46 protein-coding genes and 4 pseudogenes (2 of these 50 cut by a window edge) are annotated in these 57,671 nt (G+C 69.6%); 37 read left to right on the top strand and 13 right to left on the bottom strand.

All coding sequences use genetic code 11. The annotated features are described in order from the left end of the window. On the bottom strand, positions 1-340 hold the beginning of the coding sequence (locus OOK07_RS00290) for a glycoside hydrolase family 32 protein (protein ID WP_266794588.1). Its footprint begins 1,283 nt before the window's first position; the window shows 340 of its 1,623 coding nt (coding positions 1-340); its start codon is at positions 338-340; the stop codon falls past the left edge of the window. A gap of 226 nt (positions 341-566) precedes the next feature. On the opposite strand from OOK07_RS00290, the gene OOK07_RS00295 reads away from it, so the two are divergent. The 4 genes from OOK07_RS00295 to OOK07_RS00310 are packed head-to-tail and all read left to right on the top strand — an operon-like array spanning position 567 to position 5,182. Next, positions 567-1,985, top strand: a complete 1,419-nt coding sequence (locus OOK07_RS00295; RefSeq protein ID WP_266794589.1) for an extracellular solute-binding protein — start codon at positions 567-569, stop codon at positions 1,983-1,985. Beyond that, positions 1,982-2,932 carry a carbohydrate ABC transporter permease gene (locus OOK07_RS00300; RefSeq protein WP_266675720.1) on the top strand — a complete coding sequence of 317 codons (951 nt, stop codon included), beginning with the start codon at positions 1,982-1,984 and terminating at the stop codon, positions 2,930-2,932. Before OOK07_RS00295 ends, OOK07_RS00300 begins: the two co-directional genes overlap by 4 nt. A 13-nt stretch (positions 2,933-2,945) precedes the next feature. Then, positions 2,946-3,800, top strand: coding sequence for a carbohydrate ABC transporter permease (locus tag OOK07_RS00305; protein WP_266794590.1), 855 nt, complete (start codon positions 2,946-2,948; stop codon positions 3,798-3,800). After that, positions 3,797-5,182: a glycoside hydrolase family 32 protein gene (locus OOK07_RS00310; RefSeq protein WP_266675724.1), complete on the top strand. Its 1,386-nt coding sequence runs from the start codon at positions 3,797-3,799 to the stop codon at positions 5,180-5,182. Before OOK07_RS00305 ends, OOK07_RS00310 begins: the two co-directional genes overlap by 4 nt. Here the strand turns inward: OOK07_RS00310 and OOK07_RS00315 are convergent. Beyond that, positions 5,145-6,209, bottom strand: a complete 1,065-nt coding sequence (locus OOK07_RS00315; RefSeq protein WP_266675726.1) for a LacI family DNA-binding transcriptional regulator — start codon at positions 6,207-6,209, stop codon at positions 5,145-5,147. The two genes, OOK07_RS00310 and OOK07_RS00315, sit on opposite strands and share 38 nt — an antisense overlap. Before the next feature lie 1,416 nt (positions 6,210-7,625). Further along, positions 7,626-7,913, bottom strand: a pseudogene (locus tag OOK07_RS00320) (transposase); the annotation flags it as partial. Positions 7,914-8,010: 97 nt separating this feature from the next. Between OOK07_RS00320 and OOK07_RS00325 the strand changes: the two are divergent. The 5 genes from OOK07_RS00325 to OOK07_RS00345 all read left to right on the top strand — a co-directional run bounded on the left by OOK07_RS00325 (position 8,011) and on the right by OOK07_RS00345 (position 12,847). Continuing rightward, positions 8,011-8,217, top strand: coding sequence for a hypothetical protein (locus OOK07_RS00325; protein ID WP_266675734.1), 207 nt, complete (start codon positions 8,011-8,013; stop codon positions 8,215-8,217). A 98-nt stretch (positions 8,218-8,315) separates the two neighbouring features. After that, entirely contained in the window at positions 8,316-8,597 is a 282-nt protein-coding gene (locus OOK07_RS00330) for a hypothetical protein (protein ID WP_266794591.1), read from the top strand. Positions 8,598-9,295: 698 nt separating this feature from the next. Next, a complete protein-coding gene (locus OOK07_RS00335) occupies positions 9,296-10,492 on the top strand; it encodes a hypothetical protein (RefSeq protein ID WP_266794592.1) in 1,197 nt (398 codons plus the stop codon). Further along, a complete protein-coding gene (locus tag OOK07_RS00340; protein WP_266794593.1) occupies positions 10,489-12,087 on the top strand; it encodes a vWA domain-containing protein in 1,599 nt (532 codons plus the stop codon). Before OOK07_RS00335 ends, OOK07_RS00340 begins: the two co-directional genes overlap by 4 nt. Then, on the top strand, positions 12,074-12,847 hold the full coding sequence (locus OOK07_RS00345; protein WP_266794594.1) for a hypothetical protein: 774 nt from the start codon (positions 12,074-12,076) through the stop codon (positions 12,845-12,847). The genes OOK07_RS00340 and OOK07_RS00345 overlap by 14 nt, the downstream gene beginning before the upstream one ends. A gap of 192 nt (positions 12,848-13,039) precedes the next feature. Here the strand turns inward: OOK07_RS00345 and OOK07_RS00350 are convergent. Beyond that, a pseudogene (locus tag OOK07_RS00350) lies at positions 13,040-13,468 on the bottom strand (FadR/GntR family transcriptional regulator); the annotation flags it as partial. A gap of 342 nt (positions 13,469-13,810) precedes the next feature. On the opposite strand from OOK07_RS00350, the gene OOK07_RS00355 reads away from it, so the two are divergent. The 3 genes from OOK07_RS00355 (at position 13,811) to OOK07_RS00365 (ending at position 19,650) form a co-directional block, all read left to right on the top strand. Then, a complete protein-coding gene (locus OOK07_RS00355) occupies positions 13,811-16,708 on the top strand; it encodes a glycosyl hydrolase family 95 catalytic domain-containing protein (protein WP_266794595.1) in 2,898 nt (965 codons plus the stop codon). 522 nt (positions 16,709-17,230) lie between these two features. After that, positions 17,231-19,234, top strand: a complete 2,004-nt coding sequence (locus tag OOK07_RS00360; protein WP_266794596.1) for a sensor histidine kinase — start codon at positions 17,231-17,233, stop codon at positions 19,232-19,234. Then, complete coding sequence (locus OOK07_RS00365) at positions 19,231-19,650, top strand: roadblock/LC7 domain-containing protein (protein WP_266675747.1); 420 nt, start codon at positions 19,231-19,233, stop codon at positions 19,648-19,650. Before OOK07_RS00360 ends, OOK07_RS00365 begins: the two co-directional genes overlap by 4 nt. A 563-nt stretch (positions 19,651-20,213) precedes the next feature. Here the strand turns inward: OOK07_RS00365 and OOK07_RS00370 are convergent. Continuing rightward, positions 20,214-21,782: a sigma-70 family RNA polymerase sigma factor gene (locus OOK07_RS00370; RefSeq protein ID WP_266794597.1), complete on the bottom strand. Its 1,569-nt coding sequence runs from the start codon at positions 21,780-21,782 to the stop codon at positions 20,214-20,216. Positions 21,783-22,216: 434 nt separating this feature from the next. After that, on the bottom strand, positions 22,217-24,151 hold the full coding sequence (locus OOK07_RS00375) for a glycoside hydrolase family 97 protein (RefSeq protein WP_266794598.1): 1,935 nt from the start codon (positions 24,149-24,151) through the stop codon (positions 22,217-22,219). Between the two features lie 454 nt (positions 24,152-24,605). On the opposite strand from OOK07_RS00375, the gene OOK07_RS00380 reads away from it, so the two are divergent. Then, a complete protein-coding gene (locus OOK07_RS00380) occupies positions 24,606-26,105 on the top strand; it encodes an RICIN domain-containing protein (RefSeq protein ID WP_266794599.1) in 1,500 nt (499 codons plus the stop codon). A gap of 348 nt (positions 26,106-26,453) precedes the next feature. Then, positions 26,454-26,636 carry a twin-arginine translocation signal domain-containing protein gene (locus OOK07_RS00385; RefSeq protein ID WP_266675755.1) on the top strand — a complete coding sequence of 61 codons (183 nt, stop codon included), beginning with the start codon at positions 26,454-26,456 and terminating at the stop codon, positions 26,634-26,636. Positions 26,637-26,766: 130 nt separating this feature from the next. Here the strand turns inward: OOK07_RS00385 and OOK07_RS00390 are convergent, their stop codons facing one another. After that, positions 26,767-28,707 carry an alpha-L-fucosidase gene (locus tag OOK07_RS00390; RefSeq protein WP_266675757.1) on the bottom strand — a complete coding sequence of 647 codons (1,941 nt, stop codon included), beginning with the start codon at positions 28,705-28,707 and terminating at the stop codon, positions 26,767-26,769. 855 nt (positions 28,708-29,562) lie between these two features. Here OOK07_RS00390 and OOK07_RS00395 point away from each other — a divergent pair. The 12 genes from OOK07_RS00395 to OOK07_RS00450 all read left to right on the top strand — a co-directional run bounded on the left by OOK07_RS00395 (position 29,563) and on the right by OOK07_RS00450 (position 41,316). Then, entirely contained in the window at positions 29,563-30,624 is a 1,062-nt protein-coding gene (locus tag OOK07_RS00395) for a sugar ABC transporter substrate-binding protein (RefSeq protein WP_266794600.1), read from the top strand. A 45-nt stretch (positions 30,625-30,669) separates the two neighbouring features. After that, entirely contained in the window at positions 30,670-32,235 is a 1,566-nt protein-coding gene (locus OOK07_RS00400) for a sugar ABC transporter ATP-binding protein (RefSeq protein WP_266675761.1), read from the top strand. Then, positions 32,228-33,265: an ABC transporter permease gene (locus OOK07_RS00405; RefSeq protein ID WP_266675763.1), complete on the top strand. Its 1,038-nt coding sequence runs from the start codon at positions 32,228-32,230 to the stop codon at positions 33,263-33,265. Before OOK07_RS00400 ends, OOK07_RS00405 begins: the two co-directional genes overlap by 8 nt. A gap of 95 nt (positions 33,266-33,360) precedes the next feature. Next, positions 33,361-34,686 (top strand): L-fuconate dehydratase, encoded by a 1,326-nt coding sequence (locus OOK07_RS00410; protein ID WP_266794601.1) that lies wholly within the window; start codon positions 33,361-33,363, stop codon positions 34,684-34,686. Beyond that, on the top strand, positions 34,679-35,581 hold the full coding sequence (locus tag OOK07_RS00415) for an amidohydrolase family protein (protein ID WP_266794602.1): 903 nt from the start codon (positions 34,679-34,681) through the stop codon (positions 35,579-35,581). The genes OOK07_RS00410 and OOK07_RS00415 overlap by 8 nt, the downstream gene beginning before the upstream one ends. Continuing rightward, the gene (locus OOK07_RS00420) at positions 35,572-36,009 is read left to right on the top strand and encodes an RbsD/FucU domain-containing protein (protein ID WP_266794603.1); all 438 of its coding nucleotides are present in this window, start codon (positions 35,572-35,574) and stop codon (positions 36,007-36,009) included. The genes OOK07_RS00415 and OOK07_RS00420 overlap by 10 nt, the downstream gene beginning before the upstream one ends. Beyond that, positions 36,006-37,049, top strand: a complete 1,044-nt coding sequence (locus OOK07_RS00425) for a zinc-dependent alcohol dehydrogenase (RefSeq protein WP_266794604.1) — start codon at positions 36,006-36,008, stop codon at positions 37,047-37,049. Before OOK07_RS00420 ends, OOK07_RS00425 begins: the two co-directional genes overlap by 4 nt. After that, positions 37,046-37,807, top strand: a complete 762-nt coding sequence (locus OOK07_RS00430; protein ID WP_266675773.1) for an SDR family oxidoreductase — start codon at positions 37,046-37,048, stop codon at positions 37,805-37,807. Before OOK07_RS00425 ends, OOK07_RS00430 begins: the two co-directional genes overlap by 4 nt. Further along, the gene (locus OOK07_RS00435; protein ID WP_266794605.1) at positions 37,804-38,436 is read left to right on the top strand and encodes a bifunctional 4-hydroxy-2-oxoglutarate aldolase/2-dehydro-3-deoxy-phosphogluconate aldolase; all 633 of its coding nucleotides are present in this window, start codon (positions 37,804-37,806) and stop codon (positions 38,434-38,436) included. Before OOK07_RS00430 ends, OOK07_RS00435 begins: the two co-directional genes overlap by 4 nt. After that, a complete protein-coding gene (locus tag OOK07_RS00440; protein WP_266675777.1) occupies positions 38,433-39,527 on the top strand; it encodes a sugar kinase in 1,095 nt (364 codons plus the stop codon). Before OOK07_RS00435 ends, OOK07_RS00440 begins: the two co-directional genes overlap by 4 nt. 65 nt (positions 39,528-39,592) lie before the next feature. Beyond that, the gene (locus OOK07_RS00445) at positions 39,593-40,606 is read left to right on the top strand and encodes an aldo/keto reductase (RefSeq protein ID WP_266794606.1); all 1,014 of its coding nucleotides are present in this window, start codon (positions 39,593-39,595) and stop codon (positions 40,604-40,606) included. Further along, entirely contained in the window at positions 40,597-41,316 is a 720-nt protein-coding gene (locus OOK07_RS00450; RefSeq protein WP_266675781.1) for a FadR/GntR family transcriptional regulator, read from the top strand. Before OOK07_RS00445 ends, OOK07_RS00450 begins: the two co-directional genes overlap by 10 nt. A 363-nt stretch (positions 41,317-41,679) precedes the next feature. Here the strand turns inward: OOK07_RS00450 and OOK07_RS00455 are convergent, their stop codons facing one another. After that, a complete protein-coding gene (locus tag OOK07_RS00455; RefSeq protein ID WP_266801850.1) occupies positions 41,680-42,585 on the bottom strand; it encodes a LysR family transcriptional regulator in 906 nt (301 codons plus the stop codon). Positions 42,586-42,731: 146 nt separating this feature from the next. On the opposite strand from OOK07_RS00455, the gene OOK07_RS00460 reads away from it, so the two are divergent. Then, on the top strand, positions 42,732-43,850 hold the full coding sequence (locus OOK07_RS00460) for a PrpF domain-containing protein (RefSeq protein WP_266794607.1): 1,119 nt from the start codon (positions 42,732-42,734) through the stop codon (positions 43,848-43,850). Continuing rightward, on the top strand, positions 43,847-45,262 hold the full coding sequence (locus OOK07_RS00465) for a C4-dicarboxylate transporter DctA (RefSeq protein WP_323182906.1): 1,416 nt from the start codon (positions 43,847-43,849) through the stop codon (positions 45,260-45,262). Before OOK07_RS00460 ends, OOK07_RS00465 begins: the two co-directional genes overlap by 4 nt. Before the next feature lie 268 nt (positions 45,263-45,530). Here OOK07_RS00465 and OOK07_RS00470 read toward each other — a convergent pair whose 3' ends face one another. The 3 genes from OOK07_RS00470 to OOK07_RS00480 form a co-directional block, all read right to left on the bottom strand. Continuing rightward, positions 45,531-47,087, bottom strand: a complete 1,557-nt coding sequence (locus OOK07_RS00470) for an alpha-L-arabinofuranosidase B (RefSeq protein WP_266794608.1) — start codon at positions 47,085-47,087, stop codon at positions 45,531-45,533. A 176-nt stretch (positions 47,088-47,263) separates the two neighbouring features. After that, positions 47,264-48,835 carry an alpha-L-arabinofuranosidase B gene (locus OOK07_RS00475; RefSeq protein ID WP_406311207.1) on the bottom strand — a complete coding sequence of 524 codons (1,572 nt, stop codon included), beginning with the start codon at positions 48,833-48,835 and terminating at the stop codon, positions 47,264-47,266. 602 nt (positions 48,836-49,437) lie between these two features. Beyond that, positions 49,438-50,229, bottom strand: a complete 792-nt coding sequence (locus OOK07_RS00480) for an SDR family NAD(P)-dependent oxidoreductase (RefSeq protein ID WP_266794610.1) — start codon at positions 50,227-50,229, stop codon at positions 49,438-49,440. A gap of 86 nt (positions 50,230-50,315) precedes the next feature. Between OOK07_RS00480 and OOK07_RS00485 the strand changes: the two genes are divergently transcribed. The 8 genes and pseudogenes from OOK07_RS00485 (at position 50,316) to OOK07_RS00520 (ending at position 56,744) form a co-directional block, all read left to right on the top strand. After that, the gene (locus OOK07_RS00485) at positions 50,316-51,167 is read left to right on the top strand and encodes a helix-turn-helix transcriptional regulator (protein ID WP_266794611.1); all 852 of its coding nucleotides are present in this window, start codon (positions 50,316-50,318) and stop codon (positions 51,165-51,167) included. A 392-nt stretch (positions 51,168-51,559) separates the two neighbouring features. After that, complete coding sequence (locus tag OOK07_RS00490; RefSeq protein WP_266794612.1) at positions 51,560-51,784, top strand: hypothetical protein; 225 nt, start codon at positions 51,560-51,562, stop codon at positions 51,782-51,784. 40 nt (positions 51,785-51,824) lie between these two features. Next, the gene (locus OOK07_RS00495) at positions 51,825-52,304 is read left to right on the top strand and encodes a four-carbon acid sugar kinase family protein (protein ID WP_266794613.1); all 480 of its coding nucleotides are present in this window, start codon (positions 51,825-51,827) and stop codon (positions 52,302-52,304) included. Between the two features lie 48 nt (positions 52,305-52,352). Further along, entirely contained in the window at positions 52,353-54,113 is a 1,761-nt protein-coding gene (locus tag OOK07_RS00500; protein WP_266794614.1) for a transposase, read from the top strand. 47 nt (positions 54,114-54,160) lie between these two features. Continuing rightward, positions 54,161-54,298, top strand: a pseudogene (locus OOK07_RS00505) (four-carbon acid sugar kinase family protein); the annotation flags it as partial. Between the two features lie 143 nt (positions 54,299-54,441). Continuing rightward, complete coding sequence (locus tag OOK07_RS00510) at positions 54,442-54,651, top strand: hypothetical protein (RefSeq protein ID WP_266794615.1); 210 nt, start codon at positions 54,442-54,444, stop codon at positions 54,649-54,651. A gap of 163 nt (positions 54,652-54,814) precedes the next feature. Further along, entirely contained in the window at positions 54,815-55,813 is a 999-nt protein-coding gene (locus OOK07_RS00515) for a hypothetical protein (protein ID WP_266794616.1), read from the top strand. 382 nt (positions 55,814-56,195) lie between these two features. After that, positions 56,196-56,744 (top strand): DinB family protein, encoded by a 549-nt coding sequence (locus tag OOK07_RS00520; protein WP_266801852.1) that lies wholly within the window; start codon positions 56,196-56,198, stop codon positions 56,742-56,744. Between the two features lie 75 nt (positions 56,745-56,819). On the opposite strand, the gene OOK07_RS00525 is transcribed toward OOK07_RS00520, so the two are convergent. After that, entirely contained in the window at positions 56,820-57,017 is a 198-nt protein-coding gene (locus OOK07_RS00525; RefSeq protein WP_266794617.1) for a hypothetical protein, read from the bottom strand. On the opposite strand from OOK07_RS00525, the pseudogene OOK07_RS00530 reads away from it, so the two are divergent. Then, positions 57,008-57,613, top strand: a pseudogene (locus OOK07_RS00530) (hypothetical protein); the annotation flags it as partial. The gene OOK07_RS00525 and the pseudogene OOK07_RS00530 overlap by 10 nt on opposite strands. A 44-nt stretch (positions 57,614-57,657) precedes the next feature. Here OOK07_RS00530 and OOK07_RS00535 read toward each other — a convergent pair. Further along, a protein-coding gene (locus OOK07_RS00535; RefSeq protein WP_266794618.1) for a PucR family transcriptional regulator crosses the window boundary here: on the bottom strand, positions 57,658-57,671 show its end. 1,126 nt of this gene lie beyond the right edge of the window; 14 of the gene's 1,140 nt are visible here — the last part of the coding sequence; its start codon lies off the right edge, out of view; the stop codon is at positions 57,658-57,660.

A 57,671-nucleotide genomic window follows, 5' to 3' on the forward strand; every position in this document is an offset into this window, starting at 1 on the left:
CCAGGCGCCACGCGGTGCCGACGACGCCGGTGAAGTAGTCGGCGTTGTAGAGATAGAAGTAGTGGTACTCGCCGTCGATCCAGACGGGCCGCTGCGGATCGTTCTTCCACTGGTCGGGGACCGTGAAGTGGTACGCGGAGCGGTAACTCGCCCCGCTCGCCGTCGACTTGGCCTTGGCCTCGTTCTTGGCCTTGGCCTCGTTCTTGGTGGTGGCCCCCTTCTTGGTGGTGGCCTTGGGCTTCGGGGCGGCCGTGGCCGTTCCGGTGGGCAGCAGCGCGGTGGCGCCCGCCGCCGATCCCGCGAACAGTGATCTCCTGGAAATCCCAGATGTTCCGGGCATGACACATCGTTCCTCTCGTGGCGGCCTGTGAGGGCCCGTGGCGGCTCGTCACGTCGCGAGTGCGGCTCACAACGCGGAGGGCGTGAAAAGAAAGCGGCTCGTTGTGAACGAGGACTGTAGACCTAACTCGTTAAAGGTCAAGCCTTCCCGACTCTTGACAGGCGCATTGCCCGGTTCCCATCATCTGGGGCATCAACCCTGAACTAACACGAGTTAGGCCCGTTCGATGACTGACTCGAACCTCCCCCGCCGCACACTGCTGCGGTACGGCGCGTACGGCGCGTACGGGGCGGGCGCAGCCGCCCTGGCCGGTACCGCCGCGAGCTGGGACCGGCTCACGGGAGCCGACATCCCCGGCCGCGACGACGGCTCCCTCGTCGTCGCCACCCTCGGCTCCGCCTTCGATCCGGCCACCGTCGACGCTCTTACCAAGGGCTTCCACCGCATTCACCCGGACATCCCGCTGCGGGTGAACGCGGTGCAGGCTGTCGACTGGTCGGACTTCTTCGCCAAGATCCTCACCCAGATCGCCGCGGGCACCGCACCCGACCTGGTCTATGTGGCAACCGAAGGCGTGCAGTTGTTCGCCCAAAAGCTCGGAGTGCCCCTGGACCGCTGGGTGCGCCGGGACAAGGCTCAGCTGCGCGAGTACTTCGCCGACGTCCACCCCTCGCTGGTCGAGTCGATGATGTACGAGGGGAGCCTCTACCAGCTCCCCATGGAGTTCAACGCCGCCGACATGTACCTCAACAAGCAGGTGCTGAAGCGGACGGGTGCGGACTTCCCGCCGGCCGACTGGAGCCGCGACCACTTCACCGCGCTGCTGCGGGAGATGAAGCGGGCCGGCGGCGCGCACTTCACGCCGTACTTCTGGACCAACCGGCTGTGGGGCGGCGTGGTGCCCTGGCTCTTCGCGAACGGCACGAACCTGCTCAAGGAGTCCAAGGCTCCCGGTGGTTCGTGGCTGTGGGACGCCTTCTACGCGGCCGACGACCGGCGGGGACGCGGCGGGGGCTTCCGCTGGACCACCCCGCAGGCCACCGCCGACCGGGTCGAGGAGGCGTACGACTATCTCGCCTCCCTCGTCCAGGACGACCTGTGCTCGCGTCCCGAGGGCGGCAACGGCACCAACCTGGTCGGCGTGTTCTCCACCGGCCGCGTCGGCGTCACCCCGGCGGGCGGCTTCTGGGCGGGCGGGCTGCATCTGGCCGGTATGCGGGCGGACGACTACGACGTGCAGTACTTCCCGCGCTGGCGTACCCAGCGCCACCAGTTCGGCGCGGCGGGCTACGCGCTGCTGCGCACCTCCAAGAAGCAGGAAGCCGCCTGGGAGTTCATCAAATACGCCGCACGCAAGGACACCATGACCCGGCTGTTCCGCGGCAACCAGACCACCCCGGCACGGCGCTCGATGCTGAACACCGCCCGCTACGCCCAGAGCGGCCCCGCGCACTGGCAGGTCTTCTACGACACCCTCGACCGGTTTCCCGACACCGGCCCGATCCCGGCGCCGCCGCAGGTCGCCGAGGTGACCGACGTCCTGCTCAAGTACACCGGCACCGCGCTGGCCTCGCCGCGTGCGGTGGGTCCCGCGCTGCGCCGGATGCAGGGCGACCTGGAGCAGGCCATGGAGCGTGAGGTATGACGAACACCCAGGTACAGGAAGTGAGTTCACCGCCCGTCCGGCCACCCGCCGTCACCGCCCGGTCCTCCGTCCGCGACCGTGGCACCCGGCTGCTGGCCGCGCTGTTCCTGGCGCCCACGGTCGTCGGGATCGTCGTCTTCACGGTCGTACCGATCGCCGGGTCCATCGTGCTGAGCCTGTTCCGCTGGAACGTGATCGACCCGCCCCGCTTCGCCGGCGGCGCCAACTACCGCACCACCTTCACGGATTCGACCGTCCTGGTCTCCTTCCGCAACACCCTCCTCTTCATGGTCCTCGCGGTCGCGCTGCAACTCCTGATCGCGCTGGCGCTGGCGCTCGTGGTGAACGGGCGGATGCCGGTGTGGCTGCGGTCGGTGTTCCGTTCGGCGTTCTTCTTCCCGCTCGTGCTGTCCGCCGCGTCGATCTCGGTGGTGATGAAGTACCTGTTCAACCAGGACTTCGGGGTGGTGAACTGGCTGATCGGCCTGGTCGGCGTCGCGCCCGTGCCCTGGCTGACCTCGGAGCACGCGGCGATGGCCACGGTGATCCTGGTCTACGTCTGGCAGCAGTTCGGCTTCTCGTTCCTGCTGTTCGTCGGCGGACTGAACAACATTCCCAAGGAGATCGACGAGGCCGCGGCCCTCGACGGCGCGACCGGCCTGCGCAAGCACCTGGGCATCACGCTGCCGCTGCTGTCGCCGACGCTGCTCGTCGCGTCGGTGGTCGGCATCATCAACGCCCTGCAGGTCTTCGAGCAGCCGTACGTCCTCACCGACGGCGGTCCTGGGGACGCCACCCGCACCGTGGTGATGGTGATCTACGAGAGGGCCTTCGAGCAGCTCGACTTCGGTGAGGCGTCCGCGGTGGGCGTGCTGCTCTTCGTGCTGATCATGGCGGTCACCGCCGTCCAGTTCCGGCTCAGCCGGCGTTTCGTCCACTACCAGTGAGCCGGTGAGCCGCATGAGCCAAGCAACCCCGACCCTGAGCCGCGCACGGTACTCGCTCGCCCCCTGGGCCCGGATCGCCGGACTGACCGTCTGCGCCCTGGTGACCCTCGGGCCGGTCATCTGGACCGTCGCCACCTCCCTGCGCACCCCGGCCCAGTCCTTCGACCTGCCCCCGCAGATCATCCCGGCCCACCCGACGACCGCCGCCTACCGCGGGGTCTTCCAGCAGATCGACGTATGGCTGCTCGCCCTGAACTCCACACTGGTGACGGCGCTGATCGCCCTCGGCCAGATGATCACTGCCGGCCTTGCCGGATACGCCTTCGCCCGCCTGGAGTTCCGCTTCAAGAAGCCGCTGTTCGGCCTGGTCCTGGCGACCATGATGGTGCCGTTGCAGGTCACCATCGTGCCGGTGTTCCTGGTGCTGAAGTCGATGGGCCTCACCGACACCCTCCTCGGCCTGATCATCCCGGCCTTCCCGACCGCCTTCGGCACCTTCCTGATGCGCCAGTACTTCCTCGGCATGCCGAAGGACCTCGGCGAGGCGGCCATGCTGGACGGCGCGGGGCCCTGGCGGATCTTCCGCTCGGTGTACGCGCCGCTGGCCACACCCGGCCTGGCGATCGTCGGGGTACTGGCCTTCAACTACCACTGGAACGAGTTCTTCCGCCCGCTGATCCTGGAGACCTCCAGCCAGAACTACACGCTTCCGCTGGGCCTGGTCTCCCTGCAGGGCAACCTCGGCACCGGGTCGATCTCGGTGGTCCTGGCCGGGGTCGTTCTGTCGATGCTCCCCGCCGTCGCCGTGTTCCTCGTGGGCCAGCGCCCGTTGCGCGAGGGCATCACCTCAGCAGGAGTCAACCGTTGAGCCACACACCCCGCTTCAGGATCCGTCCGCCCGCCGGCTGGATCAACGACCCCAACGGACCGTTCCGTTGGCGCGACCGCCATCACCTCTTCTACCAGTACAACCCGGGCGCCCCGGTGCACGCCGACATCCACTGGGGCCACGCCTCCAGCCGCGACCTCATCCACTGGGAGTACCACCCGATCGCGCTCACACCGACACCCGGCGGACCGGACGAGGCCGGCTGCTGGTCGGGCTGCGTCGTCGACGACGCCGGCACACCGACCGCCGTGTACACGGGAATCGACCGTGACCACGCCGGTCTCGGCACCATCTGCCTGGCGCGGGCGGCGGACCCGCAAGACGAGCGGCTGACCGAGTGGAAGCCGCAGCCGACGCCGGTGGTGGCAGGGCCGCCGCCAGGACTGGACGTGGTGATGTTCCGCGACCCGTTCGTCTTCCGCCACGCGGACCGGCGCTGGGCCCTCGTCGGGGCCGGGCACGCCGACGGCACGCCGTCGGTCCTGCTCTACGACTGCGACGACCTGACCGACTGGCGGTTCGCCGGTGTGCTGCTGGACGGCAGGGACCCGGTGGCCTCGGGTGCGTTCGGTGACAAGGCGGTGGGCTGGGAGTGCCCCCACCTGTACCGGACAGCCGGCGGCGACCACGTCCTTCTGGTGTCCCTGTGGGACGGAGATCCCTGTTCGACCGCATACCTGACCGGCCGTCTGCAGGTCGATGGCCAGGCAACGCTGAGGTTCGAGGCGCGCACCGGCGCCCGGCTCGACCAGGGGCGGGACTTCTACGCTCCCGCCGTACTCCAGGAGCAGGACCGCGCACTGCTGTGGGGCTGGTCGTGGGAGGCCCGTCCGCACGAGGAGGTGCACCGAGCCGGATGGGCAGGCGTACTCACCGCGCCACGAGTCGTCGACGTGCACCCCGACGGTTCGCTGCGCGTACGCCCAGCCCCGGAACTCGAACTCTTGCGCCCTGCTGAGCCCTTCGTCACCACTCCGGGGGGCCGGACTCCGCTTCCGGAGGCGTACGACCTGACGGTCGTCGCGCACGGACCGACCACGGTGAGCCTGCTCCGGGACGCGTCGGGGCGGGAGTTGACCGTACGGGCGGACCCCGCCAAGGGAACCGTCCTCTTCGATCGCAGCGCCTGGCCCCGGACCGGCAGGGAAGGCTCCGCCCCGATCACCGTGCATGTGCCGAAGGGGCCGGAACTCGCGCTGCGGCTCCTCGTCGACGCCTCACTCCTCGAACTCTTCGTCGCGGAACGGGCGATGGTCACCGAACGCGTCTACCAGCGCCCCGGCGACATCGCCGAGTTGACGGTCGACGGGCCGGGAGCCCAGGTCACCGGGTGGGCGCCGGACCCACGGAGGCTCGGCTGACCACCGGGCAGGCCAGACGCCGGACGGTCGGGGGCGGCGTACGGCCGGTGTCGATGGCGTCCAGGAGCAGCCGGGCCGCCGCCTCGCCCATCGCCCGGTGCGGCAGCGCGACCGAGGTGAGCGGCGGGGTGAGGAACGCCGCCATGTGCTCCTGGTCGTCATAACCGACCACCGACAGCTCGACAGGCACATCGATCCCGAGCCGGGCCGCGGCATGCAGGACACCCGCCGCGACCCGGTCGTTGTAGCACAGGACGCCCGTGGGGCGGCGGCCCGGATCGACACCGTCGAACAGGCGCAGCGCCCCTGCGTAACCCGCGGAGATCTCCCCGCCGCCGCGCACGATCCATTCCTTGGGCACGGTGACGCTCTCGGCGCGCAGCGCGTCCCGGAAGCCGCGGGTACGTTCCACCGAGGCGATGTCGCCCAGGCCGCCGATCACGGCGAGCCGGCGGTGGCCCGCGCCGAGCAGCAGCCGGGCCGCCGTACGGCCGCCGGCGCGCTCGGCGGGGACCACGGCGGGCAGGGAGTCGTCCTCGGGCAGGCAGTTGGCCAGTACGGAGTGAGTGCGGTGCAAGCCCTCGGGGACCCGCACCCGGCGCAGCGACATGGCCGCGTAGATGATGCCGTCCACCCGCCGGTCGAGCAGCTCCGCCACGGCCGCGTCCTCCTTGGCAGGGTCACCGCCGGAGTCGACGGTGAGCACGAGGTGTTCGCTGTCCCAGGCGGTCTCCATGGCGCCGCGCAGCAGCCGACCGGCGAACGGCGAGGACGCGATCTCGTCGGTGACCAGCCCGATCACGGCCGTACGGCGACGGCGCAGACCGCGGGCGACGGGGTCGGGGCGGTAGCCCAGCTGAACGGCGGCCTGCCGGATGCGTTCCTGGGTCGCGGGCGAGAGGTTGCCCTCGGCGCGGCCGTTGAACACGAAGGACACCGCAGTGTGGGACACGCCGGCGAGCCGGGCGACGTCCCTCGACGTCGGGCGCCCGGTGCCCGTGCCCCTGCTCTCCTCGGCACCACCCACGCCGTCCGCCGCCCTCGCCCAGCCCGTTCCTGTCGATCACCGTCCACCCTATCCGCGGCGGGCGCCACGGCATACGGGACGCCAGCATCGCTATCCGCTTCCGTCCGTCCGTCCGCTGATGGTCGCCACGCCATCGGCCACCCAGCAGTGCAGTACCGGGGGATCGGGTCGGTGCGGCCCCAAGGGGGCCAGCCGCCGACCTTCCAGCCGGGTGCGTTGCCCAGATGAATGGAATAGAAGTCGCGCGGATACTCCGCATAGGAGCTGTCCACGTCGACGCCGGCCGCCTGCCACCTGCTCCAGTCCTCCAGCATCCGCTGCAACCCGGGGCTCAGATCCAGGCTGTTGGGGTACTCGGTGATCGCTTCTGGCGCCAGCACGCACGGCTCCGGCACGTAACCCGGATAGTCCGCCTCGTACGGTTCCGGTGGTGTGGCGAGGATGTCGCCGACCTCCGCGGCCGAGCGCCAGAACAGTGCGGTCGACGGCTTGTAATTCGGTTCGTGCTCGTACGGGCACCAGAGGATCTGAAGCAGATCGGCCTGCCCGGGCGGCCGCAACAAGGGGATGTCACGCAGGAACAGCTGAGCCACGGGCAACATCGGGACCGGGCATTCGGCGGGCCGGGGAGGGCTGGCGCCGAGTCGTTCAGCGAGCCACTCGGCATTGCGTTCGCTGAGCGCTTGTTCCTCGGGCGTGAACGCGGGAGGCCGGTCATCAGGGCGCCACCGGGACTGCAAGCGTCTCTGGAGCCGCACTTCGGTCGGTGACCGGCGGAATCCGGTGTCCACGTGCAGGTGCGCGTCTTCGCAGTGCGGCCACGGCTTTCCTGCCGGCCACAGCAACGGCCCGCCGACCGAGCTGTCCCTGACCGAAGGCGACCCCGGACGCGGATGCAGCCGGATGGCAGGCCGCGCCAACGGAGCCAGCTCGGGAAAGACCGCGCCCACCTCGACAGGCCGCGGCGAAGTAGTACGTACGAAAACCATGCCGTTGATCCTGCCACCAGCCACCGACAGTCCCCCGCCGCCTCAACCGGCGTCAGCGCTCAGCTGGCCACAACGCCCTGGCCAGCGCGGCGTGCGGTAGCCCGAGCCGTAGATGGACGAGGGTGGTCAGGAGCCGATCGGTGAAAGCAAGCCACTGCTCGGGTCCGGCGCCGGCGGCCCGTCTGCGGGCGCCGCCACGCCGTTCGTGCAGCGCGCCGACTCGCGGGCGGCCTGCCACCGGGGCGCGAGTTCTTCGAGCAACTCGCCGAAGTGTGCCCGAGAGATTTGGCGGGCCGGACGGGCGGCCGCCTTTCGCGCGTGCCGGCCCGCACAATCTCCCGCTCGACCGCCCTACGCATGCCCATGCACCCGGTGGCACCACCGCTGCGCGTCCCGCGCGTGCTCGGCATCGACGACTTCGCCCTCCCTCCACCACCTTGTCGGTGATCGTGGAGATGGTCTGCTTGGACGCCTCGGCCCATCCACTTCGGCCAGATGTGCGGAGATCTCCTCGCGGGTGAGTCCCTTCGCGGACGGCGTCAGCACCATCTCGTCCACCCCGGTCAGCCGGTACTGCTGCTTCTCGGCGCTGCGGCTCAAAGGTGCCGGCGGTGTCGCGGGGCACCTTCACCCCGAGCGGGCCGACGTCGGTCAGCACGGTCTGGGCGTGGGTGCCGTATCGGCTGTTGCCGTTGTCTTTCCCGGCCGGATCATGCACCGTGTCCGGCGGTCGATGCTCGCGGACGGTCACTGCCGACCCCTCCTCGCCAACCCGGTACCGGGATGGGTACCAAACCGGGTACCGTGGGTGCATGCCAGCACTCAACGTGGAATTCAGCCCGGACGAGATGGCCCGGCTGCGCGAGCGGGCCACCGTCGCCGGCAAGAGCCTGAAGCAGCACGTGCACGACGTCACCGTCGAGGAGGCCGACCGGATCGCCTTCGTCGACGGCGCGATCGCCGAGGCCGAGCGGATCCTGCCCGGCGTCACCGACCGCTTCCCCGCCGGCATGCGGTGAGCCCGGTCATCCGTGTCGACGTCGGCTGGGTTCTGCAAATCCAGTCAGCGCTCGCCCCCCTCAACATCCCCATCACGGATTGGGGTGCCCTGGGTTTCATGGCCGAGCGCCACCGGTTCGAACGCGAACGCGGCACCCTCTACTACGAGCAGGTAACTGCCCGTGCGGCCACCTTCCTGCACACCGCCCTGCTGCTGCGCCCCTTCGCCGACTACAACCTGGTCATCGGCTGGGGCTGCACCCACCAGTACATGGCCGTCTCCGGCCAGCCCGTCCAGGCCAAGGACGAAGACCTCTACACGCTCGCCGGAGCCGTCCGCGCCCAGGAAGCCGGCCTGCGCGACATCGCCCAGCACCTCGAATCCTGGACCACCGGCTGAGTGCGCGGCCCACGAGCACTGATCACGAAGCTGCCGCCGTGAACCGGTGGAGCCGACTGCCACATAGCAGGGCTGCGCGACTCGAGGACCTCCACGAGACCTCGGCCCCCTCCTCGGAGATGTCCGGTGGGACGGGGTTGGCCGGTCGCGGATGTGCACGCGGATCAGGAGGGCGCCCCGGTCGCCGCCTCTGAGGTGTGCGACGCCAAGCCTCCGCGGGCGGAAGGCCTGGCCGAACGTCTCGACGAGATTCAGCCGCAGGTGGATCAGCTCGTCCGCGCCGAGGCAACTGCAATGCCGGGAGCCTCCCCCACTCCCCCACTCCCCCGCTCCCCGGCGCAGGCGCAGGCTCCAAAGGCGGCGGCCGCCGGGTCCGTCTCCTGCGGGGTGTGCTGCGAAGGCAGTATGTCCGACGGAAACAGTGCGTCCTGCGGAGGCGGTGGGCCCAAGGGCGGCAGTCATGGTGCCGCCACCGCAACCCCCCGGGGTGGCGCCTGGCGCCTCCGTCAGCCGGTGAACTCCTGACGCATCTTCACGATCCTTTTCTCGTACGTTTGTTGGGGGTTCGGTCGGGAGTCGTCCTGCGTGCGGACGATCCTTGCCCGATCACGCAGGAGAACCGGGTGGCCACACACAGAGCCGAAGCCGACAGATTCCGTCCGACCGGAGAACCGCGCCTAAAGGTCAACGCTCCCGCGGTGGCGCCGGAGCCGCGTTCCAGGGTGCCCTGGCTGATCCCACGCATCGTCGCCGCGGCCACCGCCCTGTGCACGATCGTCGTACTCGTCCAGGGACACACCACGCTGCCGCTCCGGCGCGTGGTCACCATAGAGGCCAAGATGGCCTCGAAGCAGGACTACTTCGAGGACCCCGTGGTCAAGCGGCTGCTCATCCAGCACGGCATCCGGGTGCACATCACCCGCATGGGATCGCGCGGAATCGCCACCCAGAACTACGACGGCTACGACGCCGTCTTCCCCTCGGGACAGCCCGCCGCCGACCTGATCACCAAAAGGCGGGCGGCCGAGGGCCATCCGGCGACGACGTACCGGCCGTTCGTCAGTCCGATCGTGCTCGGCACGTACCGCGAGTATGCCCGGACGCTCCAGCGCGCCAAGATCGCCGAGCCACTGGGCGCACCCCCCGGGTCCCAGCCGCAGTACTACTCGCTCGACATGGAGAAGTTCCTCGCGGCGACCAACGCGGGCAGGCGCTGGAAGGACCTGGGCATCGAGCACTACGACATAGGCAACGACAACAAGGTGCTCGCCCAGACCTCCGACATCTGCGAGGCCAACTCGGCGGGAACCTACCTGGGGTTGGTGTCCTACGTGTGGAACAAGAACGACATCCCGCAGGACTCGGCCCAGGCGGACAGCTTCGCGCACAGGATCAAGATCCTCCTCAACGACCAGGGGATGCCCTCCGGGGAGAAGAACGAGACATACGTGTCCGCCGAGGGCAAGAGCATCGCCCCGATCACGGTCATCTACGAGCACCAGTTCCTGGCCCACCAGCTGGAGGTCCAGGCCGACACCGGGCACGTCGACGGCGAGCGCGTCCTGCTCTACCCCTCGGCGCGATTCGTCACCGAGCCCCAGTTCATCGCGCTGACCCCGCAGGGCGACAGGCTCGGCGACCTCATCACCAACGATCCCGCTCTGCAAAGGCGGGCCATGGAGCTGGGCTTCCGGGTCCGCGCCGCCGGCAGCGCATCCACCAGCGACGCGCTCGCCGGGCTCCTGCACGACCATCACATCCAGGCGCCGGTCCTCTCGGCCGACGACACCAAGGCGGTGCTGCCCCGGCTCGACCTGCTGGAGCGGATGATCGAGGACGTGGGCGACTGCGCGCCCACCCAGCAGCCGGCGGCGGCCGGCGAGGAGGCCCCGTGACCGTACGCAGATCCGTCACGCTGGCGCTGTGCCTCGTCCTCGTCGCCGCCCTCTCCACCCTGGCCTCCTGCTCCGGCGGCGGAAACGGACCGGCCACGACCCTGCACGTCCTCGCCAGCGACGAACTCGCCGACATGGAACCGCTGTTGGGGCAGCTGCGCGAGGACACCGGGGTCCGTCTGGAGATGGACTACAAGGCGACCAACGACGCCAGCGACACCCTCCTCACCGGCCGCCACTCCTATGACCTGGCGTGGCTCTCCTCCGACCGCTACATCCGGCTCAGGATCAAGGCGGCCGGCCCGGCAGCCACACCCTCGCCGACCGTGCAGAGCACGTCGATCATGCGCTCACCGGTCGTCGTAGGACTGACCCCGGACGTCGCCCGGCAGCTGCGGAAGAAGGTTCCCGGCAAGCGGCTGTCCTGGGCGGACATCGCCGACGCCGCCGCCACCGGCACCGTGCGCTTCGGGATGGCCGACCCCCGGCACTCCAACAGCGGCCTGGCCGCGCTCGTGGGCGTCGCGACCGCCGCGGCCGACACCGGCAGCGCGCTGCGGCCCGAGGACGTCAGCTGCGACCGGCTGCGCGGCTTCCGCTCCGGCCAGACCCTCACCGCAGAGCGATCCGGGGCCCTGCTCGACGCCTTCGCCGAGCACCCGGGCCGTACGAACACGCTGATCACGTACGAGTCCGAGCTGCTGCGTCTGAACGCCTCCGGGAAGCTCAAGCAGCCCCTGGAGATCGTGCGTCCCGCCGACGGCATGGTGCTGTCCGACTATCCGCTGCTCCTGCTCGACGCCGGCCGACGCGAGGCCTACGACCGGGTGGTGAAGTGGCTGACCGAGGCCGACCACCAGCGCGAGATCATGCGACGGACGCTGCGCCGCCCGGTCGACACCGCCGTACAGCGCGACAGCCGGCTCAAGGCGCCCCTCGGCAACGCGCTGTACTTCCCCGACGACCTGGCCGTCCTCGACCGGCTCCTCGACGACTACGGCGACCCGAGGCGCCGGATCGGAGACCAGGTGATCTTCCTGCTCGACTCCTCCGGCTCCATGCGCGGACCCCGTACGGCCGCACTGCGCGCCGCGTTCGCCGGGCTGAGCGGGGCGGACTCGTCCGCCGCCGGCAAGTTCGTGCGGTTCTACCAGGGCGAGCGGCTCACCGTGACGCGCTTCGGCGGGCGGCCGCTGGACGAGCACACGGTCACCGTCCGCGGCCCTGCCGACCTCACGGCGCTGGAGAAGTTCGTGGCCCGTGGCGGCGAGGGTGGTTCCACCCCCATCTGGACCGCGCTGGACCACGGCTACGGCATCGCCGAGAAGGCCGTGCGCGACGACCCCGGGCGAGCCGTGTCCATCGTGCTGATGACCGACGGCGAGAACAACGCGGGCATCAACCGCGCCACCTTCGTCAGCCGCTACCGGGCCCGGCCCGCCGACGCCCGCGCGGTGCACACCTATCCCTTGTACTTCGGGGACGCGGACACGGCGGAACTGCACCAGGTCGCCTCGGTGACCGGCGGTCGCATGGTCGACGCCCACGACTCGTCCCTGTCCGCTGCATTCAAGGAGATCCGTGGCTGTTCTTGACGGCACGTGGTGGAGTGCCTGGTGGAGTTCGATGGCGTGGTGGCTGGCGGCGTTCGCCGGCCTGCTCGTGCTGGCCGGGTACGGGGTACGGCGAGTGCTCAGGAGGAGGGAGACCGGGACCGGCCCCAACTACCTCCCTCTCTACCTGGACAACGACGCCGTCATGAACCTCTACGAGATGGGCAACTACAAAGCCGCGATGCGCAGGGAGATCGAGGAGCGGCGCATCCGCAGCGCCGGGTGCCTGGCGGTGATTCCCTTCGTGTCCCTGCTGTTCAAGGTGGCCGGGCGCGCCTCCACCGAGGTGGTGGCCAAGTACGTGGAGGAGAGCAAGCCGATGTCGGTGATCGGCCTGCTCCTGTCGCTCCTGAGGAGCAAGGACGGCATCGTCGAGGTCTTGCTCCAGCCCGAGACCGTCACGCCGAACGCGGCCCTCGTCGCGAGGCTCGGCCGGCGCGCGGCCGGGGAGGGCCCGCCTGGCGAGGTGGCGCTGACCGAGATCGGCGAGTTCGTGATGGTCACGGCCCGGTTCGAGGCCCAGGTCGGCAGCGGGGAGACGTTGGTGATGCGTGCGCCGTACGGGGAGGGCGGAGTATCGTCCGCGCACCTGCGCGTGATCCTGCGCCGCGAAGGACTGCACAGGGCGAACAAGGAATTGCCCACGGGCCAGTTCCAGGCGCACTGCCTGGGCAAGGTGACGAGCTGGGACGCCCGGGCCCACGACGTCGTCCTGGAACATCCCATCGCCATCTTCCTCTGAGCGTCAGCCAGTCGCGTCCTCCAAAAACGAGCAGCAGGTGTGCCACCGGCTTGCTCACCGCCCGCGCCACCGAAGCAGTCCGCAACCCCCATCGCCACCGGCCCCACAGCCCTCCATCTTCATGCCGGCCTCGGCCGCGCCGGGCGAGTTGTCCGGAGGCCGCGCTGCCACGCAGTCCGACGCCTGCTCGTATCAGGCCGGCGACGCGTGCAGGGCCTCCGGGACACTCAGCGGGATCTCGCCCACGTCGTCCCCCTCAAGATGTTCGCGCAGCCATTTCCCGGTGTTACTCACGTGCAGGAGAGCCGCGGCCTGCGCCAGCGCCGGATCACCCGCGGCGAGCGCGGCGTAAATGGCCTCGTGCTCGGCGACGGTGCGGTCCGAGGCGTTGCCGTCCACCAGGCCGCGCCAGATCCGGGGCCGCAGCGTACGGCTGGAGATGCCCTCCGGCAGAGAGGAGAGCGTGGCGTTGCCCGTCGCGGCGATCACCGCCCGACGGAAGGCGGCGCCGTGCCGGTTGAGCAGCTCCACGTCGTCACGCGCCTGCCGCATGACCTCCAAATGCCCACGAACTTGGGCGAGTTGGTCGGCGGAGATCCTGGAGGCCGCCAGTCCGGTGGCTCCTTGGTCGTTGAGGAGCACCATAGCAAGACATCCCATGTGTGAGAAGAGCCTGCCCACAGTCCTGTATCCCAACGATGGCAGGGTTCACGAAAAGTGCCGATGAGCGACGCCTTCAAGATTTTTCCGTCACACCTCTGGACACAACGGGGGCCCTCCCTGCTAATCCATCCCATGTCATAACCGGCTGCCGCATCAGGAACCCCTCACTGCCACTGAGTCCGGGCCCGACACCACGTCGCTGCCCTCCCGGCCCCCTCCCATCCCGTGATACGTGCGACGAGGCCAGGCGTCCGCCCGGCCCTGCCCAGTCGAGTGCTGCCAGACAACGGAGTTTCCACCATGGAGCTGCCCGACCTCGCCCTCAACCGCCGGCGCTTTCTCACCGCCGCGGCCCTGACCGTCGGCGCCACGGCCCTGCCCGGTCTCGTGTTCGCCGACCGGGCCACGGCGGCCGTACCGGCCCAGGTCACCCTTCCCGACCGCGGTATCTGGGACGACGCCACCGCCTCAACCTGGACCGACGGCTTCCTCACTGGTAACGGCGAGTACGGAGCCGTCTACTACGGTGCGCCGACACTCGAGAAGATGATTTTCAATCATCACCGGTTCGTCCTGCCCAACGGGTCCCGCAGCGTCATGCCCCCGGTGATCTCCGGGAAGCTCGAATCCGCCCGGGACAAGGCGCTGTCCGGCGACTACTCGGGGGCCTCCTCGACCTTCGCCAACGGCTGGAGTCTGCGGTGGACGCAGACCTTCCACCCCGGCTACGAGCTCCAGTTCAGCACCCCGGGCATGACCGCCGTCAACAACTTCGCCCGTATCACCGACTTCCGCACCGGCGAGGTCACCCACAGCTGGACCGACCAGTACGGCACCTGGAAGCGCCACGTCTTCGTCTCCCGCGCCGACCAGGTCATCGTCCACGAACTGCTGCCCGCCACCGGACGTACCGTCGACACGACCCTCAGCGTCAACACCGCTCTCGACGGCGTCCCGACCAGCGTCTCCTACGCCACCACCGCCACCGTCACCAGCGGCGACGGCTATCTGAACCTGCGCGGCACCTACCCCTCCGGCGGCGCCTACGGTTACGAAGGCGTCACCCGCGTCATCGTCTCCGGCACCAACGCCTCCGTCACGGCCGGCGGGGCGACCCTCGTCGTCGCCAAGGCCACCAGGGTGCTGCTGCTGACCAAGCTCGGCCGCTACGAGACCTCCACCGGCTGGAACTCCCAGCCCCTCCAGACCGCCCTCGCCGCCCTCACCCCCGACTACGCCACCCTCCTCGGCCGCCACGCCCCACAACACCAGGCGATGTACGAACGCTCCAGCCTCGACCTCAACGTCTCCACCACCGACCGCCAACTGTCCACCAGCGCCCTGATCACCCGGCAGAAGAACAACACCTCCGCCATCGACCTTGCGCTGCTGGAGCGGATGTACGACTCCGGCCGCTATCTGTTCGTCAGTTCCAGCGGTGTCCTGCCACCGCGCCTGACCGGCATCTGGACCGGCACCTGGAACGGGTCCTGGGCCGACGACATCACCACCGATGCCAACATCAACCTGCAGGTCGCCGGCGGCAACATCCTCGATCTCGGCGACGCCATGCAGGGCTATTTCGATCTGATCCTCGGCCAGCTGGCCGACTGGCGCGACAATGCCACCAACCTCTACGGCGCCCGCGGCTTCCTCGCTCCGTCCCGTACCGACGGCGAGTACGGGCACATGCTGCACTTCGACAGCGGCAGCTTCCCCGGCGAGGCCTGGACCGGCGGCGCGGACTGGCTGCTCTACCCCCTGCTGGAGCACTACCAGGTCACCGGGGACGCCGCTTTCCTCAAGAACAAGCTCGGCCCGGCCCTGATGGAACTGGCCCTGTTCTACGAGGACTTCCTCACCCGCACCGACTCCAGCGGCAAGGCCGTCTTCGTCCCCTCCTACTCCATGGAGAACAGCCCCTCCAGCACCGGCCAGGCCTTCTCCATCAACGCCACCGGCGACATCATGGCCGGCCGGCACGCCCTGCGGGCCGCCATCGACGCCGCCAACACCCTCGGCCTGGAGCAGGGCGGCGGTCAGGGTGTGGCGCGCTGGACCGCCCTGCTCGCCAAGCTGCCCGACTACACGATCAACGGCGACGGCGCGCTCGCGGAATGGTCCTGGCCTGGCCTGACCGACAGCTACAACCACCGCCACATCCAGCACCTGTACGGCGCCTGGCCGCTGCACGAGATCAACCCCGAGGACAAGCCCGACCTCGTCAAGTACGCCCGCACGGCCCTGGACAAGCGCGGCGACCAGAACTACTCGGCCCACGGCAGCCTGCACCGGGCCCTGGCCCGCGCCCGCCTCAAGGACGCCCCCGGCGTGTACGACAACCTGCTGAAGATCTACGGCAGGAACATGGTGTGGCGGTGCCTGATGACCTCCCACAACCCCAACCTCGACATCTACAACTGCGACGCCGCCAACACCATCCCCGCCATCCTCGGCGAAGCCCTCGTCTACAGCCGCCCCGGCATCCTGGAGATCCTGCCCGCCCTCCCCGACCAGCTGGCCAAGGGCACCATCAAGGGCGTGCGCGGCCGCAACCGCATCACCGTCCAGTCGCTGACCTGGGACACCGCGGCCCGTACCGCCACCGTCGAGCTCACGTCGGACATGGCCCAGGACATCACCTTCATCTGCCGGCGCGGCATTACCTCCATCAGCACCTCGGCCAAGGTCACCACGTCGTCCCTCGGCAACCACGCCCGGGTCGTGTCGCTGACCGCCGGAACCAGCACCACGATCACCGTCGGCCTGCTGACCGGCGCCTTCAAGCTGGTCAACCGCAACAGCGGGAAGGTCATGGACGTCTCCGGCGCCTCCACCTCCAACGGCGCGTCCGTCATCCAGTGGCCGTGGTCGGGAAGCGCCGACCAGCAGTGGAAGCTGCTGCCGGACTACGACGGCTCCTTCCGCCTGGCGAACGTCAACAGCGGCAAGGTCCTCGACACCCCGGGCGGCTCCACCAGCGCCGGCACGGCCCTGGACCAGTGGTCGGACAGCAACGCCGGCAACCAGTGGTGGAAGCTCGTGCCCGCGGCCACGAGCGGCTACTACCGCCTCGTCAACGTCAAGAGCGGACTGTGCGCGGACGTACAGAGCGGATCCACCTCCGACGGCGCGAAGGTCATCCAGTGGCCCTCCGCCGGCGGCGCCAATCAGGAGTGGCAGCCCGTCGGAACATGACGGCCGAGGAGCCTGCCACCGAAGCGCGCCGGCAGCCGCATCGACAACCGAGGGACTGGAACCGGGCATTGGAGGCGGAGGCCGCAGTCTTGGCGTCGGTTCCGCCGTTGCCGACTGCCGGCGCTCGCCGGCCGATACAGCGCGCTGGGGAGCGCAGCGGGGCAGGACGCTGCGCGATCGAGACGTTCGAGGCATCCAGCACCTGACCCCAGCACCGGCGTGCAGGGAGCCCGTCAGCGTGATCAAGGCACAGGCGCCGGCCTCCGATCGGGACCACTGCTCCTCCTGCTAGGTCACAGTCTCCCGGCCCGCGGCGTGAGGGCGGCGCAACCGAACCTCCCACGCGCTCTAACAGAGCGGAAACCGCCCGGCACGACGGCCGGACTAGCGTCGTGACCCATGAGGGTCTGGGAGCCGGTGCGGCCACTGCTCGGCCGGTTCGGCACAATCGGCAGGCACGGCTTGGGCACAGGCGGTTCGGTGCGCCGTCGCGATAACCGGACAGCAGCCGGCCGTCGGCCGGTGCCCGGCTGGCGCAGCATCAGGGGCCGGGTGGCGGTGGTCGTCACGGTCCCGGTCTGCCTGCTGCTGGCCGTGGCCGGCTTCGCCGTGCAGGGCCGTGCCGCGGCCGTCGGTGATGCCCGGACGACCCGTGCCGAGGTGGGCCTCAGCTTGCGGGTCCAGGCCCTGGTGCATCAGCTGCAACGCGAACGTGGTCTGACCAACGGCCTGTTGGGCGGCGAGACGCGGTTTCGGTCGCCCCTGGCCGCCACCCGCAAGCGCGTGGACACGGCGCTGGCCGGAATGCGCCGTGACAGCGCCGTCGAGGATGTCATCCGACGCCGCCTGGGCCGCCTGGCCGGCATACGCGCCGCCGCCGACCAAGGCACCGCCGACAGGTCCGCGACCCTCACCTTCTACACCGGAACCATCGACGCACTCAACGCCATCGACCCGGTGGCGGAGACCGCAACCGCTTCCGACCAGCAACTGCGCGACGAGCTCGCGGCGTTGAGAGAGCTGGCCGCGGCCAAGGAATCCGTAGCGCTCGAACGTGGCCTGCTCAACGGCGTGTTCGCCGAGGGCACCTTCCACGGACGCGAGTACCTCACCTTCACCGAGGTGCGCGCCACCCGCGTCGCCGCCCTGGCACGGTTCCAGCAGGTGGCCACCGCTTCCCAGCGCGCGGCCCTGCACCATGCCTTCGCCACCGCAGACGCCAGGCGCGCCATCGGCGACGAGAGCCAGGCCGAAAACGCGGCCGACGGTTCCGCGCTGCATGCCGACGTCGGCACCTGGTGGGACGTGATGACCGTGCTCGTCGACGATCTGTTCGCCGTCCAGCAGTCGGTCGGCGACGACGTACGGCACCGGGCCGACCGGCTCAGCCAGAAAGCCGAGACGGGCCTGGCCGCCTACCTCGTCGCGGCAGCGCTCGTGGCGGCCATCCTCGCGGGCCTCGCCGCGTTAGCCTCCCGTTCCCTCACCCGCCCGCTCGGCGCGCTTGCCGAAGCCGCCGACGACGTGGCCCGGCACCGGCTGCCGCAGGCCGTCGCCCGGATCCAGCATTCCCCACCGGACGAGGTGGAGCTCTTCCTCGCCGGGGACGCCCCGGACCCCCCTACCGCGCAACTGCTGGGCGGCGCGGCCGAGATCACCAAGGTCGCAGCCTCCCTGCGCCAGGTGGAACGCACCGCCCTCCGCCTCGCCGCCCAGCAGGCCGGCCTGCGCCGTACCACCACCGAATCGCTCGCCAATCTCGGCCGCCGCAACCAGAACCTCGTACGCCGTCAGCTCAGCCTCATCACCCGCCTGGAACGCCAGGAACTCGACCCGGACGCCCTCGCTGAACTCTTCGAACTCGACCACCTCGCCACCCGCATGCGGCGCAACGCCGAAAACCTGCTGGTCCTCGCCGGACAGAACCCGCCCCGGCCCACCGCGGCACCTGCCGACGGCCTGGAAGTCGTCCAGGCGGCCGTCGCCGAGGTCGAACAGTACCCGCGGGTACTGATCGCAGCCGTGGAACCGGTCCAGGTGCGCGGGCACGCCGTCGCCGACGTCGCCCACCTCCTGGCCGAACTCATCGAGAACGGGCTGACCTTCTCGCCACCGAACCAACCGGTCGAGGCGCACGGCTGGTACGACACCCAGGACGACACGTACTGCTTCGCCGTCGTCGACCACGGCGTCGGCATGTCCGAAGCCGACAAACAACGCGCCCACGCCCGGTTCTCCGACTCCGGCGAACAGGCCCTCCTCGCCGCGCCCACGCGGTTCCTCGGCCACCTCGTCGTCGGCCGGCTCGCCCACCGCCTCGGCGACGGCACCCACATCCACCTCTTCGACACCCCCGGCGGCGGCCTGTCCGCGCTCCTCGCCCTGCCCGGGCGCCTGCTCGCCCCCGCCAAGGCCCCCTCCGATCAGCCCCCGCCAGCCCGACCCGCTGTCTCCGCCCTGCTCAACGGCTTCAGAGCAGGAGTTGCCCGGGCCGAAGCCCGAACCACTGAAGGAGCCTCATCGTGACCACCGCCGTCCAGAGTTTCGGCTGGCTCATCTCGGAGTTCGTACGCACCACCGACGGCGTCACCGATACCGTCGCCGTCTCCTCCGACGGCCTGCTCATGGCCGCCTCCGACAACCTCGGCAAAGACCGCGCCGACCACCTCGCCGCCGTCGTCTCCGGCATCACCAGCCTCGCCCAGAACGCGGCGACGACCCACGGCTTCCGCGGCATGAAACTCGTCATGATCGAAATGCTCGGGGGCTTCCTCATGGTCGGCCGCATACGCGACGGAAGCTGCCTCGGCGTCCTGGCTTCCGAGGGGTGCGACGTCGGCTTGGTCGGCTACGAAATGGCCGTCCTCGCCGACCGCGCCGGGGAACTCCTCACACCCCGGCTGGTACGAGAACTCCACTCCGCACCCGTAGGCGCGGGATAGTCAGGGCGGCGTGCTCGGCTACGGCGCTCAGGAGCGACAACCCGGGCACCCCTCCGCGCACCGAGTACGCCTCCACCGACCTCGTACGTCCGTCGCGGGAACCGTTTTCGCGAGCGGGAAGTGGTCTGTCTGTCACGAGGCGGAATTGCCGGCCGCCCCCGCTCCACGTCACCTCCCGACCGGGCCAGGGCCTTCGCTGTGCCCCACCGAGAGCCGTCCCTGGCTGCGGCCGGACACCTTACCCCTCGGGGTGGTGCCCCGCCGGCCCCAGGTGCGGCCCTTGGCGCCACAGTGTCCTGGCCGTGGAACGCGGGATGCTCTGCGGGCGCCTCACCGACGTGCCGGTCAACGCCGACCCAGCCGAGGCACGAGCCGCCGCGGCGGCCATGGTGGTGGGACTCGCACACGACTTCCACGATGCTGAGTCGATGTGTGCTGGGACCCGCCGGAGGAACCCGGGTCCTCGACGGCCGGGTCATCGTTTCCGCGACCGCACCGAACGCCTGTGGTTGAACGACAAGTTGACCCACGTCACGTGAGTTTCAGTGCGAGGCCGGTCAGTGTCAGATCCAGGGCGCCACGAGGACGAAGGAGCGGCTGGCCCGGTGCGCGGCCGTGCTCTCGAACGAGTCGAGCCACAGCTGGAGGTTGTCCCGGTGGCGGAGGTAGCGGCCGGGGTAGTTGTACGACTCCAGGGAGACCGAACCGGCCGTGGAACCGGAACGGGGGCAGAAGGTGGCGTCCTTCTGGAAGAGCACGGATCCGTCGTCGGTGTCCAACCGGATGCGGAAGGCGTAGTGCCGCACATACCTGCCTGTGGAGTCCCTGAGTGAGTAGCAGCGGGGGTCGGCCAGGCCCGGAACGAAGGTGAAGGTGGCAGCTTGCCGGGTGGCCGCGGAGCTGGTGGCGCCGACCTGGCCCAGGATGCCGAGTCGGCCGGACTGGCTCACGTAGTCGCCGGGGTTGTCGACCGACCGCAGGGCATGCCGCCCCGAAACCCGCGCCTCAGCCGTCGTCGCCGGGGCTGATGTCGGTGTCGGCGTCGGCGTGGGCGTCGGCGTCGGCGTCCGTGAGGCGGACGTTCTCGGGAGCGGCGGCACGGGCGAGGCGGCGGGCGACAGTGGGGCCGCGACCGCGGCCCGCGGTGCCGGCTCGTGCGATCCCGTGACGGTGTACCAGGCCACTCCCGCAGCCGCGAGCGTGACGGCACCCGCGGCTGCCGTCACCGCGGGCTTGGCGGCCAGCTTGCCGATCGTCCGCGCCGTACGGCTTCCGCTCACCGTATGCGTGCCCGCGCCGACGGTCGCCCCGGCCGAGCCCGCCCCCAGCGCCCTGGCCAGTACCAGGCCGGCCAGGCCGACCGGCACCGGCACCAGCGCGAGGCCGGCCAGGAGCCCCTCCGCCGGTATCAGGTCGGACGAGTTCAACAGGCACTGCGGACAGTCGCGGACATGGCGTGCCAGCCGCTTGCGCCACAGCCCGGACGGCCGCCCGTCCCACGAGGCGAGCACGGCGGCCAGGTCCGGGCAGCGCGGCGAGGCCGTCACGGCTCGTACGACGGTGCGCGCCGTCTCCAGCCGTTCCTTGACCCGCTGGATGCGGACCGCGGCATGCTGCGGTGTGAGGCCGCAGGCCGCCGAGAGCTCGCCGCGGGTCAGTTCACCGGCGCTCTCCATCCACCACAGCGCGAGTACCTCGCGTTCCTCGTCCTCCAACCAGCGGGTCGCCTCCACCGCTTCACGCCGCTGGCCCGACAGCGCAAGCCGAAGAATCGCCAGGTCGGAGAAGTCGGCCTGCACGTCTGTTTCGTGAGCGTTCTCCTCCAGGGATTCCGCGGTGTGCCAGGTGCGCCGTCTGCGCCACCGGTCGCGGATCTGCCGCACGGTGATGGCGACGAGCCAGGACCGGAAGCGAGCCGGTTGCTCCAGTCCGGGCAACCCGTCCAGGACCCGCATCATCGTCTCCTGGACCACGTCGTCGACGTCGCTGTGCCCGTCCAGCGCCCGCCCGACGATGTTGTAGACCAACGGCAGACAGTCCCGTATCAGCTGTTCCGAGGCCTGCCGGTCCCCCGCCCGCGCCGCCATGACGACGGCGACGTCCGGCCGTTCTTGTGTGTCCTGCGAGCGCATCCCGCCCCACCTGTCCCGTCCGTCTTGCCGGTGCGTCGAGGGCGACAGTGTGTCAGGAGCGAATCCGGAGGGGTTGCGTGGGTCGCTTCTCAGGTGCCGCTCCACACCTTCGTCCGTTCCGTGTTTTCCGCGTTTTCCGTGATGCGTGACGCGCCGGTGCGGCTCCTGCGCGTACGACTCCTGCGTACAGCCCCATCCAAAGGACGAACGGGCCGCACAGCGCAGCGCTGTGCGACCGCCCGGGCCCGTGGCGGCCCCGGAATACCTCTACCCGGGCCTCGCCACCCAGGGTCCGAGGCGGCTCGCCCTGGCCGCGCGGCCCCGCCGGGTCCGGCGTGCGGCGCTGGAACGGCTCTTCGCCAACCCCTCCTTGCAAGCTCGTCCAGGTCACAGGGGTGGCACCCTCCCGCGGGCCTGGCGGGCCCGGACCCGCGTCAGCTCGGCTTCAGCACCACCGCCTGGCCGCCGGAGGGGGCCATGGCCACGCTGAGCACGGTCGCCGAGGTGACGGTCCGGGTGCTCACCACGACGGGGGTCTGGTAGGCGGAGGTGCCGGGCGTGCCGTCGGAGTAGACCGTCGCCGTCCAGTTGCCGCTGCCGAGGAAGGACAGCGGGAGCGACAGCGTCCGGGCCGACTCGTTGGTCATGGCGCCCAGGTACCAGGTGGTGCCCTTGCGGCGGGCGACCGCGATGTGCTGGCCGATCGCCCCGTCGAGCGTGCGGCTCTCGTCCCAGGTGGTGGGGATGGCGTCGAACCATGGCAGACCGGGCCAGTTGGCGGTGTTGGCGAACTTCGACGGCGAGTCGTACCAGTAGATGAAGTTCAGCGGCTGGTAGTAGACCGCCGCCATCGCCATCTGGTGGGCGTTCGTGGTCTGGTCGCGCGACTGGCCGTAACAGATGGTGTAGTCCATGGGCCCGCCGACGTTCCGGGCGAAGGGCAGCGTGACGTTGTGCGAGGCGGTCGGGAAGTGCTCGTTGCCCCGGACGCCCTCCATGCTGACCCAGTTCGGGTAGGTGCGCTCGTAGCCGAACGGGCGGACGTCGTCGTGCGTGTCCATCAGCAGGTTGTACTTGGCCGCCGTCTTCGCCCAGGCGGTGATCTGGTTCGTCATCGCCTGGGTGCCGTCGTTGATGAAGCCGAGTTTGACGCCCGCGAGACCCCAGCTCTTGTAGAGGCTGAACAAGCTGTCGGCGTCGGCCAGCGCCAAGGGGTTGACGTAGAGCAGCAGGCCGATGCCCTTGCCGGCGGCGTAGGAGAGGACGGCGGGCAGGTCGATCTCGGGGATGGACTTGGTGGCGTCGCTGGTGCCGCGCTCGGGGCCGTACCATCCGGAGTCGTACTCGATGAACTGCAGGCCGCGGGCGACGGCGAAGTCCACGCCCGCCATGCCGGCGGCGGTGGTGAGCTGGCAGCGGAAGACCTTGCCGGGCTTGATCCACGAGGTGTCTGCCAGCGCGCCCGCGGGGGCGAGGTTGAGCACCAGCTCGGCGTTGTCGACCAGTTCGGCGTGCGTGGAGCCGGTCACCACCGCGCGCCAGGGGGTGGCGAACGGAGTGGTCACCGTGGAGGTCGTCTGGACCGTCCCGCTCCCGCGGGCTGTGTGCTCCATCAGGTAGGCGGCCAGCGTGTTCGGCTGGCCGGACACCGAACTCAGCATCATTCGGGGGAAGTTGACCCGGGACGACTCGCAGATGCAGGCGATCAGCCCACCGCTCGCGTACGTGGCGGTCAGCGGCAGGTCGGTCAGCGGGCCGGTGTCGGTGCCGGAGGTCCCCGTGGACGGGATCGAGCCCGGGGCTACGGGGTTGTAGGAGTCCTCGTCCCGGGCGCTGTAGACGAGCGTGCTGTCGGGGAAGACGAACGTGGTCAGCTCGTCGGCGATGGCGGCGCTGCCCTTGTCGAGCAGTGCGTACCGGAAGGCGACACCGCTCGGGTAGGCGCGAATCTGGACGCTGAAGTTGATCCCGGTGTGGGTGTCCCGGAGGTTCCAGCGCATCTCCTGGTACCGGTCGCGGACGGTCGCGTTGCGGCCGTAGACCGGGCTCCAGGTGGTGTTGGTGGTCCAGTGCTGGTAGTTGGTGATGACCGTGCCGCTGCGGCCGAGCAGCGTCCCGTCGCCCAGCTTCAGGCCGAGGGCCGAGGTGCTGACGACGCTCGCGCCCCTGCGCTTGGCCGACCAGCTCAGAACGCCGCCGGTCAGGGACATCGTGATCGTGGTGCTGCCGTCGGGTGCCGTCGCGGTGACCGAGGCGTCCGCCGCCGCAGCCGTACCCGTTGCACCGATGCCGGCCGCGGCCGTACCGACGGCGACCGCTGCGCCCTTGAGCAGTCCTCGGCGGGAAACAGAACGCGCTGGAATCTGCATGACTGTGCGCCTCTCCGTTGAGTGACCGGCGTCGGTGGACTGGGAGACCTACTCAACACAACCGAACAGTAACCAACGATTTCCCACCGACATCGGGCAGTTCTACGGCAGTACCCCTGGTAGGTCAACGGTGCGGACAACACCATTACTGGGCGTCAGGTCCCCGTCATACGGGACCAACTGTGCGCTGACCTGCACGCCGAGGCAAAGTCACGCAGGTCGCAGCACTCACCGCGCCGCCCGGCGAACTCCCTCATCACCAAACGAAATCGATCGCGTCTCTTGACACTCACCCGAACAGGCAGCTCTCATTTCCCACTGAACATCGCAGCCGCTCCCCCACCTTGGCCGTGTTTGCCGCCCTCCGCGGCCCCAACTCCCCCGTACAGCGCGCCGCCAGGCACCTTCGCCCTGCGGACGACGTCATGTCAGGACCTCGAAGGAGAGGCAGAACATGCCGAATCGAGCACGCCACCACAGCCCCTCACGCAGCCGGTGGCGGGCAGTCGCCGCCGCGTTCCTCACACTGCTCGGAAGTCTCACGGCACTGCTGCTGCCCGCCGCACCCGCCAGCGCGGCCTCCGTCCCGTTCACCCTGGGAGCCACCAGGACCGACCAGAACGGCAACACACTCCAGCTGCACGGCATGGGCATCATCAAGGCGGGCAACACCTGGTACGGCTTCGGCGAGGACAAGACCGGCGAGACCTCGGCCGACACGTCCTTCCAGGACATCCCCTGCTACACCTCCACCGACCTCGCCAACTGGAAGTACCAGGGAGTGGCCCTGGCCAAACAGGCCACCGGCGACCTGGGCCCGAGCCGGATCGTGGAGCGGCCGAAGGTCATCTACAACGCGTCGACCAGCACGTACGTGATGTACATGCACATCGACAGCATGAACTACTCCGACGCGAGGGTCGGGGTGGCGACCAGCAGCACCCCTTGCGGGCCCTACAGCTACCGGGGCAGCTTCCGCCCGATGGGCAACCTGAGCCGTGACATCGGCCTCTTCCAGGACACGGACGGCACCGGCTACCTGCTGAGTGAGGACCGCAACAACGGTCTGCACATCTACCGGCTCTCCGCCGACTACCTCTCCGTGGACAGCGGTGTGGCCGTGCTGGGCAGCGGCGGCTCGGCCAACAGCTTCGAGTCGCCCGCCATGGTGAAGGTCAACGGCGTCTACTACCTGCTCGCCTCTCACCTGACCGGCTGGAGCCTCAACGACAACGTCTACACCACCGCGACGTCGTTGAGCGGCTCGTGGGCGCCGATGCGCAACTTCGCGGCACCGGGCACCCACACGTACGGCAGCCAGACGGCGAACATCATCACCGTGCAGGGCAGCTCGGGCAGCACCTACATCTACGCCGGCGACCGGTGGAACACCAACGACCTCGGCAACTCGCAGCTGATCTGGCTGCCGATGACCATCCGCGGCACCGTGGTCAACGTCGGCCAGTACCCGAGCTGGTCGCTCGACACCGCCGCCGGCACCTGGACGCCCAACTCCGGTGTGCCCACCAATGCGGTGCACACGCTGACCAACGCGGGCAGTTCGATGCCGATGGACGTCTCGAGCGGCTCGACGGCCAACGGGGCCAAGGTCATCCAGTGGCAGTCCAACGGCGGCGACAACCAGAAGTGGACGCTGAACCGGGTGGCGGACAACGTCTACACGCTGGTCAGCGTCAAGAGCGGTCTGTGCCTGGACGTCCCGAGCAAGTCGACCGCGGAGAACGTGCAGCTGCAGCAGTGGACCTGCAACGGCGGCGCCAACCAGCAATTCGCCGCCGACCTCGTCGGTAGCCTCACCGGCACCAAGTTCACGCTCGTCAACGTGGGCAGCGGATTGAGCATCGGTGTGGACTCCTCCTCCACCACCGCGGGTGCCGCCGTCGTCCAGCTGACCGGAACCGGCGCCACCAGCCAGCAGTGGACGCTGTCCTGACCGTCCGGAGGTGGTCCGTCTGCAGCCGTCGCAGGCCGGCCTCGCCCGCGCGCCGGACGTGCCAGGCGGACAATCAGCGGCGGTTCCGGCCCAGTGCCATCGGCTGGTACACCTTCGGGACAACGGCGATGTGAGCGTAACCGAGGTGCCCCCGGCGGCTGTTGGACTTGTGTGACGAAAGCCGAAGAGCACGCCGGGGACACCATGCTCCTGCGACTGGTCGCGCTCCGCGGCCGAGGCGGGGTGCAAAGGGCCGCCATGCCTGGTGGCCCTTTGCACCACGGCGCCCGTCCAGTTTTTTGTTATCGGCTTTTTGTTATAGGCGTCGCCCCTGCCCGTCTCCTGAGCATGGACGTGACACGACAGATCAGCCGCCGCGCCATGCTCAAGGCCACGGGTGCCGCAGCCGGAACCGTCGGCCTCGCCTCCGTCGCCACCCCCTCGGTGGCCGCGGGCGGGGTCTTCGCACACCCGGGCCTCCTCCACACCGGCGCCGGCCTCGCTCGCATGGCCGCCAAGGTGAAGGCATAGAAGGTGCGGTCGCGGAGCATGGCGAAGACAGCCCGTCGGGTGAGCCCGAGCCACTCGCGCAGAGACGGCCCGACAAGTGCGTGCATTCGGCGCCTGTCCGCGCCGGATGCACGCACTTGTCGGCCCTCTGTCAGGAGGGGATGATCTGCCACTGCTCCTCAGGCGCGCGGTTGTAGGTGAACTGGTTGATGTTGGCTCCGTCCGCGGTCGAACCTCCCTCGACGTTGAGCGAAAGTCCGCTCAGCCGGTTGGTGAGGTGGTAGTAGCCGTCGCCGGTCGGTGTGATCGCCCAGTGCTGCTGGGGAACGTTGTGGTCTCCGTAGAGGGAGACGTTCCCGCCGTCCGCCCGCGAGAGTCCGGCCACCTCCATCAGCTTGCCGCTGTTGACGTTCTTGATCTCGTAGTAGCCGTCTCCTGTGGAACTGAAGGTCCACTTCTGCGCGGTGTTGTTCAGCCAGGGCCACAGCTGGATGTTCGTTCCGTCGGCGGTGCCGAAGTTGAAGACGTCGGCGACCTTGCCGCTCTTGCGGTTGACGATGCGGTAGACCGTGCCGTCGCCCGGCAGCACGGAGGAGACGAGCACGGGCTTGGCTGTGCGGCCGCCGATCCTGACGGCGCCCATGTTCGCGTAGCCGCCCGTGCCGGCGTTGGCCTGGACGCGGACGTACCCCGCGTTCCTGGCCGGCCATTCGGCCACCTTGGTGGCGCGGTCACCGGCCCAGGTACCGCTGGTGGCGAGAGTGAAGTTGGTGCCGTCGGTGCTGGTGGAAATGGTGTACGAGGTGATGTCGCCGTCGGAGGTGTCGTTGCGGTTCCACTGCTTGGGGAGGTATTCCAGGATGGATATGTTGCTCCAGACACCGCCCAGGTCGATGGTGATCGAGTGCGGCAGCGTCAGGTTCCAGGTCGACCAGCAGGTCTCAAAGTCCTTGTCGCTGAGTCCGTCGATGGCCCGCATGGGGCCCTCACCGGTGTGGAAGCCGGTTGCATAGGCACTGACCGGAGTCACGGGGTGTTCGGCGCGGAGCATTTGGGCGGGCAATGGCGGGCGGGAGGTGTCCGGGCTCCAGGCGGCGCCGACCTCGGCGAGCCGGTTGACGATGTTGGTGTCCAGCACGCCGTTGCGGTTGGGCGGGCAGTTGAGGATGAACGAGGTGTACTTCGGCTCCAGATCCGCCAGGTGCGACAGGATCGCCGCCTTGCTCAACGGGTCGGTGGTCGGCGTGGCCGGATGCCAGAACCACCCGTTGCTGATCGTCTGCCCCTGCAGGGCCGCATGGGTGTTACCCGCCGGCGCCGTGACGCCCAACGGCTCTTCGAAGTAGATCGCGTCGCCGAGGAAGGGCACCGACAGACCGCCATGGTCGATCATGATGATGTCCGGCTGGAGCGACTTCACGTGCTCCCGGATGCGCTGGTACGAGACCGCCTGCTGGCCCATCTGCCAGGCGTAGCCGTCGGTGACGAACATGTCGATGGTGCCGTAGTTCGTCAGCAGTTCGGTGATCTGGTTCAGGATGAAGGTCAGGTCACCGGGCTGGATCTCCTGGTCGGCGGGTACGCCGTGGCGGCTGTCGTAGGCCTGCACGTTGTAGGTGCGGTCCCAGATCGAGTAGTACAGACCCACCCTCAGGCCCTTGGCGCGGAAGGCGTCTACGTACTGCTGCACGACATCGTGCTTGTACGAGCTGTTGGCCACGTTCTGTGTGCCGTAGGCGCTGGGCCACAGGGCGAAGCCGTCGTGGTGCTTGGTGGTGAGCACCCCGTAGCTCATCTTCGCCGCCGCGGCCGCCGCGGCCCACTGCGCGCAGTCCACCGCGGTGGGGGCGAACAGAGTCGGGCTCTGGTTCGGTGCCGCCCACTCCTGGTTCGTGAAGGTCCCCAGGTTGAAGTGGTTGAACATGCCGAACCGCATGTTGACCAGGTTGCTGAGGTTGGTCTGGAAGTCCGCGGCGTCTGCCTGGGTGAGCAGGCGGGAGAAGCCGGGAACCACGGGCAGTGCGCTCGCGGCCGCAGCGGCGCCCGCGGCGCCCAACAGCGTACGACGGGACAGTCTTCTTCCTGACGACATGGGTGTACTCCCGGTTTCGGGTGACTCTGATGTGTCGGGGGGTGAGGCGTGGGGGCGGCAGTCCGAGGGCCTACGGTCCCAAGTGCCTCAGGCGCAGCCCTCCCTCTGGGCTTCAGGCGCCGAACGTTACGCATGAAGGTCGATGACGTAACTGCTCTGTGTCAACAGGTACGCGGATGAAAGCGTTCACAGGAGTCGCAAAAGAGAAGGATTCGTCCCTCTAACCACCCATTCCTTCTGCTTCAGACATGCCATGTTTGAGAGAGAACCGGAGCGCGACCCTCCGAAGCGGGGCGCAGATTCAGGTACGGCACATGCCGCCACGGAGGCGTCATCCGCGTCGTCGCCTGTGGCGACGACGGCTCGGTCAGCACCGGCGGGCAGACCCTTGCAGGTCGCCGGAGCCACCCAAGCGCTGCCGCGCGAGCCCGGCCGGGACGAGACGTCCGACCGGTAGACGCAGCCCCGCGAACGGCCCTCGCCGACCGCCGCTACCGCCACGTGAACGTCAAGTGCGGCCTGCGCACCGGCATGCCCGCCGACCGGGAATGTCAGCCCGTCGGATCCCACGGCTCACGACGACCCGGCTCAGGCAGCGCAGAAACACCCAAAGGGTACGGACGCAAGGGCCGGCGCATCACAGATGGGCATCATTGATGGGATGGATTGATCCATTTGGAGCTTCCTGGCGAGCGTCACTGGATCACTAACTCGCCGTATCCAGGTCGCTTTCCACGCCCCCTAGACAGCGCCCCCTCTTGGCATCTATAAACATCCCATCTATCCATGAGAGACACGCAGCAGTAGCACCGGCGAAACAATCCCCCGCTTCGGGACCAGCGCGAGGAAGTACCGATGAGACTCAGAACTGCCTTCTACACCACCGCCTCCGCCCTGTCCGCACTGGCGCTGCTCAGCGCCTGCAGCAGCGGCTCCACCACGTCGGCGTCGGGTGACACGCCGCTGGTCGGTGTCGACTACCCGCGCTCCGACACCGACTTCTGGAACTCCTACATCAAGTACACGCCGCAGTACGCCAAGAAGCTCGGCCTCTCGCTGAAGACCACCAACTCGCAGAACGACGTCGCCAAGCTCACCGCCAACGCGCAGACGTTCATCAGCCAGGGCGTCAAGGGCCTCGCGATGGCCCCGCAGGACACCGCCGCCATCGCGCCGACGCTGGCGCAGTTGGAGGCGAAGAAGATCCCGGTCGTCACCGTGGACACGCGCCCCGACAGCGGCAAGGTGTTCATGGTGGTGCGCGCCGACAACCGCGCCTACGGCGAGAAGGCGTGCCAGTTCCTGGGCACCAAGCTCGCCGGCAAGGGCAAGGTCGTGATGCTGGAGGGCGGTCTGGACTCCATCAACGGCCGTGACCGCACGGAGGCGTTCAACGCCTGCATGAAGAAGAGCTACCCCGGCATCAAGGTGTTCGGAGAGGCCACCAACTGGGACGGTGCCGTCGCCGCGCAGAAGCTGCAGACCGACCTGACCGCCCACCCGGACATCAAGGGCGTCTACATGCAGTCCAGCTTCGGACTGTCCGGCACGCTCCAGGTCCTCAAGCAGAAGGGCCTGTTGGTCGACCCGAAGGACAAGAAGCACGTCTTCGTCGTCTCCAACGACGGCATCCCCGAGGAGCTGAAGTCCATCGCCGCCGGGAAGATCGACGCCACCGTCTCCCAGCCGGCCGACCTCTACGCCAAGTACGCCCTGTACTACCTCAAGGCCGCGATCGACGGGAAGACGTTCAAGGCCGGCAAGACCGACCACGACAGCACCATCATCCAGGTCCGTCCCGGCCTGCTGGAGGACCAGCTCTCCGCGCCGCTGGTCACCGCCGACGGCGCCACCTACGGCGGCGTGCCCAGCGTCAAGAGCGACGACAAGTCACTGTGGGGCAACAACCTCGGCTGATCCCTCATCAGGAATGCAACGGCTCACGAGAACAAGGCGGTTGAGATGAGCGACGGGGAGCGAGCAGTCACCCCCGCACCCGCCCCGGCCGGCGACGGACGGGTCCCTGCGGAACCGCCCGTCGTCGAGGCGAGGGGCGTAGTCAAACGATTCGGTCCGACGGTGGCCCTGAACGGCGCCCGGATCACCATCAGGCCCGGCGAGACCCACGCTCTCGTCGGCCGCAACGGAGCCGGCAAGTCGACCCTGGTGTCGGTCCTCACCGGCCTTCAGGCCCCCGACGAGGGCACGGTGACCTTCGGCGGCGAGCCGGCCCCCCGGCTCAGCGACCGGGACGCCTGGCGCAGACGCGTGGCCTGCGTCTACCAGAAGTCCACGATCATCCCCACACTGACCGTCGCAGAGAACCTCTTCCTGCACCGGCACGACCACGGCCGCAGCCGGCTCATCAGCTGGCAGGCCACCCGTCGCCGCGCCCAGGAGCTGCTGGCGACCTGGTCGGTGGACGTCGACCCGCACACCTCCGCGGGCGAACTGAGCGTCGAGCAGAAGCAGTTCGTCGAGATCGCCCGCGCGCTGTCCTTCGGGGCGCGGTTCATCATCCTCGACGAGCCGACCGCCCAGCTCGACGGGGCGGCCATCAACCGCCTCTTCGACCGCATCCGCGACCTGCAACGCCAGGGCGTGACCTTCCTGTTCATCAGTCACCATCTCCAGGAGGTCTACGAGATCTGCGACATGGTGACGGTCTTCCGCGACGCCCGGCACATCGTCACGGCGCCGGTCGCCGACCTCCCGCGCACCGAGCTGGTCGCCGCGATGACCGGCGAGGCGGCGCTGGACCGGCTGCAGGTGCGGTCGAGCACCCTCGACCGTGCCGCCACGCCCGCGCTGTCCGTGCAGTCGCTGGGCAGTGACGGTACTTACGACGACGTCAGCTTCCAGGTCGGCGCCGGCGAGATCGTCGGCCTCGCGGGCGCCGCCGGCAGCGGGCGCACCGAGGTCGCCGAGACCGTCGTAGGGCTGCGGTCGGCCGCTGCGGGCGGCGTGGAGATCGCCGGGAACCGGCCCCGGCCGGGCAGCGTGCCCGCCGCGCTCGCGGCCGGCGCAGGGTTCGTCCCGCAGGACCGGCACCACCAGGGCTTCGTCCCCGGCATGTCGATCGCGGACAACTCCACGCTGTCCGTACCTCACCGGCTCGGCAAGAACGGCTTCCTCAGCCGTGACCGACGGGACCGGCTCGCCGACGTCATGATCGAGAACCTGGCGATCAAGACGCCGGGACCCGAGCTGCCCGTCTCCGCGCTCTCGGGCGGCAATCAGCAGAAGGTCGTCATGGCCCGCGCCCTGGCCGACGACCCGCGTCTGCTGGTGCTGATCAACCCGACCGCGGGCGTGGACGTGCGCTCCAAGGAGTTCCTCCTCGGCAAGGTGGAGGAGACCGCAGCGTCCGGCACCGGAGTGCTCATCGCCTCCGACGAGCTCGACGACCTGCGCATGTGCGACCGGGTCCTGGTGATGTTCCAGGGCCGTGTGACCTCAGAGATCGCCCGCGGCTGGCACGACCACGACCTCGTGGCCGCGATGGAAGGAGTGGACCTCAATGCCTGAAACCGTCCTCGCGGACACCGCCGCCAAGGCCGTGGAGCCCAAGCCCCGGCGCACGGCGCTGTTCGGCGGCCGGATACCGCTGGCGCGGCTGCGCGACCTCGCACTCGTGCCCGCGATCGTGGTCATCGCGGTTGTCGGCCAGATCGTCAACCCGGTCTTCCTGCAGGCCGACAACCTCATGAACGTCCTGCAGACGATGTCCGAGATCGCGCTGCTCGTCCTCGCCCAGACGATGATTTTGATCGTCAAGAAGATGGACCTCTCCCTGGAGTCGACCATGGGCCTCGCGCCCGGCGTCGCGGCCTGGCTGACCATCGGCAGTGCGGGACACGGACTCGGGCTCCTCCCCGGCGCCTGGGCGATCCCGATCACCCTCGCCGTGGGCGTGCTGATCGGCGTGATCAACTCCCTGCTGATCATCCGCTTCGGCCTCAACGGCTTCATCGTCACGCTCGGCATGCTGATCGTCCTGCGCGGTGTCCTGACGGGCATCTCCGGCGGCCAGACCTTCTTCCAACTGCCGGCGTCCATGCTCTACCTGGGCACGACACAGTGGTTCGGGATGCCCGCCTCCATCTGGGTCTGCCTGGCACTGTTCGCCATCGCCATCGTGGTGCTCGGCTGGACCAGCTTCGGCCGCTCGCTGTACGCCATCGGCGGCAACGTCGACGCCGCGAAGGCGGCCGGTATCCGCACGGACCGGGTGTTGTGGATCGTCCTGGTCGCCGGCAGTGTGCTCGCGGCCCTCGCCGGACTGCTGCTGTCCGGGCGGCTGGCCTCGGTGGCCTCGGCCCAGGGCAACGGCTACATCTTCACCGTCTTCGCCGCCGCCGTCATCGGCGGGATCAGCCTCAACGGCGGCAAGGGCACCATGTTCGGCGCGTTCTGCGGCATCCTCCTGCTCTTCATGATCCAGAACGTGCTCACCCTCGCGGGCGTCCCCGCGCAGTGGATCGGCGCCCTCAACGGCCTGATCATCCTGGTCGCCCTCGCCATCTCCCGCATCACCGGCGGCAAGGTCCAGGAGTGAGCCGGGCGGCCGTCGCCGGCCGCCCGATCTCCGCCTCGTTCACGTCTCGTCGCAAGGGGACCGATTCCCCCTTGCCCCTCACAGGAGTTGCCGCCATGTCCTCCACCGTGCCCCCATCCGCCCGCATCACCGCTCTGGACGTCCTGGACGTGCGCTTCCCGACGTCCGAGCACCTGGACGGGTCGGACGCGATGAACCCCGAACCCGACTACTCCGCCGCCTACGTCGTCCTGCGCACCGACGCCGGCGACGGCCTGGAGGGCCACGCGCTGGCGTTCACCACCGGCCGCGGCAACGACGTCCAGGCCGCCGCCATCGCGGCCCTCGCCCCGCATGTGGTGGGCCTGTCGGTCGAGGAAGTCTGCGGCGACCTGGGTACGTTCTCGCGCACCCTCGTCCACGATCCCCAACTTCGCTGGCTCGGCCCGGAGAAGGGCGCCATCCACATGGCCACCGGCGCGGTCGTCAACGCCGCCTGGGACCTGGCCGCCAAGCGGGCCGGCAAGCCGGTGTGGCGCTTCCTCGGCGAGATGTCGCCCGAGGACCTGGTCGCCCAGGTCGACTTCCGCTGGCTGTCCGACGCGATCACGCCCGAAGAGGCGCTGGAGATCCTGCACCGCGCCGAACCGGGCCGCCAGGAGCGCATCGCCCGGATGCTGGAGCGCGGCTACCCCGCCTACACCACCACCCCCGGCTGGCTGGGCTACTCCGACGAGAAGCTGGCCCGCCTGGCCCGCGAGGCCGTCGCGGACGGCTTCACCCAGATCAAGCTGAAGGTCGGCGCCTCGCTGGAGGACGACGTACGGCGTATGCGCACGGCGCGTGAGGCGGTCGGCGCCGACATCCGCATCGCGGTGGACGCCAACCAGAGGTGGGACGTGCAGCCCGCCATCGACTGGATGCGCGAACTGGCCCCCTACGACCCGTACTGGATCGAGGAGCCCACCTCACCCGACGACATCCTCGGCCACGCCGCCATCCGCAAGGCCGTCAGCCCCATCAAGGTCGCCACCGGCGAGCACATCGCCAACCGGGTCGTCTTCAAGCAGCTCCTCCAGGCCGGCGCCGTGGACATCGTGCAGATCGACTCCGCACGGGTCGGCGGTGTCAACGAGAACATCGCCATCCTGCTGCTCGCCGCGAAGTTCGGCGTGCCGGTCTGCCCGCACGCCGGCGGCGTCGGCCTGTGCGAGATGGTCCAGCACCTGTCGATGTTCGACTACGTCGCCGTCTCCGGCACCACCGAGGACCGCGTCATCGAGTACGTCGACCACCTGCACGAACACTTCGTCGACCCCGTCCGCATCGCCGACGGCCACTACCTCGCGCCGACCCTGCCCGGGCTGAGCGCACAGATGCACCAGGACTCGCTCAAGGAGTACACCTACCCCGACGGTCCGGTCTGGACGGTCCGTGTCTGACTCCCAGATCCTCGTAGACGCCCACCACCACGTGTGGGACCTGGACATCCGGCCGCAGTCCTGGCTGGACGAGCCCGGTCATGAGCTCCTCCGCCGTAGCTTCGGCACCGACGACCTGCGCGCGGCCGCGACCGCGACCGTGGCAGGTCGCCGGCTGGAGCGCACGGTGCTCGTCCAGTGCGTGGCGTCGGTCGATGAGACGCGCGAGTTCCTCGCCTTCGCCGACCGTGACCCGCTCGTCGGCGCGGTCGTCGGCTGGGCGGATCTCACGTCCCCGGCTGTCGGCGACGTACTCGACGCACTGTGCGCCGGACCGGGCGGTACCTATTTGCGGGCCGTACGTCATCTGGTCCAGGGGGAGTCCGATGCCGCCTGGCTGCAACAGCCTTCTGTGGAACGAGGATTGCGGGCGGTGAGCGAACGGGGCCTTGGGTACGACCTGCTCGTCCGCAGCCACCAGTTCCCCCAGGCGATCCGTCTGGCCGAACGCCTCCCGGGCCTTCGCCTGGTCCTCGACCACGCCGGAAAACCACCCATCGCCCGGCGGGACCTGGAGGACTGGGAGCGGGACGTGCGGCGGCTGGCCGCGCATCCCCAGGTGCGGTGCAAAGTGTCGGGCCTGATCACCGAGGCCGACCACAAGAAGTGGACCGTCGACGACATCCGCCCAGTGTGGGACGTCCTGTTCTCCGCCTTCGGCCCCGACCGCCTGATGTTCGGCTCCGACTGGCCGGTCTGCGTCCTCGCCGGCGGCTGGAACCGCTGGGCCGCCACCGTCGAGGAACTCCTGGACGGCTGCTCCGACACCGAGACCGAAGCGGTCCTCGCCGGCACCGCCACCGCTTTCTACCGCCTCGACCCCCTTCGAAGGAAGGAGGACAACCCATGCTGCTGACCGAACTCCTGCACCCGGGCATCCTCGAATCCCTGGCCGGCGCCGGCCACGGCGCCCGCGTCCTGCTCGCCGACGGCCACTACCCCGCGAGCACCGCCACCGGGGAGCGCGCCAAAACCGTCCACCTCAACCTGGCCCCCGGCCTGCTCGACGTCACCACCGTGCTCGACGTCCTGCTGCGCGCCCTGCCCGTCGAGGCGGCCCACGTGATGGTCCCGCCCGAGGGCGAACCGGAGCCGCCCGCCATCGCCGAGTACCGCTCGAAGCTGGCGCCCGTCCCGGTCGACACGCTCGGGCGGTTCGAGTTCTACGACGCCGCCCGCTCGCCCGACCTGGCACTGGCGATCGTCACCGCCGACACCCGCACCTACGCCAACCTGCTGCTCACCATCGGCGTCCGCGCTGAAGGGACCCTGAGAACACGATGACACTCGCAGTCCGCTACCTCTCCGCCCGCACTCTGGACACCGCGCCCGCCGAGAACCCGTCCCCCGGCCCCGGCGAGGTGGAGATCGCCCCCGCCTACGTCGGTATCTGCGGCACCGATCTGCACATCTTCCACGGCGACATGGATGCCCGGGTTGCCGCGCCCGCGGTCCTCGGGCACGAGATGTCCGGCCGGATCGTGCGGGTCGGTGCCGGGGTGGAGGGCTGGCGGCCCGGTGACACGGTCACGGTGATGCCGCTGCGCTGGGACGACTCCTGCCCGGCCTGCCGGGCCGGCCACCAGCACATCTGCCAGCACCTGGACTTCATCGGCATCGACTCCCCCGGCGCGATGCAGCAGCGCTGGACCGTACCCGCCGCCACCCTGATCCGGCTGCCGGAGTCGCTTGCCCTGGACCGGGCCGCGCTCGTCGAGCCGACCGCGGTTGCCGTGCACGATGTGGGCCGGGCCCAGGTCACCGAGGGCGAGAAGGCCGTCGTCGTCGGCGGCGGCCCCGTCGGCATCCTCATCTCCCTGGTCGCCCGGGCCGCCGGGGCCGACGTCCGGGTGGTCGAGCTGAGCCCTCACCGGCGGCGGCTGGCCGAGGAGCTGGGACTGACGGCATGGGATCCGGCCCACGCGGATGTGCCGGCGCTGGTCGGTGAGTGGACCTCCGGTGCGGGCGCGGACGTCGCCTTCGAGGTCTCCGGCGCGCAAGGCGGCGTGGACACGGCCGTGGACGTCCTCGGCGTGCGCGGCCGGCTGTGCCTGGTCGCCATCCACGCCCGCCCCCGCGAGGTGAACCTGCACCGCTTCTTCTGGCGTGAACTCACCCTGGTGGGTGCCCGGTTGTACGACCGCTCCGACTTCGAGCACGCGGTGACCCTGGTCGCCGACGGCATCATCCCGGCCCAGCGGCTGATCAGCAAGGTCGTACCGCTCACCCAGGCACCCGCCGCGTTCGAGGCCCTGGAAGGCGGCGGCGACGTAATGAAGATCCTCGTGGACTGCACCGACGACAGCCAAGGAGCCGCCCAGTGAACGCCTTCGACCTCACCGGCAAACTCGCCGTCGTCACCGGCGCCCGGCGCGGCATCGGCCGCGCCATGGCCCGCGCCCTGGCCGCAGCCGGCGCGGACATCATCGGCGTCAGCGCCCAGCTGGAGGAGTCCGGCAGCGACGTGGAAAAGGACATCCTCGCCACGGGACGTTCCTTCGAAGCCATCCGCACCGACTTCGCCGACCCCGAAGCCGTTCACGCTCTCGGCGCGAACCTCGCCCGGCGAAACCGCCCCGTGGACATCCTGGTCAACAACGCAGGCACCATCCGCCGCGCCCCGGCCACCCAACACACCGACGCCGACTGGGACCTGGTACTCCAGGTCAACCTCAGCGCCCAGTTCACGCTCACCCGGGCGGTCGGCGCAGCGATGGTGACCCGCGGCCACGGGAAGATCATCTTCACCGCATCGCTGCTCAGCCTCCAGGGCGGCGTCACCGTCCCCGGCTACACCGCCGCGAAACACGGCATCGCCGGACTCACCAAAGCCCTGGCCAACGAATGGGCCCCACACGGCGTCAACGTCAACGCCATCGCCCCCGGCTACATCGCCACCGACAACACCCAAGCCCTCCAGGACGACCCCGCGCGCAGCAAGGCCATCCTCGACCGGATCCCCGCCGGACGATGGGGCACCGCGGACGACCTCGCCGGCGCCACCGTATTCCTCGCCTCGGACGCCGCCACCTACCTCCACGGCGTAACCCTGCCCGTCGACGGCGGCTGGCTCGGCCGATGACCGACAACGACCTGGCCACCGTACTGACCGGCACCCACCTCATGCCGGTGCTGACCGTGCCCCAACCCGCCACGGCCGGCCCGCTGGCCGAAGCGCTCGCGGCGGGCGGCGCTCGGTGCGCCGAGGTCACCTTCCGCACCCCGGACGCCGAACAGGTCCTCAAGACGATGGCCGCCCACGGCGGCCTCACCGTCGGCGCCGGCACGGTCCTCACCGCCGGGCAGGCAGAGCGGGCCGTGGCCGCCGGGGCCCGCTTCGTCGTCTCCCCCGGCTTCGACGAGGACGTCATCGCCAAGTGCCGCGAGCTGGGCGTGCCCGTAGTGCCCGGCATCGCCACCGCCACCGAGCTGATGCGCGCCCTCAAGGCAGGCCTGGACACCGTCAAGCTCTTCCCGGCCGAACCGCTCGGCGGCATCCCGATGCTGCGTGCCCTCGCCGCGCCCTTCCCCCAGGCACGGTTCGTGCCGACCGGCGGCATCGATGCCCCGCGCCTGCCGGCCTACCTCGCCGAACCGGCTGTCCTCGCCGTCGGCGGCAGCTGGATGGCCACCGCAGCCCATCTGCAGCGCGGCGAGTACGACGAGATCCGCCAGCTGACCGCCGCGGCCGTGAACGGGAGCGTGACATGACCGACGTGGTGGCCCTCGGCGAGGTGATGCTGCGCTTCGACCCGGGCGAGGGACGCATCCGCACCGCCCGCACCTTCCAGGTCTGGGAGGGCGGCGGCGAGTACAACGTCGTACGCGGGCTGCGCCGCTGCTTCGGCCTGCGCACCGGCGTCGTCACCGCCCTGGCAGACAACCAGGTGGGCCGGCTCGTCGAGGACCTCATCCTGCAGGGCGGCGTCGACACCTCGCTGATCCGCTGGACACCCGACGACGGCATCGGCCGCACCTGCCGTAACGGCCTCAACTTCGTCGAACGCGGCTACGGCATCCGCGGCGCACTGGGCGTCAGCGACCGCGCGGGCACGGCCGTCTCGCAGCTGCGCAAGGGGGACGTCGACTGGGACACGGTCTTCGCAGCAGGAGTGCGCTGGTTCCACACCGGCGGCATCTTCGCCGGCCTGTCCGACACCACCGTCGATGTCGCGGACGAAGCCATGGCCGCCGCGCGGCGGCACGGCGTGACCGTCTCCTACGACCCCAACTACCGACCGAGCCTGTGGGCCGGCCGGGGCGGCGCCGACGCCGCACGCGAGGCCGACCTGCGCCTCGCACGCCACGCCGACGTCATCGTGGGCGCCCTGGGCCTGGCCGGACCCTGCCCAGGGGCGCTGCGGGTCGAGGCGGACGAGGTGGAGGACGCCCTCGCCAAGGTGGCCGGGCTCCTGCCCCGAGCCGAGGTGCTCGCGACGACCCTGCGGGAGGTGCCCTCCGCCGGGGTCAACGACTGGTCCTCGGCCGCCTGGTCAGCCCGTGCCGGGTTCGTCCGCGGCCCCCTGATGCCCGGCTTGCAGGTCCTGGACCGCATCGGCTCCGGCGACGGCTTCGCCGCCGGCCTGATCTACGGACTGCTGACCACCGACGGTGAAGAGGACGGATCAGCGGGCGGTGCCAGACCCGTGGCGAACCTCGACGCCGCCGCACTGGGCCGCGCCCTGGCCTACGGGACCGCGCACGGCGCTCTCACCATGACCACCCCCGGCGACGTGTCCATGGCCTCACTCGCCGAGGTGGAGACGCTCATGGCAGGCGGCTCGGCCGCCGTCAGAAGGTGACAGGCCCGACCCGGCGCGGTCATGCCGCACCCGCTTCTCAGGGAGAACAGTTGACACATCGGAAGATGGGACGCCGGAAGGTCGGCAGCACCCCTGTCGAGCTCACCGAACTCGGCTTCGGGGCCTCCACCATCGGCAACCTCTACCGGGTCACCCCGGCCGCGGACGCGGCAGCCGCCGTCGACGCGGCCTGGGAGGCCGGCCTGCGGTATTTCGACACCGCACCGCACTACGGTCTCGGCCTCTCCGAACGCCGCCTGGGCGCCGCACTACGAGACCGCCCGCGCGACGAGTACGTCGTGTCCTCCAAGGTGGGCAGGCTGCTGGTGCGCAACGAGGCGCCCCGCGGCATCGACAGCGAGGGCTTCGTCGTACGCGACGACCTGCGCCGCCAGTGGGACTTCAGCCGCGACGGCGTGCTCCGCTCCATCGAGGACACCCTGCAGCGCACCGGCCTGGACCGACTCGACATCGTCTACCTGCACGACCCGGACGACCACTGGCGGCAGGCCGCCGACGAGGCCATGCCCGCGCTCGCGGAGCTGCGCGACCAGGGCATGATCGGCGCCATCGGCGCCGGCATGAACCAGTCGGCCATGCTCGCCCGCTTCCTGCGCGAGACCGCCGCCGACGTGGTCATGCTCGCCGGCCGCTACACCCTCCTGGACCAGTCCGCACTGGACGACGTCCTGCCCGCCGCGGCGGAACTCGGCAAGAGCGTCGTCGCAGCCGGCGTGTTCAACTCCGGACTCCTCTCCCTCGACCAGCCCGCCGAAGGCATGAAGTACGACTACCAGGAAGCTTCCCCGGCTTTGGTGACCCGCGCCCTGGCGATCGCCGAGGTCTGCGCGGCGCACGGTACGACGCTGCCCGCAGCGGCCGTCGCCTTCCCCTACAGCCATCCCGAGGTCATCAATGTCACCCTCGGTATGCGGACCGCGGAACAGGTCGGAAGGAACGTGGAACTCTACCGTCAGCACATCCCCGAAGGTCTCTGGGACGATCTTCGCGCCCAGGGGTTCATCAGGTCGGATGTGCCCGCGGCGAACGAGCCAGGAAGAGGTGCGCGGTGTCTTTGACGGACAGGGCGATTGCGCAGATCCGGGAGCTGATCCGCAGCGGAGCGCTGCCGCCGGGCTCGAAGCTCCCGCCGGAGCCGGAGTTGGCCGCCCAGCTGGGCCTGTCCCGCAACCTCGCCCGGGAGGCCGTGAAGGCGTTGGCCGTCGCGCGGGTCCTGGAGGTCCGGCGGGGTGACGGCACCTACGTGACCAGCCTGCAGCCGAGCCTCCTGCTGGAGGGGCTCGGTGGCGCGGTGGAACTGCTGCAGGGCGATTCCGCCGCCCTGCAGGATCTCATGGAGGTACGGCGGCTCCTGGAACCGGTCGCCACCGCGCTGGCCGCCACCCGGATCTCCGACGAGCAGCTGGCCGAGGTCGAGCGGCACCTGGAGGCCATGCGCGAGGCCCGTGACGACGTGAAGCGGCTCAACGCTCACGATGCCGCATTCCACCACGCCGTCATCTCGGCCACGGGCAACGAGACACTCCTGACGCTCCTGGAGAGCATCTCCGGGCGTACTCTGCGCGCTCGCATCTGGCGCGGTCTGGTCGACACTCAGGCCTCGGGCCGGACCCTCGCCGAGCACGAGGCGATCTTCCGGGCACTGTCCGTCCGCGACGCCTCCCTCAGCCAGGCGGCTGCGCTGCTCCACGTCAGCAACACCGAACGGTGGCTGAGAGAACACCTGCGTTCGGGAGAAGCCCTCCCGTGGGGCATGACAGCCGAGTAGTGACGGGACCGACCGGCCCGAGCCGGGGCCGACCGAGGGTCGGTCGACGGGCCAGGATGTCCGTCGGGCAGGGCCTCGGACTCCGCGGGCAGCCGCAGGGGATCCGGGCCGTCACAATGAACACGCCGTCACGATGAACACGGTGGCAGCCGCAGCCGCCATCCGCACGGGCACGTGTATCGCCGGTTTCGGCGAAGTGGCCCACCTGCCTCCGGCGCTCCTGACCGCCGCGAACAGCAGTTCCCCGAGGCCCGATGCCTTTCTGCACGGCTCCGCGCCGCTCAGCCCGGGGCCCGGTCATCCGAACGGCTGCACGCCTTTCCCGCGCGGCCTTCTTCCCCGACCAGTGGGCGTGGTCCGGTGTCACAGGGTTCGGGCCGCGGCGACGTCGCGGAGGAGTCCGGCGAAGGTGAGGGCGGCCGGGGTGAGCGCGTGGTCGGCCATGCGAACCAGGAGGATGCGGCGGATGGGGGCCGGCGCCTGGAGGGGCAGGACGTCGACGCCTGGTCGGATGCCCTCCAGGGCCAGGGTGGGGGCGAGGGCGACGCCGATGCCGGCGGCGACCATGGCCTGGGCTTCCTGGTAGTCGTGGGCCTCGTAGGCGATGTGGGGCTCGAAGCCGACGGCGCGGCAGCCTCGGACGAGGGCTTCGGCCACCGGGTGATGGTCGGCGCGGGTGATCCAGGGGTCGTCTGCGAAGTCGGCGAGTGAGGCGGCGTCGCGTCCGGCGAGTGGATGGTGGTCGCTGACGAGAAGCGCCGGCGGATCATCGAGGAGCGGGGTGACGACGATGTCCTCCCGGTCGATTCGGCTCCAGTCGTAGTCCCACATCAGAGACATCTCGATCTCGCGGTTCTCCAGCATGGCCCAGAGTCCGGCGATGCGGGCACTGCGGACGGTCAGCCGCACCTCGGGGTGGGCGTCCCGGAAGGCGATCACGGCCTGCGGCAGGAGCGAGGCGCCGACGGTCGGGAACGTGCCGATACGCAGCGTGCCCGCGCGCAGGCCGGCGAAGTCGGCGAGTTCGTTTCCCGCGGCCCGCAGTTCACGTTCGATGCGTTCACCTCGTTCGGCCAGCGCCCGTCCGGCGTCGGTGACGGTGACGCCCCGGGCGTGGCGCTCCAGCAGGGGCTGTCCTGCCTCCGCTTCCAGGCGACTGATCTGCTGCGATACCGCTGACGGTGTGTAGTTGAGGGCGCGGGCGGTCGCTGTCACCGAGCCGCGCCGGGCGACCTCGGTGAACAGCAGGATGCGCCTGACGTCGAGCATGCCGCCCCCTCCAGCGTTCACTTCACCTTAATGGCCATGCAGATTTTCGAGATTGTACTTCACGCTGCTGTCACCCACCGTGGAGGACACCACGCACGGCGAGACCGTCGGCGGGCTTCCCCTTCCATGCTTGTGAGGAGTCAGTTGTGCTGCGTCTGCAGGGCGAGATGATCCGCGGAGGAACCAGCAAGTGCTGGATCTTCGACCACCGCGACGTGGTCGCCACGGGCGTGGAAGTCGATGCCCTGCTGCTCGCCGCCTTCAATGCCGCCGACCCCCGCCAGATCGACGGCGTGGGCGGCGCTTCGTCCACCACCTCCAAGGCCGCCGTCGTTCAGGCGTCGGCCGAACCCGGCGTGGATATCGAGTACGCCTTCGCGCAGGTCGGCATCGGCGACGAGCGCGTGGAGTGGGCCAGCAATTGCGGCAACTGCGCCACCGCCGTGGCCCTGTACGCCGTCCACCACAAGCTCGTGCCGATCACATCGGACACCACCACCGTCCGCATGCTCAACGTCAACACCGGGGCCCGCCTCACCGGCACGATCCCCACGCCCGCGGGCGTGGCCCCGGAGGAGGGCACGGCCGTGGTGCCGGGCACCTCGGCGCCGGGCGTGCCGGTCCTGCTCGGGTTTCAGGACCCGGCGGGCTCGACGACCGGCCGTGCTCTGCCGACCGGCCGGACGCTGGACGAGCTGACCGGCCCGGACGGTCCCGTCGAGGCATCCCTGGTGGACGCCGGGGCACCGGCTGCGCTGTTCGAGGCCAAGGCGTTCGGCCTCGACGGCACGGAATCCCTCACCGCGTTCGCCACCGCCGTGCCCGCGCTGACGCTCCTGCGCCGCCAGGCAGCGCTGGCCATGGGCCTGGCCCGCGAGGGCGATCCGGTCAGCCACGCGGTGCCGAAGGCGGGCGTCGTCGCCCGGCCTGCCCCCTATCGCACGACACAGGGCATACTCCTCAACCAGGACGAGTACGACCTGGCCGTGCGCATGGTCTCCATGCACGCCCCGCACCCGGCGATCGGCCTGACCTCCGCCGTGGCCCTGGCCGCGGCCGCCGCCACCCCCGGCACCCTCGCCCACCGCGTCGCCCGGCAGACCGCCGACGGCACGCTGCGCCTGGGCACCCCCGCCGGCGTGGTCACCACCCAAGCCGTCCCCGCACCGGACGGCGCGTCCCCCACGGTGCTCCTGCACCGCGCCGCCCGGCGTATCGCCCGAGCCGAACTCCTCGTTCCCGTCCTGGAAGGACGCCCCGCATGAGCCGCAACGACGCTGCCCCGGGTACCGTCACCGCATCACCGGGCCGCATCCGCCAGATGCTGTCCCACCTCTACCTCCAGTGCCTGATCGCCGTCTTCCTCGGCGCCGCCGTGGGCTGGCTGTGGCCGTCCGCCGGCGCCGACCTGAAACCGCTCGGCGACGGCTTCATCGCGCTGGTGAAGATGCTCATCGCGCCGATCATCTTCTGCACGGTCGTCCACGGCATCGCCTCCATGGGCAACGCCCGCGCGGTCGGCCGCGTGAGCCTGAAGGCTCTGGTCTACTTCGAGGTGCTGACCACCGTGGCCCTGGTGATCGGCCTGGTCGTCGTCAACGTCGTCAAGCCGGGCAGCGGGCTGCACGTCGATGCCTCGACCCTGTCCGCCAAGGGCCTGCCTCCGGAGGCGACCACGGCCCATGAGGGCTTCGCCGCCTTCCTGCTCGCCATCATCCCGGCCACCCTGGCCAGCGCTCTGACCGGCAACGAGATCCTGCCGGTGCTGCTGGTGTCCGTGCTGTTCGGATTCGGCCTGCACGCCAGCGGAGAGGCAGGCCTGGGCATCGCCCGGGGCATCGAGAAGTTCTCCACGGTCCTGTTCACGCTCATCCGCTGGATCATGCGGCTCGCCCCCATCGGCGCGTTCGGCTCGATGGCCTTCACCATCGGCAACTACGGTCTGGGCACCCTGCGCCACCTGGCCCTGCTGGTCGGCTCGTTCTGGCTGACCGCCCTCTTCTTCGTCCTGGTCGTCCTCGGGACCGTGATGCGCCTGAACGGACTGCGGCTGCTGCCCTTCCTGCGCTACATCAAGGAAGAACTGCTGATCGTCCTGGGCACCTCCTCCACCGAGCCCGTCCTGCCGCGCATGATGGCCAAGCTTCAGCACCTCGGCGCCTCGAAACCGGTCGTCGGCATCACGCTGCCCGCCGGGTACTCCTTCAACCTCGACGGCACCGCCATCTACCTGACCATGGGCTCGGTCTTCCTCGCCCAGGCCCTCGGCATCGACCTCAGCCTCACCCAGCAACTGGCCATGCTCGCCGTCATGCTGCTCACTTCCAAGGGCGCCGCGGGCGTCACCGGCACCGGCTTCATCGCCCTGGCCGCCACACTGAGCGCCGTCCCGCACGTCCCCGTCGCCGCCCTCGCACTGATCTTCGGCATCGACCGGTTCATGTCCGAAGCCCGCGCCCTGACCAGCCTGGTCGGCAACGGCGTCGCCACCCTGGCCGTCGCCCGGTGGGAGGGCGAACTGGACGAGGAGCGCGCCAGGGCCGTCCTGCGCGGAGCGATCCCCTACACCCCCGCGCCCGTTCCCCCCGCCGCGACCGTCAGGCCCGACCCGAAGCAGACGCCCGCACCCGAGGCGACGCCCGAACCGACCCGCGACCCGGTCCCGGCCGCAAACTGACACCGCACGGACGGGCCGGCCCGGAGCACCCTGCTCCGGGCCGACCCGCCCACCTCCCGACAAGAGGTCGCATCCGCCGCCATGGCTGACCAGAAACGTCTGGCCGACGCATCTCCTTCATCATCAGATCCGCCGTTGACCAGACACTCCCGATGACCCCGAACGACGGCCTGGGAGATGAGGAAGCCAGCAAGCACGGCCTCCCCGCACGTGTGCGGGGAGGCCGTGCTTGCTGCTGGACGCGGTCAGAGAGACCCGGTTGGGCTGGTCAGCTCCAGGGAGATGCGGTGAGCCAGCTGGTGTCCTGGGCCCACGACGTCTTGGAGTCCCAGGCGTTGGAGCCGCCGTTGCCGGCTACGTAGGCCGTGAGGTTGTAGTGGCGGATGTACTTCGTCGGGAAGTTGACGGACTGGAAGGAGTGTCCGGCCCCGCTGTTGCCCGTGGTGGGGCAGAAGGTGGCGTCCTGCGCGAAGGAGCCGGCGCCGGTGTCGGCGCTCGCGTAGAGCTCGTAGTTGTAGTGGCGCAGGAACTGGCCGGGGTTGTTGGCGGACTCGAAGGTCAGGCAGGAGGTGTTGGCCAGGCCGGCGCGGACGATCCAGGTGGCGTCGGCCTTGTCGGTGGCCGAGCTGGAGGAGCTGATGTTGGAGATGACGACCTTGTTGTCGGCGTCGTCGTGGCGGAGGTAGTCGTTGGTGCAGCAGGGGGCGGTGGTGGCCTGCAGGGAGATCCGGGAGCCGGGGGTGAGCGAACCGGTGCTGGTCGAGCCGCTGTTGTAGCCGACGGCGGTGATGTTGGCCTGTACGGCGTTCTCGGTGGCGTCCGAGGGGTAGCCCGAGGTCATGACGCCTTCGTAGAAGGTGCCTTGGGCGCCCTTGCTGTTGTCGCCGCCGATGCCCAGGATGATCGAGCCTTCCTTGTGCATCGGGTTGTAGCCGGAGAGGTTGGGGCGCACACCGTTGTAGTAGGTGGACAGGCTGCCCGACTGGGCGTCGCCGCCGCGGATGGCCCACTGGTTCGGGCCGCCCTTGACCATGGCGGTCAGGAACCGGTTGGTGATGGTGGGGTCACCCGAGTTGAGGTGCTGGTTCACGCCGGAGAACAGGCCGTTCTCCAGGTCGGCCATGATCCAGGGGCCGTTGCCGCTGCCGGAGCCCCACCCCGTGTTGTTGCCGAAGTAGATGGCCTCCATGTGGCCGTTGCCGGTGTCGCGGTCGTTGGTCTCGGCGTTGCCGTAGTCGAAGCAGCAGCCGCCGTTGAAGTGCGTGCCGTCGAAGATCGCGTACATGCCCTCGGGCTGGTCGCCGGTCGCGATGCCGTTGGTGTGGTCGTTGCGGTAGCCGGTGCCGGGGGCGACGTAGACGCCGTACGCCTTGTGCCCGCCGACGGTGACCGGCGCCTCGACGGCGTTGGCCAGGTTGTCCGGCCCGCTTGCGGCTCCGCCCGCGGGTGCCTGGGTGAGGTCGTTGCCCTTGCCGGACTGGTCGTAGATGTCGGTGATGACGCAGCTGGTGCCCGCGCAGAAGGAGTCCTGCGCGGCGGCGTTGGCGAATCCGCCCGCGCTCAGCACGCCGATGTTCAGGGTCGTGTTGTCCGAGGCACGCTTGACCTGGTACAGCGGGCCGTTGTACGCCGCGTACAGGGCGCGGGTGGTGCTGTGCGCCGCGACGCACGGCGTGCCGCCCGCGGCGTAGATGTCACACGGCTGCTGGGTGGCGGCCTGCGAGGTGGCGGCCGTGGCGGTGAGCAGGCCGGCGGCGAGCGCGGCGGTGGCACCGGCCGCCAGGAGCGCGCGCCTGACGCTGCGGATCCATGGTGGCTTGGTCATGAAGAACTCCTTCACAGGGGGGTGGATGTGAGGGTGAGGCGTCGACAAACCCCAGGCGTCCGGCCCGTCGGACAGTGTCCGACTGTGCGGACAGCGTGAGCCGCGTTGACGCTTCCGGGCCCGGTTCGGATTGGGCTCTCTCCGCACCGGACCCGCACCCGGTGGGTGACTATTCGTCAGCTCCAGGGAGATGCGGCGAGCCAGCTGGTGTCCTGGGCCCACGAGGATGCGCTGTCCCAGGTGTTGGTGCCGCCGTTGCCGGCGACGTAGCCGGTCAGCGCGTAGTGGCGGATGTACTTGGTCGGGAAGTTGAAGGACTGCAGGGAGTAACCCGTGCCGCTGTTTCCCGGCTTGGAACAGAAGGTGGCGTCGGCGGCGAACTGGCTGGTGTTGTTGTTGGGCTGGAGGTGGAGCTGGAAGGCGTAGTGCCTGAGGTAACTGCCGGATGTGTTGGCCGACTCGAAGGAGACGCAGTTGCTGTTGGCCAGGCCGGCGCGCACGATCCAGGTCGCGTCGCCCTTGACGGTGGCCGAGCTGGTGGAGGTCACCGGCGCGATCACGACCTTGTCGTCGCTGGTGTCGTGCTGCAGGTAGTCGCCGGTGCAGCAGGAGGTGGTGGCCTGCAGCGACACCTTCGCGCCCGGGGTGAAGGGGGTGGTGGTGCTGTAGCCGGCCGCGGTGATGTTGGCCTGGACCGCGGCGTCGGTGGCGTCGGAGGGGTAGCCCTTGACCATGGCGCCCTCGTAGAAGGTGCCCGCGCTCTCGTTGCGGTTGGTCTGGCAGCAGTCGCCGCCGCTGCCGAGGATGACGGCGCCCTGCTTGTGCATCGGGTTCCATCCGCTGGGCAGCGCGCCGCCGTAGAACTGGGTCAGGCTCCCGGACTGGGCGTTGGCGCCCTTGATGGCCATCTGGGTGGTGCCGTTGTTCTTCAGCATCGCGGTGACGAAGTGGCTGGTCTGGGCGACCTGGTTGGGGTTCCACGCCTTGCTGCCGCCGGTGAACAGGCCGTTTTCCAGGTCCGCCTGCACCCACGGTCCGGTTCCGCTGCAGCCGCCGAACCAGCACTCCGTACCGAAGTTGATCGCGTCCATCGCACCGTTGCCGTCGGCGTGGTGGTCGATCTCGGTGTTGCCGTAATCGAAGCAGCAGCCATTGTTGACGTGGGTGCCGCTGGTGATCATGTACTCGCCCTCGGGTGAGCTGCCGGTCGGCACACCCCCGGCGGAGTTGTAGGCGAAGTAGCTGTTGCCGGGGTTGATGTACAGCGCGTAGGCCTTCTGGCCGCCCACGGTCACCGATTCGGTGTTCGCAGTGGCGGCCGTGTCGGCGCCGCCGGTCCCACCGGGTCCCTGGTAGACCAGAGTGTTGCCGGCACCGGTCTGATCGTAGAGGCGGGTGATGGTGCAGGCGGTGCCCGCGCAGAACGAGTCCTGCGCCGCGGCGTCGGCGACACCTCCGGCGGTCAGCACCCCGATGTCCCGCAATGTGCTGTCCGAGGCCCGCTGCACCTGGTAGAGCCGGCCGTTGTAGGACGCGAACAGCGCGCGGGTGGTGCTGTGCGCCACGGCGCACGGCGTGCCGCCCGCCGCGTAAATGTCGCAGGGCCCCTGTGCGGCGGCCTGCGAGGCACCGCTGAAGGCGACAAGGCCGGCGAAGGCGAGTGCCAGCGCGGCCAGGCAGACAACCACCCCCCGGCTCACTCGCCGGAACCTGAAGAGCTCAGGCACCACAAACTCTCCCTTGTTCATCGATGCGGGGACAGCAGTCCGCGCCCCAACGGGTTCGCGATGGACAAGCAGCAGCGGGCCCAGCAGGGCGAGCCGCGTTCTGACGGTTCTGTTCAACTCTTCCTCCGGCTCGGCCAGTCCGCTTGGCCAATCGCCGTGGCGAGGGACGTGGCCGTTCGAAATAGCGAACACTGTGCGGCAGTTCGATCAGAAGATAGGTTTCAGCCATGGCTCCGTCAATGTTTCCGACGGGTTCCATTCCGTTTCTTGTATCGCCCCACCCTGAGGAAGCCGTCCTCCGCCACGGCCTGGTCGGCAAGCGGCGGTTCGGCACTCACGCACTTCGGCGCTCAACACCCCGGCCCGTCCCGCGGCGGGCTTTCCTTGACTTTCTACTGGCGCACCGGTCGGTTGAGGTTCCCCGAGATACGGGGAATGGTGACGGCAGGTCAGGCGGGTTCCATGAGAGGAGCCCTGACGGGAACTGCGCCGGCGAACGAGGTCCTTCGGACGGACGGCCTCCTGAGATGCGCAGCTCGACCCGACCCGGCCCAGGTGACGGCGCTCCTCGACGAGCACCACGGACGAGCCGGTTCGGCGTCATGCTCCAGGGGTGCCTGCCGTCAGGCGCCCGCCCCACCATCCACCGGGAGCACCGCACCCGTCACCATCGCGGCACGGTCGCTGAGCAGCCACGCGGCGGCCTCCGCGACCTCGCGCGGCTCCGCCATCCGCCCCAGCGGGACCGACTTGGTCACCTGCGCCTTGATGCCGGGGGTCGACGCCTCCCAAGCCTCGATCATCTCGGTGTCGGTGCCGCCCGGGGTAATGCCATTGACGCGGATCCCGTCGCGGGCCCAGCTCACCGCGGCGGTCTCGGTGAGACTGTTGAGCGCCCGCTTCATCGCGCCGTACGCCGGCAAGGCCGGGTTCGCCCGGCGGCTACCGATGCTCGACGTGTTGACGATGGCGCCACCGCCGCCACGCCGCATGAGGGCCGCCTGCGCGTTCATGGCCGTCCAGTGTGCCCGGAAGTTCACGGCGAACTGCTCGTCGATGTCCTCGTCGCTGGTGGTGTCGAGCGGGCCGGGTTGCTGGATCGTCGCACCGTTGTTGAAGGCACCATCCAGCTTTCCGTGCAGTTCCTCGACACGGTCGACGGCCGCGCGGATGCTCACGCGGTCGGCGAGGTCCATGGGGACGGCGTGGGCGACGCCGCCGTCGGCACGAATGCCGGTGACGATCTCGTCGAGGGCGCTCGTCCCACGGGCCGCGAGGACCACGACCGCCCCCTCGCGGGCGAAGAGCTTGGCCGCCGCGGCGCCGATCCCGCGGCTGGCGCCGGTGATGAAGACGACCTTGCCGGTGAGCAGGCCGGTAGAGGTGAAGTCCTTGGAGTCCTTGGTGTTCGTCATGACCACAGTCTTGGACCGACGGCCGGACCGGATGCAGGCACAGGCTGTACCAGGATGCGTCGCCGCGCCCCGTGCAGACTGGGACTATGGACAAGCAGGAACTGGGGTCTTTCCTCCGCAGTCGCCGCGAGCGGCTCCGCCCGCAGGACGTCGGTCTCCCCTCCGGACCACGCCGACGAACCCCCGGGCTTCGCCGCGAGGAAGCCGCAGTCCTCGCGCACATCTCCACGGAGTACTACGTCCGTCTGGAGCAGGGCCGCGCACCCCGGCCGTCGAGCGAGGTCCTCGCCGGGATCGCGAGTGCCCTGCGGCTCACGGACTCCGAGACCGACCATCTCCACGTACTCGCGGGCACCGCGCCGACCCGTAACCGGCTGCACCGGCGGGATGTCCGGCCGAGCATTCTCGCACTCCTGGAGCGACTGCCGCAGACGGCAGGCTTCGTCGTGTCCGCCGCGTTCGAGGTGCTCGCCTGGAACGGCCTCGCCGCCGCTCTCATGGAGGATTTCGCGACCCTCTCCCCCGAGGAACGCAACCTTGCCCGCCGCGCCTTCCTCGGGGCGCGACGGCCCGGCCGCACTCTGTACGGGGTGTCTGACGCCTCCGAGTTCCGGCACCACGTCGTGATGGAGTTGCGTGCCACCGTGGCCCGCTACCCGAACGACCCCGATCTGACCGACCTGGTCGGCGAACTCCGCGACGGCAGCACGGACTTCGCCCGTCTGTGGGAGCGGCACGACGTACAGGCTGCCCCGATGCTCACGAAGACATTCCACCACCCCGTCGTCGGCGAGGTCACCGTGAACTGCGACAACCTCGCTCTCACCGACCGGGACCAGCACCTGGTGCTCTACAGCGCACCGGTGGGATCACGCGACGCCGAGACGCTGGCCCTGCTGAACGTGCTGGGTAGCGAGGCCGTCAACCACCGGATGTAGCGAGTACCCCGGCCTCCAGCGCCAAAAGGGACCCTAGGTGTGCACAACGCGCCAGCAATCAACTCCGATACCACGGCTGTCGCCCCTCATACGAGGGTGACGACCACGGCACCGCAGCAGGCGCATTCTGCTCAGACTCCACCACCACGAGCAGCGCTCATCCCACGCGGAACCGGGCGCCCTGATGCTCGATCTCGAACCGAACGCCGAGCTGCGCTCGCGCTGATCAGCCGCCCCCGACCCGCTGTTCCCGGCGGCGATGACCTTGCTGGGCGGACCGCTGACGAACCGCGAAAAGGCCGCCTGCAGGGCGGCCTTATAAGGCGACCTTATAAGGCACATCGAGATTGTGTCTTGGACGCGCTGCCCGGCCCGCTGCTGCAATCGGCTGTATGACGAACCGGAACCACCGCAGCGCCCTCATCCCCGGTAACGGCATCGCGACCGAGGTCGTGCCGCCCGCCCGGCGATTCCCCAAGGTGCCCGTCCCCTTCTGCTACGGCCCCGCCTGTTTTCTGCCGTTCGACGGCGCTTACCGCAAAGCGAAGGAACATGGCCGCCGAGGCAGGGACCCGGTCAAGCCCCGGTGTGACGTGACCAAGCGCGACCTCGGCTGACGTTCCCCTTCAACTCCTCACAACAGGCCAGGAATTCGCCATGTTTCTACCCGTCCATGCCCAGACGCGGCCCGTCCCCGAGGCGGCGGTGCTCAAAGGGCTGCCTCCAGTCCGCGAGGTCAGCGCCGCGGAAGTGGCCGCCCGTATATCCGGCGGCCCCCGTCTCGTCGTCCTCGACGACGGTCCGACCGGCACCCAGACGGTCGCCGACGTGCCCGTCCTGACTTCCTGGACGGTTGACGACCTGCGCTGGGCGCTGCGCCAGTACAGCGCCGTCTTCTTCGTCCTCACCAACACCCGCAGCCTGTCCCCCGAGGACGCCGCCGCCCGCAACCGCGAGGTGGTCCGCGCCCTGCACGCGGCGTCGGCGGCCGAGGGCACCGGTTACGTCCTGGCCAGCCGTGGGGACTCGACGCTGCGCGGCCACTTCCCGCTGGAGACCGATGTCCTGGCCGAAGAGCTCACCGAGCTGGACTCTGCTGCGCAATTCGCTGCGGGGGTAAGGCCGGGTCGGCGATGATCGTTGGCGGGGTCGCCTTCCTGTCGTGCGGTCCTGGAGGCGGTACGGATGTCGATGCGGCCGGTGGGGTTGCCGGAGATCCCGGAACAGACGGTGGTGGTGGCCCGGGCGGCGTTTCCGAAGGGGAGCCTGGCGATACGGGCGCGGGATCGCCTCGCGGAGGTCTTCGTCGATGAGCCGTTCACGGAGGCGTTCGGGGTGCGCGGGGCGCCGGGACTGTCGCCGGGGGTGTTGTCGCTGGTGATGGTGTTGCAGTTCGCGGAGGGCCTGACGGATCGGCAGGCCGCGGCGATGGCGGTGCGGGCGATCGACTGGAAGTACGCGCTCGGTGCGGAGCTGACGGACACCGGATTCGATGCGAGTGTGCTGTGCCGGTTCCGGGCCCGGCTCGCGGACAACGGTATGGAGCGGGTGGTCTTCGACCGGCTCCTTGAGCACTGCAAGGACGCCGGCCTGGTGGCGGCCGGAGGCAAGCAGCGCACCGATTCCACCCATGTGATCAGTGCGGTGCGGGACTTGAACCGTCTGGAGCTGGCCGGGGAGAGTGTGCGGGCGGCCCTGGAGGCCCTCGCGGTCGCGGCACCGGCCTGGCTGGCCGGACACATCAACGTCACTGAGTTCGCCGAGCGGTACGGGCCGCGGGTCGACGGCTGGCGCATGCCGCCCTCGCAGACGAAACGTGACCGTCTCGCCCAGGTCTTCGGGCAGGATGCCATCGCCTTGTGCCGGGCGGCCTGGGCCGATGACGCTCCGGCCTGGATTCGCGAGATCGAGGCCGTGGGCTTGTTGCGGCAGGTCCTCGTGCAGACCTACATCGTCCGGACCGATGCCCGGGGACGGCAGGTGATCAAGAAGCGGGACGCCGACGACGGCGTCCCGCCCGGCCAACTCCGCCTGGCCTCCCCCTACGACTCCGACGCACGCTGGGCGGCCAAGGGCGACGACCTGTTCTGGATGGGCTACAAGATCCATCTCACGGAGACCTGCACCACCCTCCCCGACGCCGACGCCGACGCCGACGCCGACGCCGACGCCGACGCCGACGCCGACGCCGACGTGGGCACAGGGGTGGGCACAGGGGTGATGCCGAATCTGATCACCGACGTGCACACCACCGACGCGACCGTGCCGGATGTGAAGGCGACCGCCCCGATCCAGCGCAAGCTCGCCGAGCACGGAGTGCAGCCCGGCGAGCACTACCTCGACTCCGGCTACCCGTCGGCCGACCTGATTACCAAGGCCCTGAAACAGGGCATCCGCATGGTCACCCCGGTCCTCCAGGACCACTCTGACCAGGCCAAGGCCGCCGAAGGCTTCGACAAGAACGCCTTCACCATCAACTGGAAGACCCGCCAGGTCCGCTGCCCCGCCGGCAGGACCAGCTCCCACTGGAACCCGGTCAAACAGCACGGCAAAGACGCGATCGTCATCACCTTCAGCGTCCTGACCTGCCGGGACTGCCCTCTCCAGAAGCAGTGCACCACCTCGAAGACCGGGCGCCGCATGCTCACCCTGCGTCCCGAGGAACTCCACGAGAACCTCGCCCGGGCCCGCGCCGAGCAGAAGACCGACACCTGGAAGAACAAGTACGCCCTGCGTGCCGGAGTCGAGGGCACCATCAACCAGGCCCTCGACATCACCGGCATCCGCCGGGCCCGCTACCGCGGCCTGCCGAAAGTCCGCCTCCAACACGCCTTCTCCGCCACCGCACTCAACGTGATCAGGCTCGACGCCCACTGGACCACAGGCCCCCTCAACCGCCCCCGCACCAGCAGACTCGAACGACTCAGCTACAGACTCTCCGCCTGAACGAATTGCGCAGCAGAGTCGAGCTGGACGGCAAAGCTCCGGACGGAGTGGTATTGGTCCCCGCCTACATCGAGGCGGACCGGCTGACCATCGGCTCCCGCCACTGGATGCGGACGGCCGACGGGCTGCTGCCGGTCGGCGAGAGCGAGTTCGCCCGTGACGCCACCTTCGGCTACCGCAGCTCGTCCCTGCCCGAGTGGGTCGAGGAGAAGACGGACGGACGCGTGCCCGCGGACGAGGTCCTGCGCGTCACCCTCCACGACTGCGATCAGAGGGCCCCGCGCACACGGCGCGGCTGCTGTCCTCACTGCGCGGCGGACGCACGGCCGTGGTCGACGCGGTGTGCGACGACGACCTGCGGGTGCTCGCCCTGGCCCTCGCGGAGGCGGAGGAGAACGGCACGCGGCTGTTGTACCGGGTCGGGCCGTCCTTCGTCAGGGCCCGCGCCGGACAGGGGGCGCGGGCACCGCTCACCCCGGCCGAACTGCGCCCGCTGCGCGGGGGCGTGACTGACCTTGTCGTGGCTGTTCATGACTGACCACCCCTCACCGGCCGGCGGCACGGCTCACGGGCTCAGTTGGGGAAGCCGACACCGCGACACACCTGGTCCCATGAGGGCTAAGTGCCGGTGGCGTTCGTGTTCGGGTCCTATCGGCCCGTGAGACCGTGCCGCGAATAGAATCCGGTGCGGAGGACCGCCCATGTCACGGATGCCCCGCTTCTGCGCTGTGTTCATGCTGCTTGCCGCGGCTACGGCCATCGCCGGGTGCGGCGGCCCGCAGGCTTCGCCGACCCAGGAGTCGTCAGCGAGCCGGGCCGCGTCTCACGCGGTTGTCCGCCTTGGCGCGGACGGTCGCACACTGATACCCGGCGGGCCGCCGCTCCCGTTCCATGTCTCCGTCGGGGGCCTCACCCCCGCGCAGGCCGGCCCCCGCCACCTGGCGGTCTACGTCGGGACCGTTGCCGATCGGCTCCAGGTCCGTGGGGACAAAGGGTGGCGGGACACCGAGCTCTCCTGGACCAACGAGCAGGACGACAATGGGGAGTTCGTCGCCCGGGTGCCGCTCTCGCAAGACGGCAAGGTGCGGACGCGGATCGACTTACGGCTCTTCGCCGCGGACCAGCAGAACGAGTACGAGAACAACCGGCCCCGTGCCTCCTATGACATGGTTTCCGCGGAGATCGTCCAGGACGGTCGGGATCCGGCCATCCATCCGACGGCGGCCGCGGCGCGGTTGCGTCTTCCCGTGGACGCCACGCACCTCACGGTCACGGTCCCGGACATTCTCAAGGCCGCCTCGGGCGGCCCGGCGGTGGAGTGGTCCGTGCGGGTGCGCAACTCGGCGGGCGAGCGCACCCGCTCCGGCTTGCGCATCGCGGTCTCCCTGACACCCGGGGCAAAGGACGCGTCCGTGCAGCACGTGCGCTGGTCGATCGACCGCGGAGGCCGGTGGGAGGACCTGACCGGACGAACGTACGCAGAGACCGATGTGTTCGCCCTTGCGCCGGGTGCGTCACGGACCGTCCGGGTCCGCATCGCCCTGCCGGTCGGCCCGGTCCCGGCGAGCTCTGGCGGCGTCGGCGCAGTCCTGTGGGCCTCGGTCGGAGCCCCCTGGTGGCCGTCCGGCCCGGACCGGCCCTCAGGGATCACCATCGACCCGTTGTCCACCAACGTTCTCACCCACCCCGCCGCGGGCTGACTGTCCTGTCTCGTTGGATCTTGTTGAAGTGGGGCCGCTGACCTGCGGGGTGACATGCTGAGTCGCGACTCGCGGAGGGCAAAAGAAGGCGTCCCGGGAGGACTTCGGCCAGTGTCGAGTGTGCGTCTCATCGATCACGGCGTGGGTGGTGCTTCCTGAGCTGGGCCTCGTCAGGACGATGAGACACCTGCTTCCAGGATTCGCCGTGAAGGTGGCAGTTTCCGGTGTCACCGGCGGCGCCCCGTCCCAGCCGCGCCGACACCGCCAGTTGAGTGTTCCCCTTGCCGCCGCACTGCTCGACGTCGAGCAGCGACCCGCAGGTCAGGCGCGATGTCAGTGGTGCCTGCCAGACTCGGCCCATCTCCGGCCCGGAAGGCAGATGATGACCGACACAGCCGCCCCCAAGCACTATGCACCCCGGTGGAACAACGACACGCGCCCGATTCCGCCCGCCGTCGGTGGCGAAAGGGAGACGCTGGGCGCGGTCCTGGACTGGCACCGGGCAACCTTCGAGCTCAAGTGCGCCGGCCTGCCTGCGGAGCAGCTGTCCGAACGGGCGGTGCCGCCCTCCGGCCTGTCCCTGCATGGCATGGTGCGGCATCTGGCCGGCGTCGAGCGCTGGTGGTTCCGCATTCAGTTCGTCGGCGAGGACGTTCCGATGCTCTACTACTCCGACGATGACCCCGACCAGGACTTCGACAGCCTGGAAGGTGACGTCGAGGAAGCGTTCGCCGTCTGGCGGACAGAGTGCGAGCACTCCAGGCAGATCACGGCCGCTGCCGAATCGCTGGATGAAACAGGGATCCGCAAGAGGACCGGCGAGCCGATCTCACTGCGAAGGATCATGGTGGACATGATCGCTGAGTACGCGCGTCACAACGGCCACGCCGATCTCCTGCGCGAATGCATCGACGGGTCCACCGGGATGTGACCGGGCAGGTAAAGCCCTCTGCTCGTGAGAGTTGACGAGCAGTGATTCCACAGAATGATGTGGCTGGCCCGGCCCTCAATCGGACCGGAGTTGCAGGAGAAGGTGCCGGGGAGCGATGCCGGGGCAGTGTGCCGCCTCGGTCGGCAGCCGGGGGTGCTCTCGCCAGTGCGGTGAGGCGAACAGGCCGGTGAGAACGACGGCTTCGGGGTAGGTGACCAGATCGATCCGGGCTTCCGGGGGTCGGTGGGGATCACCGAACTGGTCCTCGCGCAATACGTCTTGTCCTCGAAGGTTCCCAGGCCCACGAGGGCATGCCCACCGAGCACTCCGACCACGACCTGTACGTCGTCCTCGCCGATGGGGCAACGACGGAACTCACCCGGTTCGCGGGGCACCGCACGGCAGAACTCGACCTCGTCGTCGTCTCGCTCAACGAGTTCCGCGCCGCCGGAACGCCCGGCTTCGAGCGGTACGCCCTCGCCCTAGTTCGGATCGTGCTCGACCGGCTCGACGGAGTCATCGCCCAGATTCTGGCCGGCAAGGAACGGCTCGCCGCCGACGAAGCCTTCCACGAGGCAGGCGCATGGCTCGATGCCTACGCCAACTCCCTCTACCGCTCGGTAAAGAACGACCGCGACGGACATGCCCTCGCGGCCCGACTCGACGCCGTCGACAGCACCAGGTTCCTGCTGGAGTTGCTCTTCGCCCTGGACCGGCGCCCCCGCCCTTACAACAAGTACCTGGAATGGGAACTTGCCCGATTCCCACTGCATGTCTGGGATACCGGGCCGCTGCTCGACGATGCGAACCACATCTCGGCCATGGGCGACGTATCCACACAGCGCCGCCTCTTCGCCCAGGTCGAAGCACATGGCACGATTCCTGGACCGCTCATGGACGGTCGAAGAACGCGTCAGCCGACCCGAA

This window comes from Streptomyces sp. NBC_00078 (assembly GCF_026343335.1).
Classification (GTDB): Bacteria; Actinomycetota; Actinomycetes; order Streptomycetales; family Streptomycetaceae; genus Streptomyces.

Bases quoted from the DNA above. Each gene is read 5' to 3' on its own strand.
- OOK07_RS00465 (WP_323182906.1), top strand. From the start codon at position 43,847: ATGAGCCGCAACGACGCTGCCCCGGGTACCGTCACCGCATCACCGGGC.
- OOK07_RS00420 (WP_266794603.1), top strand. From the start codon at position 35,572: ATGCTGCTGACCGAACTCCTGCACCCGGGCATCCTCGAATCCCTGGCC.
- OOK07_RS00425 (WP_266794604.1), top strand. From the start codon at position 36,006: ATGACACTCGCAGTCCGCTACCTCTCCGCCCGCACTCTGGACACCGCG.
- OOK07_RS00410 (WP_266794601.1), top strand. From the start codon at position 33,361: ATGTCCTCCACCGTGCCCCCATCCGCCCGCATCACCGCTCTGGACGTC.
- OOK07_RS00400 (WP_266675761.1), top strand. From the start codon at position 30,670: ATGAGCGACGGGGAGCGAGCAGTCACCCCCGCACCCGCCCCGGCCGGC.
- OOK07_RS00375 (WP_266794598.1), bottom strand. From the start codon at position 24,151: ATGCAGATTCCAGCGCGTTCTGTTTCCCGCCGAGGACTGCTCAAGGGC.
- OOK07_RS00490 (WP_266794612.1), top strand. From the start codon at position 51,560: ATGACGAACCGGAACCACCGCAGCGCCCTCATCCCCGGTAACGGCATC.
- OOK07_RS00485 (WP_266794611.1), top strand. From the start codon at position 50,316: ATGGACAAGCAGGAACTGGGGTCTTTCCTCCGCAGTCGCCGCGAGCGG.
- OOK07_RS00455 (WP_266801850.1), bottom strand. From the start codon at position 42,585: ATGCTCGACGTCAGGCGCATCCTGCTGTTCACCGAGGTCGCCCGGCGC.
- OOK07_RS00325 (WP_266675734.1), top strand. From the start codon at position 8,011: ATGCCAGCACTCAACGTGGAATTCAGCCCGGACGAGATGGCCCGGCTG.
- OOK07_RS00390 (WP_266675757.1), bottom strand. From the start codon at position 28,707: ATGTCGTCAGGAAGAAGACTGTCCCGTCGTACGCTGTTGGGCGCCGCG.
- OOK07_RS00515 (WP_266794616.1), top strand. From the start codon at position 54,815: ATGTCACGGATGCCCCGCTTCTGCGCTGTGTTCATGCTGCTTGCCGCG.
- OOK07_RS00470 (WP_266794608.1), bottom strand. From the start codon at position 47,087: ATGACCAAGCCACCATGGATCCGCAGCGTCAGGCGCGCGCTCCTGGCG.
- OOK07_RS00395 (WP_266794600.1), top strand. From the start codon at position 29,563: ATGAGACTCAGAACTGCCTTCTACACCACCGCCTCCGCCCTGTCCGCA.
- OOK07_RS00305 (WP_266794590.1), top strand. From the start codon at position 2,946: ATGAGCCAAGCAACCCCGACCCTGAGCCGCGCACGGTACTCGCTCGCC.
- OOK07_RS00475 (WP_406311207.1), bottom strand. From the start codon at position 48,835: ATGAACAAGGGAGAGTTTGTGGTGCCTGAGCTCTTCAGGTTCCGGCGA.
- OOK07_RS00480 (WP_266794610.1), bottom strand. From the start codon at position 50,229: ATGACGAACACCAAGGACTCCAAGGACTTCACCTCTACCGGCCTGCTC.
- OOK07_RS00520 (WP_266801852.1), top strand. From the start codon at position 56,196: ATGACCGACACAGCCGCCCCCAAGCACTATGCACCCCGGTGGAACAAC.
- OOK07_RS00295 (WP_266794589.1), top strand. From the start codon at position 567: ATGACTGACTCGAACCTCCCCCGCCGCACACTGCTGCGGTACGGCGCG.
- OOK07_RS00355 (WP_266794595.1), top strand. From the start codon at position 13,811: ATGGAGCTGCCCGACCTCGCCCTCAACCGCCGGCGCTTTCTCACCGCC.
- OOK07_RS00300 (WP_266675720.1), top strand. From the start codon at position 1,982: ATGACGAACACCCAGGTACAGGAAGTGAGTTCACCGCCCGTCCGGCCA.
- OOK07_RS00330 (WP_266794591.1), top strand. From the start codon at position 8,316: ATGGCCGAGCGCCACCGGTTCGAACGCGAACGCGGCACCCTCTACTAC.
- OOK07_RS00370 (WP_266794597.1), bottom strand. From the start codon at position 21,782: ATGCGCTCGCAGGACACACAAGAACGGCCGGACGTCGCCGTCGTCATG.
- OOK07_RS00405 (WP_266675763.1), top strand. From the start codon at position 32,228: ATGCCTGAAACCGTCCTCGCGGACACCGCCGCCAAGGCCGTGGAGCCC.
- OOK07_RS00380 (WP_266794599.1), top strand. From the start codon at position 24,606: ATGCCGAATCGAGCACGCCACCACAGCCCCTCACGCAGCCGGTGGCGG.
- OOK07_RS00435 (WP_266794605.1), top strand. From the start codon at position 37,804: ATGACCGACAACGACCTGGCCACCGTACTGACCGGCACCCACCTCATG.
- OOK07_RS00385 (WP_266675755.1), top strand. From the start codon at position 26,454: ATGGACGTGACACGACAGATCAGCCGCCGCGCCATGCTCAAGGCCACG.
- OOK07_RS00445 (WP_266794606.1), top strand. From the start codon at position 39,593: ATGGGACGCCGGAAGGTCGGCAGCACCCCTGTCGAGCTCACCGAACTC.
- OOK07_RS00500 (WP_266794614.1), top strand. From the start codon at position 52,353: ATGTCGATGCGGCCGGTGGGGTTGCCGGAGATCCCGGAACAGACGGTG.
- OOK07_RS00440 (WP_266675777.1), top strand. From the start codon at position 38,433: ATGACCGACGTGGTGGCCCTCGGCGAGGTGATGCTGCGCTTCGACCCG.
- OOK07_RS00495 (WP_266794613.1), top strand. From the start codon at position 51,825: ATGTTTCTACCCGTCCATGCCCAGACGCGGCCCGTCCCCGAGGCGGCG.